Annotated in this window: 59 protein-coding genes and 1 pseudogene (2 of these 60 running past the window's edge); 31 read left to right on the top strand and 29 right to left on the bottom strand. The window is 44.4% G+C overall.

Annotated features, from left to right (window positions below; genetic code table 11):
* From DW114_RS05535 to DW114_RS05555, 5 genes are all read right to left on the bottom strand, one after another.
* Positions 1-679, bottom strand: partial view of a SpaA isopeptide-forming pilin-related protein gene (locus DW114_RS05535; RefSeq protein ID WP_117452868.1) — the beginning only. 872 nt of this gene lie to the left of the window's left edge; 679 of the gene's 1,551 nt are visible here — the first part of the coding sequence; its start codon is at positions 677-679; its stop codon lies beyond the left edge, outside the window.
* Positions 680-697: 18 nt separating this feature from the next.
* Positions 698-4,501, bottom strand: coding sequence for a collagen-binding domain-containing protein (locus DW114_RS05540; RefSeq protein ID WP_117452791.1), 3,804 nt, complete (start codon positions 4,499-4,501; stop codon positions 698-700).
* A gap of 379 nt (positions 4,502-4,880) precedes the next feature.
* Complete coding sequence (locus tag DW114_RS05545) at positions 4,881-7,316, bottom strand: AAA family ATPase (RefSeq protein WP_117452792.1); 2,436 nt, start codon at positions 7,314-7,316, stop codon at positions 4,881-4,883.
* 24 nt (positions 7,317-7,340) lie between these two features.
* Entirely contained in the window at positions 7,341-8,186 is an 846-nt protein-coding gene (locus DW114_RS05550) for a MurR/RpiR family transcriptional regulator (RefSeq protein ID WP_117452793.1), read from the bottom strand.
* A 5-nt stretch (positions 8,187-8,191) separates the two neighbouring features.
* Positions 8,192-8,830 carry a Crp/Fnr family transcriptional regulator gene (locus tag DW114_RS05555; RefSeq protein WP_117452794.1) on the bottom strand — a complete coding sequence of 213 codons (639 nt, stop codon included), beginning with the start codon at positions 8,828-8,830 and terminating at the stop codon, positions 8,192-8,194.
* Between the two features lie 129 nt (positions 8,831-8,959).
* On the opposite strand from DW114_RS05555, the gene DW114_RS05560 reads away from it, so the two are divergent.
* Positions 8,960-9,292 carry a rhodanese-like domain-containing protein gene (locus DW114_RS05560; protein WP_117452795.1) on the top strand — a complete coding sequence of 111 codons (333 nt, stop codon included), beginning with the start codon at positions 8,960-8,962 and terminating at the stop codon, positions 9,290-9,292.
* 11 nt (positions 9,293-9,303) lie between these two features.
* Here DW114_RS05560 and DW114_RS05565 read toward each other — a convergent pair whose 3' ends face one another.
* Genes DW114_RS05565 through DW114_RS05580 form a run of 4 tightly spaced genes read right to left on the bottom strand, consistent with a single transcriptional unit; the run spans position 9,304 to position 12,754 of the window.
* Positions 9,304-10,038, bottom strand: coding sequence for a nucleoside/nucleotide kinase family protein (locus DW114_RS05565; RefSeq protein WP_117452796.1), 735 nt, complete (start codon positions 10,036-10,038; stop codon positions 9,304-9,306).
* Complete coding sequence (gene yaaA / locus DW114_RS05570; protein ID WP_117452797.1) at positions 10,035-10,790, bottom strand: peroxide stress protein YaaA; 756 nt, start codon at positions 10,788-10,790, stop codon at positions 10,035-10,037. The genes DW114_RS05565 and yaaA overlap by 4 nt, the downstream gene beginning before the upstream one ends.
* Positions 10,791-10,793: 3 nt before the next feature.
* A complete protein-coding gene (locus tag DW114_RS05575) occupies positions 10,794-11,225 on the bottom strand; it encodes a GNAT family N-acetyltransferase (RefSeq protein ID WP_117452798.1) in 432 nt (143 codons plus the stop codon).
* Positions 11,222-12,754, bottom strand: a complete 1,533-nt coding sequence (locus tag DW114_RS05580) for an NAD(P)H-hydrate dehydratase (RefSeq protein ID WP_117452799.1) — start codon at positions 12,752-12,754, stop codon at positions 11,222-11,224. Before DW114_RS05580 ends, DW114_RS05575 begins: the two co-directional genes overlap by 4 nt.
* A gap of 196 nt (positions 12,755-12,950) precedes the next feature.
* Between DW114_RS05580 and coaBC the strand changes: the two genes are divergently transcribed.
* The 5 genes from coaBC (at position 12,951) to DW114_RS05605 (ending at position 17,188) form a co-directional block, all read left to right on the top strand.
* The gene (gene coaBC, locus DW114_RS05585) at positions 12,951-14,162 is read left to right on the top strand and encodes a bifunctional phosphopantothenoylcysteine decarboxylase/phosphopantothenate--cysteine ligase CoaBC (protein WP_117452800.1); all 1,212 of its coding nucleotides are present in this window, start codon (positions 12,951-12,953) and stop codon (positions 14,160-14,162) included.
* Positions 14,156-14,926, top strand: a complete 771-nt coding sequence (locus tag DW114_RS05590) for a type III pantothenate kinase (RefSeq protein ID WP_117452801.1) — start codon at positions 14,156-14,158, stop codon at positions 14,924-14,926. The genes coaBC and DW114_RS05590 overlap by 7 nt, the downstream gene beginning before the upstream one ends.
* A 347-nt stretch (positions 14,927-15,273) precedes the next feature.
* Positions 15,274-16,266, top strand: coding sequence for an aminopeptidase (locus DW114_RS05595; protein ID WP_117452802.1), 993 nt, complete (start codon positions 15,274-15,276; stop codon positions 16,264-16,266).
* Positions 16,266-16,634 carry a hypothetical protein gene (locus DW114_RS05600; protein ID WP_117452803.1) on the top strand — a complete coding sequence of 123 codons (369 nt, stop codon included), beginning with the start codon at positions 16,266-16,268 and terminating at the stop codon, positions 16,632-16,634. Before DW114_RS05595 ends, DW114_RS05600 begins: the two co-directional genes overlap by 1 nt.
* A complete protein-coding gene (locus DW114_RS05605; protein WP_117452804.1) occupies positions 16,631-17,188 on the top strand; it encodes a metalloregulator ArsR/SmtB family transcription factor in 558 nt (185 codons plus the stop codon). The genes DW114_RS05600 and DW114_RS05605 overlap by 4 nt, the downstream gene beginning before the upstream one ends.
* A gap of 211 nt (positions 17,189-17,399) precedes the next feature.
* On the opposite strand, the pseudogene DW114_RS05610 reads toward DW114_RS05605, so the two are convergent.
* The 12 genes and pseudogenes from DW114_RS05610 to DW114_RS05670 form a co-directional block, all read right to left on the bottom strand.
* Positions 17,400-17,630 (bottom strand): annotated as a pseudogene (locus tag DW114_RS05610) (DUF6061 family protein).
* A gap of 73 nt (positions 17,631-17,703) precedes the next feature.
* Positions 17,704-17,856: a helix-turn-helix domain-containing protein gene (locus DW114_RS05615; protein WP_233509532.1), complete on the bottom strand. Its 153-nt coding sequence runs from the start codon at positions 17,854-17,856 to the stop codon at positions 17,704-17,706.
* Positions 17,840-18,367, bottom strand: coding sequence for a hypothetical protein (locus DW114_RS05620; protein ID WP_147322610.1), 528 nt, complete (start codon positions 18,365-18,367; stop codon positions 17,840-17,842). Before DW114_RS05620 ends, DW114_RS05615 begins: the two co-directional genes overlap by 17 nt.
* 79 nt (positions 18,368-18,446) lie before the next feature.
* Positions 18,447-19,874, bottom strand: coding sequence for a DUF4368 domain-containing protein (locus DW114_RS05625; protein ID WP_233511337.1), 1,428 nt, complete (start codon positions 19,872-19,874; stop codon positions 18,447-18,449).
* 26 nt (positions 19,875-19,900) lie between these two features.
* On the bottom strand, positions 19,901-20,296 hold the full coding sequence (locus DW114_RS05630) for a recombinase family protein (protein ID WP_117452806.1): 396 nt from the start codon (positions 20,294-20,296) through the stop codon (positions 19,901-19,903).
* Complete coding sequence (locus DW114_RS05635) at positions 20,293-21,900, bottom strand: recombinase family protein (RefSeq protein ID WP_117452807.1); 1,608 nt, start codon at positions 21,898-21,900, stop codon at positions 20,293-20,295. The genes DW114_RS05630 and DW114_RS05635 overlap by 4 nt, the downstream gene beginning before the upstream one ends.
* Positions 21,901-23,607 (bottom strand): recombinase family protein, encoded by a 1,707-nt coding sequence (locus DW114_RS05640; protein WP_117452808.1) that lies wholly within the window; start codon positions 23,605-23,607, stop codon positions 21,901-21,903.
* A gap of 15 nt (positions 23,608-23,622) precedes the next feature.
* Complete coding sequence (locus tag DW114_RS05645; protein ID WP_117452809.1) at positions 23,623-25,257, bottom strand: recombinase family protein; 1,635 nt, start codon at positions 25,255-25,257, stop codon at positions 23,623-23,625.
* Positions 25,258-25,471: 214 nt separating this feature from the next.
* Positions 25,472-25,714 (bottom strand): DUF6870 family protein, encoded by a 243-nt coding sequence (locus DW114_RS05650; protein WP_117452810.1) that lies wholly within the window; start codon positions 25,712-25,714, stop codon positions 25,472-25,474.
* A gap of 511 nt (positions 25,715-26,225) precedes the next feature.
* Positions 26,226-26,708: a hypothetical protein gene (locus DW114_RS05655; RefSeq protein ID WP_117452811.1), complete on the bottom strand. Its 483-nt coding sequence runs from the start codon at positions 26,706-26,708 to the stop codon at positions 26,226-26,228.
* 450 nt (positions 26,709-27,158) lie between these two features.
* The gene (locus DW114_RS05665; RefSeq protein ID WP_117452812.1) at positions 27,159-27,887 is read right to left on the bottom strand and encodes an ImmA/IrrE family metallo-endopeptidase; all 729 of its coding nucleotides are present in this window, start codon (positions 27,885-27,887) and stop codon (positions 27,159-27,161) included.
* On the bottom strand, positions 27,884-28,210 hold the full coding sequence (locus tag DW114_RS05670) for a hypothetical protein (RefSeq protein ID WP_021748079.1): 327 nt from the start codon (positions 28,208-28,210) through the stop codon (positions 27,884-27,886). Before DW114_RS05670 ends, DW114_RS05665 begins: the two co-directional genes overlap by 4 nt.
* A gap of 203 nt (positions 28,211-28,413) precedes the next feature.
* On the opposite strand from DW114_RS05670, the gene DW114_RS05675 reads away from it, so the two are divergent.
* The 6 genes from DW114_RS05675 (at position 28,414) to DW114_RS05700 (ending at position 31,807) form a co-directional block, all read left to right on the top strand.
* On the top strand, positions 28,414-28,842 hold the full coding sequence (locus DW114_RS05675; RefSeq protein WP_005934745.1) for a helix-turn-helix domain-containing protein: 429 nt from the start codon (positions 28,414-28,416) through the stop codon (positions 28,840-28,842).
* 140 nt (positions 28,843-28,982) lie between these two features.
* Positions 28,983-29,447 (top strand): ImmA/IrrE family metallo-endopeptidase, encoded by a 465-nt coding sequence (locus DW114_RS05680; protein ID WP_233511336.1) that lies wholly within the window; start codon positions 28,983-28,985, stop codon positions 29,445-29,447.
* Between the two features lie 24 nt (positions 29,448-29,471).
* Positions 29,472-30,296 carry a hypothetical protein gene (locus tag DW114_RS05685; protein WP_117452814.1) on the top strand — a complete coding sequence of 275 codons (825 nt, stop codon included), beginning with the start codon at positions 29,472-29,474 and terminating at the stop codon, positions 30,294-30,296.
* Between the two features lie 33 nt (positions 30,297-30,329).
* Complete coding sequence (locus tag DW114_RS05690) at positions 30,330-30,635, top strand: carboxylate--amine ligase (RefSeq protein ID WP_117452815.1); 306 nt, start codon at positions 30,330-30,332, stop codon at positions 30,633-30,635.
* Entirely contained in the window at positions 30,635-31,321 is a 687-nt protein-coding gene (locus tag DW114_RS05695) for a hypothetical protein (RefSeq protein ID WP_117452816.1), read from the top strand. Before DW114_RS05690 ends, DW114_RS05695 begins: the two co-directional genes overlap by 1 nt.
* A gap of 6 nt (positions 31,322-31,327) precedes the next feature.
* Positions 31,328-31,807 (top strand): flavodoxin, encoded by a 480-nt coding sequence (locus DW114_RS05700; RefSeq protein ID WP_117452817.1) that lies wholly within the window; start codon positions 31,328-31,330, stop codon positions 31,805-31,807.
* Between the two features lie 83 nt (positions 31,808-31,890).
* On the opposite strand, the gene DW114_RS05705 is transcribed toward DW114_RS05700, so the two are convergent.
* On the bottom strand, positions 31,891-32,457 hold the full coding sequence (locus tag DW114_RS05705; RefSeq protein ID WP_117452818.1) for a flavin reductase family protein: 567 nt from the start codon (positions 32,455-32,457) through the stop codon (positions 31,891-31,893).
* A 120-nt stretch (positions 32,458-32,577) separates the two neighbouring features.
* Here DW114_RS05705 and DW114_RS05710 point away from each other — a divergent pair, with 120 nt between their 5' ends.
* From DW114_RS05710 to DW114_RS05790, 17 genes are all read left to right on the top strand, one after another.
* On the top strand, positions 32,578-32,916 hold the full coding sequence (locus DW114_RS05710; protein ID WP_117452819.1) for a winged helix-turn-helix transcriptional regulator: 339 nt from the start codon (positions 32,578-32,580) through the stop codon (positions 32,914-32,916).
* A gap of 36 nt (positions 32,917-32,952) precedes the next feature.
* Positions 32,953-33,162 carry a hypothetical protein gene (locus DW114_RS05715; RefSeq protein WP_117452820.1) on the top strand — a complete coding sequence of 70 codons (210 nt, stop codon included), beginning with the start codon at positions 32,953-32,955 and terminating at the stop codon, positions 33,160-33,162.
* Between the two features lie 20 nt (positions 33,163-33,182).
* Positions 33,183-33,704 carry an SRPBCC family protein gene (locus DW114_RS05720; protein ID WP_110441594.1) on the top strand — a complete coding sequence of 174 codons (522 nt, stop codon included), beginning with the start codon at positions 33,183-33,185 and terminating at the stop codon, positions 33,702-33,704.
* 20 nt (positions 33,705-33,724) lie between these two features.
* A complete protein-coding gene (locus DW114_RS05725) occupies positions 33,725-34,762 on the top strand; it encodes an O-acetyl-ADP-ribose deacetylase (protein WP_117452821.1) in 1,038 nt (345 codons plus the stop codon).
* 20 nt (positions 34,763-34,782) lie between these two features.
* The gene (gene catA, locus DW114_RS05730; RefSeq protein ID WP_117452871.1) at positions 34,783-35,406 is read left to right on the top strand and encodes a type A chloramphenicol O-acetyltransferase; all 624 of its coding nucleotides are present in this window, start codon (positions 34,783-34,785) and stop codon (positions 35,404-35,406) included.
* A gap of 29 nt (positions 35,407-35,435) precedes the next feature.
* Complete coding sequence (locus tag DW114_RS05735) at positions 35,436-36,944, top strand: DNA methylase (protein WP_117452822.1); 1,509 nt, start codon at positions 35,436-35,438, stop codon at positions 36,942-36,944.
* 18 nt (positions 36,945-36,962) lie between these two features.
* The gene (locus DW114_RS05740; RefSeq protein WP_117452823.1) at positions 36,963-37,679 is read left to right on the top strand and encodes an AAA family ATPase; all 717 of its coding nucleotides are present in this window, start codon (positions 36,963-36,965) and stop codon (positions 37,677-37,679) included.
* A 20-nt stretch (positions 37,680-37,699) separates the two neighbouring features.
* Positions 37,700-38,119, top strand: a complete 420-nt coding sequence (locus tag DW114_RS05745) for a YolD-like family protein (protein WP_117452824.1) — start codon at positions 37,700-37,702, stop codon at positions 38,117-38,119.
* Positions 38,119-38,877, top strand: coding sequence for a vWA domain-containing protein (locus DW114_RS05750; protein WP_199483500.1), 759 nt, complete (start codon positions 38,119-38,121; stop codon positions 38,875-38,877). Before DW114_RS05745 ends, DW114_RS05750 begins: the two co-directional genes overlap by 1 nt.
* Positions 38,877-39,536 carry an SIMPL domain-containing protein gene (locus DW114_RS05755; protein WP_117452826.1) on the top strand — a complete coding sequence of 220 codons (660 nt, stop codon included), beginning with the start codon at positions 38,877-38,879 and terminating at the stop codon, positions 39,534-39,536. Before DW114_RS05750 ends, DW114_RS05755 begins: the two co-directional genes overlap by 1 nt.
* Positions 39,537-39,771: 235 nt before the next feature.
* Positions 39,772-40,101 (top strand): plasmid mobilization protein, encoded by a 330-nt coding sequence (locus DW114_RS05760; RefSeq protein ID WP_071699565.1) that lies wholly within the window; start codon positions 39,772-39,774, stop codon positions 40,099-40,101.
* Positions 40,062-41,429, top strand: coding sequence for a relaxase/mobilization nuclease domain-containing protein (locus DW114_RS05765; RefSeq protein WP_199483498.1), 1,368 nt, complete (start codon positions 40,062-40,064; stop codon positions 41,427-41,429). Before DW114_RS05760 ends, DW114_RS05765 begins: the two co-directional genes overlap by 40 nt.
* Before the next feature lie 169 nt (positions 41,430-41,598).
* Positions 41,599-41,811, top strand: a complete 213-nt coding sequence (locus tag DW114_RS05770; RefSeq protein WP_071699564.1) for a helix-turn-helix domain-containing protein — start codon at positions 41,599-41,601, stop codon at positions 41,809-41,811.
* Between the two features lie 65 nt (positions 41,812-41,876).
* The gene (locus DW114_RS05775; protein WP_117452827.1) at positions 41,877-43,295 is read left to right on the top strand and encodes an NYN domain-containing protein; all 1,419 of its coding nucleotides are present in this window, start codon (positions 41,877-41,879) and stop codon (positions 43,293-43,295) included.
* 88 nt (positions 43,296-43,383) lie between these two features.
* Positions 43,384-46,149: a type I restriction endonuclease subunit R gene (locus tag DW114_RS05780; protein ID WP_117452828.1), complete on the top strand. Its 2,766-nt coding sequence runs from the start codon at positions 43,384-43,386 to the stop codon at positions 46,147-46,149.
* Positions 46,150-46,161: 12 nt separating this feature from the next.
* On the top strand, positions 46,162-47,730 hold the full coding sequence (locus tag DW114_RS05785; RefSeq protein WP_117452829.1) for a type I restriction-modification system subunit M: 1,569 nt from the start codon (positions 46,162-46,164) through the stop codon (positions 47,728-47,730).
* A 2-nt stretch (positions 47,731-47,732) separates the two neighbouring features.
* On the top strand, positions 47,733-48,953 hold the full coding sequence (locus DW114_RS05790) for a restriction endonuclease subunit S (protein WP_117452830.1): 1,221 nt from the start codon (positions 47,733-47,735) through the stop codon (positions 48,951-48,953).
* On the opposite strand, the gene DW114_RS05795 is transcribed toward DW114_RS05790, so the two are convergent.
* Positions 48,946-49,518 (bottom strand): restriction endonuclease subunit S, encoded by a 573-nt coding sequence (locus DW114_RS05795; RefSeq protein WP_147323133.1) that lies wholly within the window; start codon positions 49,516-49,518, stop codon positions 48,946-48,948. The genes DW114_RS05790 and DW114_RS05795 overlap by 8 nt on opposite strands.
* 266 nt (positions 49,519-49,784) lie before the next feature.
* Here DW114_RS05795 and DW114_RS05800 point away from each other — a divergent pair, with 266 nt between their 5' ends.
* A complete protein-coding gene (locus DW114_RS05800) occupies positions 49,785-50,843 on the top strand; it encodes a restriction endonuclease subunit S (protein WP_199483496.1) in 1,059 nt (352 codons plus the stop codon).
* Here DW114_RS05800 and DW114_RS05805 read toward each other — a convergent pair.
* Positions 50,836-51,873, bottom strand: a complete 1,038-nt coding sequence (locus tag DW114_RS05805; protein WP_199483494.1) for a restriction endonuclease subunit S — start codon at positions 51,871-51,873, stop codon at positions 50,836-50,838. The genes DW114_RS05800 and DW114_RS05805 overlap by 8 nt on opposite strands.
* A 215-nt stretch (positions 51,874-52,088) precedes the next feature.
* Between DW114_RS05805 and DW114_RS05810 the strand changes: the two genes are divergently transcribed.
* Positions 52,089-53,036 carry a site-specific integrase gene (locus DW114_RS05810; protein WP_117452833.1) on the top strand — a complete coding sequence of 316 codons (948 nt, stop codon included), beginning with the start codon at positions 52,089-52,091 and terminating at the stop codon, positions 53,034-53,036.
* 272 nt (positions 53,037-53,308) lie between these two features.
* On the opposite strand, the gene DW114_RS05815 is transcribed toward DW114_RS05810, so the two are convergent.
* The 5 genes from DW114_RS05815 to DW114_RS05835 form a co-directional block, all read right to left on the bottom strand.
* Positions 53,309-53,824 (bottom strand): SLOG family protein, encoded by a 516-nt coding sequence (locus tag DW114_RS05815; RefSeq protein ID WP_117452834.1) that lies wholly within the window; start codon positions 53,822-53,824, stop codon positions 53,309-53,311.
* 140 nt (positions 53,825-53,964) lie between these two features.
* Positions 53,965-54,300, bottom strand: coding sequence for a helix-turn-helix domain-containing protein (locus DW114_RS05820; protein ID WP_117452835.1), 336 nt, complete (start codon positions 54,298-54,300; stop codon positions 53,965-53,967).
* A 514-nt stretch (positions 54,301-54,814) separates the two neighbouring features.
* Positions 54,815-56,575, bottom strand: a complete 1,761-nt coding sequence (locus tag DW114_RS05825; RefSeq protein ID WP_199483493.1) for an antirestriction protein ArdA — start codon at positions 56,573-56,575, stop codon at positions 54,815-54,817.
* A 13-nt stretch (positions 56,576-56,588) separates the two neighbouring features.
* Positions 56,589-56,804, bottom strand: a complete 216-nt coding sequence (locus DW114_RS05830; RefSeq protein ID WP_117452837.1) for a transposon-transfer assisting family protein — start codon at positions 56,802-56,804, stop codon at positions 56,589-56,591.
* Between the two features lies 1 nt (position 56,805).
* A protein-coding gene (locus tag DW114_RS05835; RefSeq protein WP_117452838.1) for a DNA mismatch repair protein MutS crosses the window boundary here: on the bottom strand, positions 56,806-57,671 show its 3' portion. The gene runs 328 nt beyond the window's last position; the window shows 866 of its 1,194 coding nt (coding positions 329-1,194); its start codon lies beyond the right edge, outside the window; its stop codon occupies positions 56,806-56,808.

The following is a 57,671-nucleotide window of genomic DNA, read 5'->3' on the forward strand; positions in this document are numbered from 1 at the left end:
GAACTGTAGAATCTATTGTAAATTTATGAGGAATATTTAATTCACCAATATTATAATCAGCATTTTCAACTTTTTTTGTAATATTTAACTCTGAATCTTTTGGATAAATATTCACTTCTTTATTCTTTGTGACGTTGATAAGCATCGCAAGTGATGGAACTCGCCCACTATTAGAAGTGCTAGTAATAGTCTCGGTATTCTCTAGAACTAAATAATATCCTTGATCAATAGAAGATCCTTTTGCATCATCACTTACTCCAGCTAATGTAGAAGGAGTAATCTTCATCGTATAAATATAATCATAAAGTTTTTGTGTAAATAATTGCATTTTAGGATCTTGATTATAGTTTTTTACATCATTTTTTAACAATTGATCAGCTGATGCTAATACTTCTGTACCTAACATAATACCCTTATCTGCATCAAAAGTATATCCACCATGTGTTCCATCAAAGAAATTAGTAAAATCACTATTAATTGTATAAACAGCAATATCTTCACTACCTATTGTCTTTGTTTTTGCATCAAGAACTTTATAAACATCATATGATGCTCCTTCGCGATGAATCGCTATAGTTCCTTTTTCTGTTTTTGATTCAGCGGCAAACGCCGTTGAAACTGTTGTCATCATCATTGCTGCCGCAACGAATAACATACTTAATTTTTTAAATACTTTCATTTTGTTTTCCTCTCTTTCCTAATTTGTACTTTTTTCTTTATTCTTTTTACGCTTGACTTCATATATTGCATACATTGCAAGTCCAGTACAAGCGAGTAAGAATCCTAGTTTCTGATACCTATCATTAGGTGTTCCTCCTGTTTCTGGGACATCTATATTTGGTGTATTTTCTACAGCAAATTTCAATTGAATTTTACTGGTATCAGCTTCCGTTAAATCTAATTTTACTCTATTCATATTTTCATTAGGGACTTTACTATTTCCCATCAATTGATAATAACTATTACTTGGTTCATAATCTATATGAACATAAATATATTTATTGTCAACCACAAAGCCAGATGGAGCATTAGTTTCTTCAAATACATAATCTCCATACGGCATATCAACAATTTTTATCAATCCTTGTCTATCGCCTGTTGTTGGTGTAACTAAATCAACTTCACCTGAGTCGCTTAATTGATATCCACCATTTATTTCATTAAATTTAAGCGGTGCCCCATTCTGTATATCACTATATTTGTATACATTAAATGTTGCATTACCTAAATAATTACTATTTCCTGTTGAACTTTTCTTTTGAATTGTTAAATCTACAGGCTTTAATATATTCTTAACTGTAATAATACCAGACAATATTCCATCGTTATTATTATATTCAGTATTGAAATTATCTAATGAATTAATTTCCTCAATAGAATAAGTATAACTATAGTTTTTGCCATTTTCAAATTTACTCACAGGTAAATTTTCAAAAGTATGTGTCCAACTATTTTCGCTATTTAAGTCAATCAAATTACCATAATTGACTATTTCACCTTTAGTTTCTGTGGTAAAATCATTAGATTTACCATATTCTAATTTAATATTGTTTTTATCTAAATCTAAACCAGCAGGATTACTACATCCATAGTATATTTTAACCGTAGTATCTGATTGAATATTAATTAAATTAATATCAACCCCATTATATTTAGAAGTATTCTGCAAGCTTTTCTCATAATTGCTATGATCTAATGAGAAATCTGAATTACCAAGCACAACAATATCATCTAAATAATAATAATCACTACTATCCTTATCATGATTTGTAGAAGCCTTTAATTGACTTGCAGCTTTTATAGGAGGTGTTTCAGTATTCAATTCCTTAATCAATTGATTTTTGTAATAGACTTTGTATTTAATCTTATAACCTTCTCTAATTGACGAATGCTGTTTTAATTGCACTTGAATAGGTTTTTTATGGCTTTCATCTAACGCTGTATTACCATCTGTATCAAACCATTCTTTATTTACTTTAACACTTGTTTTTCTAGTATTCTTGAAAGTTAAAGCTTCTGAACCTTGTGATAAATCAATTTGATCAGTACATTCTACGTTTCTATAGTAGCCTGTTACTTCAGCTTTTAATTGTCCATAACCTACATCACTACTATTTTTTATTACATCCACTAAGATGTAAAAGCTTTGTGAATTTTCTTCATATTCATTTGTATTTTGATATACCTCGGATACCTTATATTTATATATACCTTCTTTGGTATATAAATTCATATCAAAATTTATATTACCTACTTCATCACTCTTTACTGTTTTGGAGGATACATTAGTTGAAGCTCCATCTGGGCTACATATAGTCTCTAATTTAAAATAAAATGTTTCATCATCATTTGGCATTCTACCATCTACTAATTTATTAAAGCCAAAACTTAAATCTGTTTTGAATGGCCACATATGACCTTCTGCAGTGGAGCTTACTTGTTTCGCTATAATGGAACCGTTGTAATCTCCACTTCTTATATCAACATTAGCCTTTGGTGCTACCAAATGACCAACAAGTTTATTTAATCCACTTGTCTCTCCAGCTTTATTAAACCCAATTTTAATTTGTTGAGCATTTGGCATAAAATATGCAATATTTATACCCTTTTCTACTTCTGAACTAGCAAATTGATATGCGCCAATATCTGTTACTGCTTCTGTACTCCCTAGTGCATCGCTTTTACTTTTGAAAATATAAGGCATATGCAGGCCACCATAAGCCGCCTCTGAAGTTGTATAATCATCAGGCACATTAATAAATGTGGTAGTTTGAGTGGCTTCATTTAAACTTTCATAATCATAGATGATAGCATCTATTTTTTCAAATGCCCCTTTATCAAAAACGTAATTATATCCTAATTTGATTTTAAGAACAGTCTTAAATTGTTCTTCATTACTTGAAACAACTTCATAACTATCGCTTTTTTTCCCAACTACTAAATCATCAGCATTAATGTTCACTTTTTCAACAAACTTGCCATTTGTATCATAACCTTCGAATTTAGCTAACTGACTTAATTGAGAATCAATTTCGGCTTCGGCTTTGTTAAAATCAACATAATTATCACTGTAATAATAATTGTAATAATTTTTGTCATCAATATCTTGTATAGTATATTTAGATGTGCTATTCGTCTTTCCTACAAAAAATGGAACATTTGAATCCGTCTGAATAGTATTTACAATATTCGCATTACCTTTTATATATGTTGGAGCATTGTGTGGACTATCAACTCTAGTAGTGGTCCCACCAATATTTAATTTTCCATCCCCAATAGCTGCCTCACCATTACCATTTGCCGATTGTTTAGCGGCCTCACCACCTACAATCATCGGCCCTACAACGTGTGTTCCATAGTAATAATTAAACGTAAATACGTTATAATTACCTAGAATGTAGAATAAATTGTACTGTTCACCAAAATCTCCAAATTTATATTCTTGGTTATGATTCCTATTTTCATCAGTTCTCCACACCTTGTAATTATTAGGATAATTACCTACAGATGTATCAGGATCATCTCCGCTCTCATCATAAGCGGTTGATCTAGCTGATCTATATTGTAGCTTAGATTTAACGCTTGGTTTCACACTAGATTCAAACTTGATCTTGCTTTGATCAATTGCTACAACTTCATCGTTTGATGTAAATGTTACTTGGTAGTAGTATTTTGTTCCAGATGCTTGATCTAAGATTTCTGTGATGATGTTGTTTTCTTTGTCAGCTGATTCCGTTACTCGTTCAGCTTTCATCACTGCATTATCTGGAATATCTCTTTGTGTAACGCTTGCTTTGATTTTTACTGTATCATCTTCCCAAGTGAATTCTCTTGGTGCGTAAATGGCATTTACGTTTTCTTGAGCGTTCATACTGTTTTCAACTGGTTTGAAATTTGGATTTGTATAAGTGTAAGTTGCGGTTTCTGTAATCCAGTAATCTGTTTTAATTTTGAATGTTGCTTCATTTAGAAATTTTCTTTCCTGTTCATTTTCTTTAACATCCGCAATCTTTGCATGTGTATTGTATTTAATCATCATGTTACTGAATGTTTTTGTTTTATCTGTGAACATGATTTTGAAGTGTGTAAACTGTGCTGCATCTTCTTTATTCATTGTGAACAATCCATCACTAGGATTTGTATAATACAATTCATAATCAGTACCTTCTACCAATTCAATCTGTTTCCCACCTGTGTGATCAACGATTTGAAGATTTAGTGTATCAGGTGTTGCATACAGGTTATCCTGCATCGTATTTTCATAATCGTTATACAGCAACATGTTTTCATCTGTTGTTTCAATGGTACTGCTCCATGGGATCAGTAATTCACCATCTTCTGTACTTTGAATGTTTTCTTCATCACATAACTGTATAACTTTTGCAGGCGCATTTGTTTCATCATTGGCAAATAAGCTTGTCAAATCAAACAATGAAACAACCATCAGTAAAGCCAGCATTAATTTCCCTAACCGTCTGCCAATGCGATAAACCTGATCCATAGCCTAACCACCTTTCTTGTAAATAAATCTGTGAGTAAATCCCTCTTTTTTGTTGTCTTTCTGAATACGATTACATTTTAATACATGGTATAGACCAAGTCAATGGTATAGACCAAAATTGCTCAATTTTCAGATTTTTGCGTTTTTAACCCCTGATTTTAAGCCATATTATCGAAATATTTCTGAATTTTAAAAAAAATTCATATTTTGGTATATACCATGACAAATTTGTGATATAATAATTGGCCATTTATGGAAAATACTGGAAAAACATAGAAAAATCGCCCCTTATAGCGTATAAAATACGTATTTCAAGGGACGATGAGTATGTAATATTTGAAATTTGTTTAAAAATTATGCTTGACATTGTTTTTTTATTTTATTTTACTTCAAGAAACTGCCCAGTAATAGACTGTTCACAGGCACAAACATCCTGTATCTGACCACATACAAGGACTTGTCCTCCTTCATTTCCACCTTGTGGGCCTAGATCTACGATCCAGTCAGCTTCCCTGATCACCTGCAGGTTGTGTTCTACCACAATGAGTGTATTGCCTGCTTCTTTCATTTTTGTCAACATGTCGAGGAAGCGGTTTACATCTTGTGGATGTAAACCAATGGTAGGTTCATCAAGTAAGTACAGACGTTTTTTACCACGGGTATCTAAGATTTCTTTGACGAACTGAAGGCGTTGTAATTCTCCGGATGATAAGGAAGTCATTGGCTGATGTAGCATAAGATAGCCAAGTCCTGCTTCTTTCATTAAGGAGAATATCTTATAGAGCTTGCGATTGTCTTTGAATAACAGGAAGGCTTCTTCCACGGATTGTTTCAACAGCTCGTGGATGGAATATCCTTTGTATTTGATCTGGAGGACTTCTTTTTCAAACTGGGCACCATGACACAGTGGACATACGATTTCAATATCTTCAAAAAACAAGAGATTGCTTTTGATGGTTCCCATACCTTCACAACGCTCACATCTTCCACCTTTTGAGTTAAAGGAGAAAGTGGAAGAAGTAAAGCCTTTGGCTTTGGCAAGGGGCTGTGAAGCGTATAGCTTGCGTATTTCATCATAAGCATGAATATACGTTGCCACATTGCTGCGTTTCATCGTGGTGATGGCCTGTTGTCTTACCTGTATGATCTGATCAAAGCCATATTCTTTTTGAAGGCGTTCTTTTTGTTTGGCTAATTCATCAAAGACCAGTGTGCTTTTTCCTGATCCACTGACACCTGTGACAACATTGAATGCCTGTAAAGCGAAACATGCGTCTACATGTTTTAAATTATGGGCACAGGCATCTTTGATCCACATAAATTTATCCGGGCGCTTTTTTTCTTTGATACTGATATCTTCTTGCATATATTGTTTGATGATACTGTCTGGATGCTGCATGATTTCTTCATAGGTACCTCTGGCAATGATGCTTCCCCCATAGTTTCCTGCCTGTGGACCTACTTCTATTATATAGTCACTTTCTTTTAATACATCAACATCATGTTCAATCACTAACATCGTATTGCCTTTATCACGCATGGCTTTTAAGATATCAATGACACCCTGGCTGTCTTGTGGATGAAGTCCACGTGTTGGCTCATCTAATACATACAGAATACCGGTTAGCTCACTGTCTAATGCGGCGGCTAGCTGCATGCGTTGTGCTTCTCCTCCGGATAAGGTAGATGTCTGTCTTTCCAGCTGAAGATATCCCAAACCGACTTTCTGTAGACGATTGATCTTGGTTTTTAAATCCAACAGATATACATCCACCTGTTGTTTCTCATCTGGTGATAAACTATCTTCTAACTCTATGACCCAGCTGGCTAATTCTTCCAGAGTTAAACGTGTCAATGAGGTAATTGTTGCATCATGTACGATTGCTTCTCTTGCGTATTTTTGTAGTTTATCCCCACCACAATCAGGGCAAGTTTTGGTATAGATATATGGTTCCAGCTGTTTTTTAATTCCTTTAGCTTCCGCTATTTTTTTGTGAATGGATGGAATTAGGCCTTCCATTCTGCCCTCCATGGTATTTTTAGGTGGCTTGATATCAGGAAATGCCTGTTTTACTTTTTCATCTTCTACTCCATAAAACAACATGCGTTTTTGTATATATGACCACATGTTTAAAGGAAGAGGTGTAACATCTTCGATATGATAATAAGCAAACATCTTTTGCAATGTTTCTATCATATAATCCAGATAACGATGCTCCCATATGGCGATAGCTCCTTGTTTCAGAGTTTTGGCTTCATTAATCAGTTTTGTTTCATCTATGGCATAAACATAGCCTAGTCCATGACATGTTTCACATGCGCCCTCTCTTGTATGGAAGGAAAAATGAGAACGTGTCAATTTATCAATTTTATGACCACATGCTTCACAATAGATAGATACATGAAATTCTTCACCATCTTTTTCACATTCTTCTCTGCATGCCATCTGTGCGATTCGCTGATGACATACCGGACATTCCCTGATGGATAATTTTTCATAGATCATACGCAAATCGGTATAGATATTGGTAATAGTCCCCAAAGAGGAACGTGGTTGATTGGCATAGGCCTTTGCTTTGATCAATAATGCTGGTGATACGTTACGGATTTCTTCTACATCTGGTTTTTGTATGCCCTGCATCCCCATTGCTTCCAGATATTGTCGCTGGCATTCCTGAAACAATACATCAATCGCCAAAGTGGATTTCCCAGATCCACTGACGCCGCATAATACACAAAGACTTTGCTTTGGAATACGAATATTGACATGTTTCAAGTTCCCCTGATTTGCATTTTTAATTAATATATCCAGCATATGCTTCTCCTTTTTCTTTTTTTATTATTTTAATTTCATATGTACGTAATAGTTTTTTAGGCGTTCTTTATTATCTTCAAAATGTCTGGAAAATAACATCATATAGATACAGTCTGATACATACAGCATACTGGTACGGGAACCAAAAGAACCCATCTTTAATATACTTTCATCATTATCAAATAAAATCAGTGCTTCACTCATTTTTGCCAGTACACTTTCTTTATTCGCAGTCACCACAATCATGGGAATCTCATGCAGGCGAAGCATCTGAAACAACTGTTTAAAATCAGGTGAATCGGCATAGCGGCTGAATATTAAAGCAACTTGCTTTTGATCTTTGCGATATAATGTAGGATTTTGAAAGCCGTGCATTGCTTCAAGTACACAAGGCATGCCGATCCGTTTGAATTTTAAATGTAGATCTTCTGCGATCAATAAGGATTCTTCCCTTCCATAAAGGGTGATGATATCAGCATTCTCCAATAAATCAACGGCTTTGTTCATGGCTTCGATATCCATGGAGTGAAAGGCATCCGTTAATGCCTGATAATGCAGGTTTACCATGATCTGCAGAATATCCTGTGGCGTTTCTTCTTTTCTGATTGGCATTTCCTGCATGATACGCTCTGTCTGTAAAACGAAGGTATTGATTTCCGTAGCCAGCTTGATTTTAAATTCACCATAGCCACTCATACCCAGTTTTTTACACAAGCGCACAATCGTTGCCGTTGAGGTATACGCTTTTTTCGCTAAATCCTCAATTGTTAGATTCAATGTTGCTTTGGGATCTTTTAATATTTCATCTGCGACACGTTGCTCCAGATCACTGAATTTTTCAATATCGCGTAATTGCTCCATGATTAGCATATGCTTCACCTCTTTACCTTTCTGTATTCTTTTTCTAATGCCAAAATGTCAATAATTTCTATTTTTCCTTTTCCAAGTACCACCCAGCCATATTGTTCATATTCTTTTAATTTACGGGATATCACTTCACGTGCACTGTGCAGTTCAAAAGCGATATCTTTATGTGTGACATAAATGCGTGAGGTTGTTTGTGAGATCAGATAGCCTAATAATCGTTCTTCTACTGATTCATTTTTCAACTGGTTATTTGCCATTAGCTTATGCATCTTTGTAATTGCATCACTATATACCGCTAACAGGAAGGCAGCATCTTTCATCAATACATTTTGAAAGAAGGCAGGAGAAACCAGATAAATCGTACTGTCTACCAAAGCCATTGATTTGATATTTCCACTGTTTTGTTTAATTAGACAGTTCATGACTTCATGACAATAATCCCCAGGCTTTAAATCATAAAGAAAGCTTTCTTCTCCATTTTCTAATATCTGTGTGATCCGTAATGCCCCTTTGGTAAGCAGCGGAAATCCTGCACACTGCATATATGGTTGTTTTAAGATTTCTTTTGCCTTAACTTGTATACAGGCAAGCTCCTGTATCTGGGTGTATTGATCAAGCACTGGATAATATAATTGTATATCTTTCATTCTGTTCCTCCTGTTTTTTCCTTATATATTATATCATACGTGTTCTTATAATATGGCATGGATTTGTGACTTTGTCACCTTTTTCCTTCTTATGGATATGATAGAGTATTTGAAAAGGACCGTGAACGAATGTTATTTTTCAAAAAAGAAACCTATGATAAACAATCAATAGAAGCAGGAATCGCCGAGTATCGTAAAAATACCTCCATTCATTTGATTGATGTAAGGACAAAAGAGGAATATGATGAGGGGCATATTTTAGGCAGCAGCAATCTTCCTTTACAAGAAATTGGAAGTATCACGCATCGTTATCCGGATAAGCATTCCCCTTTATATATTTACTGTCATAGCGGTGCCAGAAGTAAACGGGCATGTCAGTATCTTGTGAAAAACGGATATGATCATGTCGTGGATTTAGGTGGTATCATGCGTTATGATGGTCCACTAAAAAAGAGTAAATGAGCGCACATTCATCATTTACTCTTTTTATATGTTTTGCCATCATATATAAGCGTTGTATGGGCAGGCAGTTTATGTGCTAATACACGTTCTACATTTTTTCCATCGCTGTTTTCATAAAAGGCAACGGCCTCATGTGGCAGTGCCCCGCCCTTCATCTTACGATTGATTAAACGGGTTTTTACAGCATCACTGTTTGTGGTGATGAAAATAGAATCATCACACATGGTCTGTAATTCCTTCCATGGTGCTTCATCCAACAACAGATAATTTCCTTCTAGTACAATAATGGGTGCATGTACCGCAATCACATCATCCTCAACATCATGTTTTACACGATTATAATACGGCCAACGGATATCTTCTTCTTTAACCTTTTCCAGCAATGTTTTAAAACGCTTGTAGTCAAAGCTTTCTGGACATCCTTTTACTGATTTCATCGATACCATTTTACCATCAACTTCTACGCTGTGCGATAAGATGTAAGATTGATAGTGATGAAAACCATCCATACCCAATGCCTGTATCCGCTTACCGCCTTCTTGTATGGACAGATATTCAAACAAGGCCGCAAGAGTGGATTTTCCAGCAGCAGGAGGTGCTGCCAAAAATACGATAATGCGATGTTTTTTCTTTTCCACCATTTCTTCCCATTGTTTCATCAAAGGTTTTACGACTTCTTCTATAAACGTTTCTTCATATTCTGCTTCCACCTGATGTCCATTGATATCAAATGTGTATTGTTTCATGCTTTGTCCTTCTTTCTTGTAAATACGTAAGCATCTTTTTTTGATAGTTCTTCATGATAACTATAACCAAGCTCCTGAAAGTTTTTTGCGTCTTCTACATGTTGGGCCTGTATCTGTGCCAAATAGCGCACCATGGCACCTCTTGCCATCTTCACATAAACGCCTTTTTCCTTATATGTACCTTGTTCCTCTTCCATAAAGTAACAGCGTACATATCGATCATTTTTATTTAAATAACGCGTAATTACATGGGAATATTGCCGGCTTGCTAAATCTAATATTTCATGATCCTCTTTGGTTAATTGTTGATAGATTCGCTTCCCCCAAAACTGGTATAAATTCTCAAATCCATGTCTTGGTATACGATTATCTAATTCTAAACGATAAGGATATATTGCATCAAATGGCGATAAGATGCCATAAAAACCTGACAGGATACGTAAATGCTCTTCTACATAGGCAAAATATTCATCAGGAAATATACCAGGTGCCATATAGGTATACTGAATACCATCGTAGGCTAACAGCGCTGGTGTTCCTGCTTGTTTAAAATCCATCATGCGATACATAAGAAATGCTTCTTTGGCAATCGTATCACTGGTTTTTAATGTTCTTTTGATTTCTGATATGGAGCATGTTTTTAACTGCTTCAACAGTTTTTTCGCATCTTTCTCAAATACTGGCTGCTGTTTTGGCGATAAATAGTCCACATCATTTCGCATCTTTTTGGCTGGTGCTATAATAATTTTCATAAGTTAGCGATTGTAAAACATAGGAAGGAAACGAATACCGTTTTCTTCTTTCATATGCTCCGTTGCACAAAACCCCAGTTCACGATAAATTTCTGTTGCATATGGGGATGAATTTACACTGATCCTGTGATCGGGAATCTGCGTTAACATATACGTAAATAAAGCTTTGCCAATACCAAGATGTTGATGTGTATCCTTCACAAAAAACAACGCAATATGATTGTTTCGCATCGCTATCATTCCAATCATCTGATTTTTATCAAATGCGCCATAGTATACAAGTGGCTTCGTAAGTGATGGTGTATGAAGAAACTGATAAAATTCATCAATTCCTCTTTGTGTATAATCAATTCCTACATATTTTTCAAACACTTCCCATGCCAGATCCAATGCCTGGGGAATTTGTTGTTTCTCTAATTGTTGGATATGCTTCATTGTCGGTTCCTCAATTCTTTATATATATGAGATGATTCTTCAATAATATCCTTAGCTAATATAGCATTATAATCTTTGGCCTTGATTAATTCATCTGCACATCTTGCATGAACATATACTGCACAACAGGCACTTTTTAAAGCATCCTTGCTTTGGCCATATAATCCACAAAGCATGCCACATAATACATCCCCACTGCCACCTTTCGCAAGTGCATTATTACCAGCCAGATTCATATAGCTGAACGCTTTGTTGCAAACGATGGTATGTTCATTTTTATAAATCAAAGTGATATTGCCATAGCCTTTTAGAAATGTTTGTACGACCTCCATTGGATCATTTAAAACATCATCTAATTTGCGAGCGGATAAATAACTCATTTCTTTTGGATGTGGTGTTAAAATCGTTGGCGCTTTGCGTTTTAACCATTCCGGATGTTTGCCCACAAGATATAAGGCATCTCCATCCAGGATACATGGCAGATTGCTTTTTAATACCAGTTCCACTAGTGCATTCGCACCTTTTCCTCTACCCATGCCATTGCCAATGGTCACAAAATCAAACAGATCCAGCTGATCTTTTAACTCTTCAGCACTCTTTTCTGAAAAATAGCCATCTTCATCAGATAAAGGAAGCAGCATGCATTCTTCCATCTTTCCTGCCATAATCGCATGAATGCTGGAAGGAAGAGCAATCGTCAAGGTACCAATGCCACTGGAAAGTGCAGCTTTTGCGCACATGGCAAGTGCACCATGCATTCGCATACTACCTCCTATCATCAATGCTTTACCATAACTGCCTTTATTACTATGAGCTTGTCGTTTAGGCAAAAAAGACGCAATCAAATCATCATCCATAACTTCATTTCCATTACTTTTGGCAATAATCTCCTGTGGCATTGCGATATCCTCTACCACAACATCCCCACAATAAGCACTACCAGGATACATCACATTACCTGGCTTATAACATACCAAAGATACTGTTTTTGTGGCTTGTATGCCACATCCCATAATTGCCCCACTGTCCCCGTTGATTCCACTGGCGATATCAATACTGATTACATATTTATGCATGGTATTTAACGTTAAAATCAACTGATCATAAAAACCTTCAATATTTCTGGATAAGCCTGTGCCAAACAAGGCATCAATGACGATATCCGCTGAGGCAAACATTTTCTTTACTTCTTTTAAATCTTCACTTTGATAAATGGGAATATGGTAGCTGCCTGCGATAGCCGCATAGATTTTTTCATCATGGGACATCTTTTCAAATGGCACATTACAAAAGATCATCACTTGCTCATATCCATCCTGCTTTAACAGCCTTGCCAAAGCAAAACCATCTCCTCCATTATTGCCGGGACCACATAATATCACGATATGTTTATTTTTATCTGCGACAAGATCCACATGTTTTTTTACCGCCATGGCCGCATGTTCCATCAAAACCACACCCGGAATATGATATTCCTCCATTGCGATACGATCCATTTCTTTCATAGTTTTGGTTGTGACGATTTTCATAGGACACCATCCTCTCTCTTTCTTATATTATATACGCTGAACATAAAAATTCATAGTATCCTGTTTCAGCTCTTTTATGTAAAAATAGCTTGTGAAAATTTTCTCATTTTTAATTTTAAAACTATTGTGGTGAACCACTACTTGCGTTATAATAAAAGACGACTTTAACAGGAACAAAATCCTGGGAGGTAAACGTATGAAAAAAACAGTAGTATTGGGGGTTACTGGCGGTATTGCTGCTTTCAAAAGCGCACAGCTTTGCAGTAATCTGATAAAAAAAGGTTATGATGTAGAAGTCATCATGACAAAAAATGCCACCGAATTTATTTCCCCATTAACTTTTGAGTCACTAACAAAACACAACGTGATGGTTTCCACTTTTGAAAAAGTGGCTGATCGCAGTGTAAAACATATATCCATCGCAAAACGTGCAGACATCTTTGTGATCGTACCTGCCAGTGCCAATGTGATAGCGAAAGTTGTCCATGGCATCGCTGATGATATGTTAACAACGACCTTCCTTGCCGCAACATGTAAGAAATTAATTGCACCGGCAATGAATACCAATATGTATGAAAATCCCGTTACGAAGCGAAATATCAAAGAATGTATCGCATTGGGATATGAAATCGTCGCACCAGAAGTTGGTTATCTGGCATGCGGTGATAATGGAAAAGGCAAACTAGCAGACATTGATTTTATCGAAGAACGTATTGAATCCCTACTTCAGGAAGAAAATCTGCTGAAAGGCAAAAAAGTTCTGGTAACGGCAGGTCCTACTCAGGAAGCACTTGATCCTGTACGTTTCATCACCAACCATTCCTCAGGAAAGATGGGCTATGAAATTGCCAGAGCTGCCAGAAATATGGGCGCAGATGTTACATTGATCAGTGGACCGGTAGCATTGGATGCACCTGCAGATGTGCATATGATTCCTATCATTTCAGCCAATGACATGTTTACAGCTGTCAAAGAAAACTATAAAGACATGGATATCATCATCAAGGCTGCGGCTGTTGGTGATTATCGTCCTCAGATTATCGCAGAAAATAAAATCAAAAAACAAGGAGATACCTTAGAAATCAAATTTGTCAAAAATCCTGATATCCTGGCCTACCTTGGAGAACATAAAAAAGAACATCAGGTTATTTGTGGATTTGCAATGGAAACACAAAATCTGATAGAAAATGCAAAAGAAAAACTAATGAAGAAAAACTGCGATATGATTATCGCAAACAATCTGAAGGTGGAGGGGGCTGGTTTCCAAACAGATACCAATGTCGCAACCATCATCAAGAAAGATACCATCGAAACCCTCGATAAAATGAGCAAATATGATTTAGGGAAAACGATTTTGCATCATATTTGTGACATCATGGATGAAAAGAAAGGGGCTTCCAAATGCTAGTAGTGATTGATATCGGTAATACCAATATTACCATGGGAATTTATAAAGAGAACAAACTGTTAGGCAATTATCGTCTAACAACCAAAATGAAACGCACCAGTGATGAATATGGATTCATGTTAATGAATTTTCTTCAAGCAAGCAAAGTGGAAAGCGATGAAATCCAAGATGTCATCGTATCCAGCGTTGTGCCAAAGATTATGCATTCATTCTTAAACAGTATTCGTAAGTATATGCATAAAGAACCAATCGTTGTTGGTCCTGGCATTAAAACAGGTATCAGTGTAAAAGCTGAAAATCCAAAAGCTGTCGGAGCCGATCGTATCGTTGATGCGGCAGGTGCCTTCTATGAATATGGAGGACCTTGTCTGGTTGTAGATTTTGGTACTGCCACAACTTTTGATTATGTAGATGAACATGGAAACTTTGAATATGGTGCCATTACGTTTGGTATTGAAACGGGTGCTCAGGCAATGTGGACCCAAGCTGCGAAACTGCCTGAAATCGAAATCAAGAAACCTAAAACCATCCTTTGTAAGAATACCACCAGTAGTATGCAAGCAGGTGTTGTTTATGGATATATTGGACAAAGTGAATATATCATCAAGCAGTTCAAAAAAGAACTGGGTGTAAATATGAAGGTTATCGCTACTGGTGGCTTAGGCAAGATCATTTATAAAAATACGGATGAAATTGATATCTATGATCGTGACTTAACATTTAAAGGATTAAAATGTATTTACGAAAAATATAAAGGTAAGTAAAAGCTCGCAAATCGCGAGTTTTTTCTTATTAACTTCATAAAATACTCAGGCTTTTAGTAAAAGATGGATAGCTTTACGCTACCATAGATTTTAGTATCATGATTATTAGAGAACCTTTCTGTGATCATGCAATGACATAGACTAGATATGAAATTCATCATACAAGCTATTTTTAGAAATCTCATAGTGGCTCTTTGGGACAGCTTATAGTGTGATTTTTTTTAACTCTCTAAATTCCCATAGAAGGAAATCGGGTAATCTCTTAATTTGATTTTATGTTCATCTAATCAATATTGCTTTTTTACTGTGACTATGATATATTTAATTTTAGATTGGAGGTAATAACAATGAATACCGAAACTATTAGAAAAATTGTAAAAGCCAGTGGAGTATCAACAGGAGAAATGATACTCGTCCATTTTTGGGGTGAAGATGCCGACAAAGAAATTGCCAATAACTTTCTAACAGCTGTCGCATCTCTGGGGGCCACACCTGTTTTGCTTCAACAGTCCCGGACAATCAACCGTGCAATCTTTTCTTCTGCAAGAGAGTCTTGCTTTGATAAAAGATTCTTTGAACTGCTGTCTAATTTTGATGCTGTTCTTGATGTTTTTGCCTATCAGCCAGTTATTCTTGGTTACGAAATCCCGACAGAACAGTTTGAACTTTATCGTAAATATATGTCACAACTGTTTTATACGTTGATGAAATCTAAGCGATTTGTTCAAATCAGAATCCCCACGGAGGCCAATGCTGCTGAGTCTGGTCTTAAACCTCAAGACTATATTCTGCGGATGAATAGTGCCTATGATATAGACTATGAAGCCCTTGCAGATGCCTGTCGAAAAAAGGTAGCATCCTTTGCTGGTGCAGATAGGGTGTCTGTACATACTGGAATGAATTGCGTTCTTCATTTGGAACTTGCAGGGAGAGAATGGCACATTGATGCCGGAGATGGAGATTTGCCATGCGGAGAAATTTACATTGCTCCCATTGAGGACAAGACACAGGGCAGCATGTTTTTTGATACGCTGTACCTTGACGATACGAAATATAGTAATGTTATCTTGCAAATTAGCGATGGCAAAATTGTGAACAGCAATATCCCGGCAGTCATAAATTATTTTACTGGACAGCCAGAGGAGAGCCGTGTTGTTTGTGAGTTGGGAATCGGAATGAATCCCAATGTGACAGAGTTGAGTGGCTATACCGTACTGGATGAAAAAATGGTGGGAACCCTCCACATTGCGGTTGGTGCAAATACTATGTTCGGTGGTAGCAATCAAGCCAATAACCACGACGATTTTGTGGGATACGGCAGAATAGAGGTAGAGAAATAATGGAAAAGAAGCTGGAACAACTTGACGAATGGTTTGAAAAGCAAATTGCATTCTGCGCAGAGGAGCAGAGAAAACTTCTTGATGATGACCGAAACGATGAAGCTAATTTTGAAAAAATCCGGGCAAATGTATACGATATTTTTCGCACTATCCTTTCCGTTGCAGTCAAAATCGGGAAAGGGGATACCGATGCGATAAAGGAATTTTTTCATAAAAAGACGGAACAAATCCCTGCAAATTGGGTAAGTTCTTACGACAAGGCAAAGGCGCACGGTGATATAGAACAAATGCAGATTGAGAATATCAAACTTGAAACCATCCAGGAAATCAAGCTAAAATTCTCTGAGATTTGGGAGGAAAAACGATGAGAGAAACAGAGGCCATCCGCTTATTTAAGTGCCTTTCCGATAAATCACGATTGCAAATACTAAAGTCATTGGCTATTGAAGATATGTATGTGGAACGCTTGGCAGAACGGCTTGGAATTACTGCCGCAACGGTTTCTTTTCACTTAAAAAAACTAACGGATGCTGGTGCAGTCACTTCCTACAAGAGCCAATACTATATGATGTATTCGCTTAATAAACGTATATTTGAAACCAGTATTCTTGAAATTTTAGAGGAACAGTCTGACGAAGCCGGCTTACAGCAACAACGTGATGCTGAGTACAGACAACGAATAATTGACACTTTTTTTGAATATGGAAAGTTAAAATCCATCCCTGCCCAGCAGAAGAAAGAACGTATTGTCTTGGAGGTTATCGTACAAGCTTTTGAGTATGACAAGATATATTCAGAGCGGGAGGTTAACATAATTATCGCTGACTTTCACGATGATTTTTGCACGATACGCCGGGACATGATTGGAGAACGTCTTTTAGATCGTGATACCAAAGGATATTGGCGAGTGAAATCAGATTAAAATTTGCGAGATTGCATCTGGTGGAATGTACAGTTCAAAAATTAATTAGATAGGATAATGCTAATATTTGAGCCAATATATAGAATAATGAAGTCAGGTTCAGTACCTTAGATCATTAAGAGAAACTTAATAACAGAAAAAGCCGCCTTATGAGCATTGATATGTGCCCTCACAGGCGGCTTATTTTATTTATGGTAATTATTCCAAAGGTTTATATAATGTTACAGTTTTCAAGTATGCTTCGATTGCCGTTGAGAATTAAATCCACATAAGTTACCAAGTCATCGTAAATTAGCCAGTCCAGCTCTGACCGCTAATACATATTGTTTGCAACCTCGCTCTCAACAGCAGTGCAGTCTACAGAAATCATGTTGCCATCAGCAAAACGAAACTCCACACAGGCGGTGTAGATTTTAAATTCACAGGATAAGAATTTGCTCATGATGAACCTCCATAATTTTGTATTTGTTATTCAGCATAAGCATTGGTAAGTGTGAATTATGCGTGTAGTATCCTTAACTTTTGGAAATCCCTCTTTCCCCACGTGAAACAGACTTATTACTAACGCCGATTTTTTCTGCCAGCTGCGCCTGCGTATAACCCTTCTTCTTTCTTAACTGCGTCAAACGCATCGCAAACCCTTCCATATAATCATTCCCCATTTTCATCTTTGCTTTCTATATTGCTTTTCTTCGTATGCGTCATATATTTCAAAAAGATAAAAGCTGTTATAATTCCTGCAATAATCAGTGATAATAATATCGTCGTTCCCAAATCAAATCCTAAATCTGACATATTGTCGATATTCGTCGTTGTTCCTAATAATTGTATAGGTGAAACACCCATCATCTTGGCGATTTGAAAAATCAAAATCACTTGTACACAGCATCCTTCAATCACGAAGAAATTAAATAAAGCATTTACTTTTCCTAATAATTGTTCTCGTTTACAATCGGTATGTTGCCTCATCATATAATGGGATACATGCATCACTGCGAAATATCCAATCACTGCAGGTATCAAGGAAATGCCTAATTTTACCATGATATGATATCCGATAAAACCACAGACAGCAATGATAAATGGCAGATATTCCTCTAAATCTTTTTTCTTAATATCCCGATAACCTAAATCATCCCTTAACAATGCATCCACACTGACATCCAGTGCATCTGCCAAATCCACCAACACACTGATATCCGGATATCCTTCCCCCGTTTCCCTTAGTTAAAGATATTGTTGGGTATCTCAAGATGTGTCATTCGATTTTGCCGATAAAGCGGTAGAAGATTTCCACTTCCTGTTCCCGGCTTCCGTCCTCACTTTTGACCGCTTCATGGACAAGGATTTTTTCAATCAGCGTATTCAGAAGTTCAGCCGTCAATTCTGTGGGATTGACATACTGTTTCATCAGACCTATCCACTTTTCAGCGTCAACCGCTGTCTGGGCGGCGGTCTCCATCGCTTCGTGAAGCCGTTCAATTTTTACGTCCAATTCTCGCTGTTCGCCCTGATACTTTTCGGACAGCATATTGAAATTGTATTCTGTAATGCGTCCGGCAGACCAGTCCTCATACATTTTTGCAAACAGGGTGTCTACTTCTGCTTTGCGCTTTTCCGCCTTTTTCAGTTCGGCTGTCTGCCGCTTCCTTGCAGTATTGCGTTCCTTGTCGCTGGCGTTAAGTAGCCGTTTCAGAAGTTTGTCCCCATCCTGCTGTGCCAGCACAGACCAGTATTGCAGACGGGAAAGGACATAGGCGTAAAGCACATCATAGCGGATATAGTGCATGGAACACTGGTGCAATCCTTGCCCGTACTTGCTACAATGGTAGTGGGCATAGGGATTTTTGTTCTGGCTGTTCATACCATAGGCCAGCGACCAGCCGCAGTCCGCACATTTTACCAGCCCGGAAAATATCTGTGTTGTGCCGTTCTTCTGCCGTCTGCGCCTGTTGCAAATCTGCTCCTGTACTTGACGGAACACATCTTCGGAAATAATCGCTTCGTGGGTGTTCTCCACACGATACCATTCCTCTTTTGGCTTGCGTACTTTCTTCTTGTTTTTGAATGAAATGTTGGTCTGCTTATTGTGGACGCTGTGTCCGATATAGGTTTCCTCTTTCAGAATACTTTTCACCTGCGCTATCGTCCACGCATAGGCTTTTTCCTCCGGCGCTCCGGCATAGATATTTGCGAAAGTGCCGTATCTCTGGAAATTCAGCCAGCCGGGAGTAGGTACTTTTTCTTCGACCAAAATCCGTGTAATGCTGGCGGCTCCCCGGCCATGAACGGCAAGGTCAAAAATCTTTTCGATAATCCACCTTGTTTCCGGGTCAATCAGAAGATGGCCTTTCTTATCTGGGTCTTTGACATAGCCAAGCGGAGCATAGGCTCCATAGTGTGCGCCATTTGCGAACCGTGTCCGCATGGCCGCCTTTACCTTTTTGCTGGTCTGGCGGGCGTGCATTTCATTCAGAATGTTGAGGAATGGGGCAAGCTCATTCTCTCCGTTGATGGTGTCCACATTGTCATTGACAGCGATATAGCGGACGCCTTTGCTGGGAAAGTAGATTTCCGTGTACTGGCCGGTCAGAATGTAGTTTCTGCCTAAGCGGGATAAATCTTCTTGTGTCAAGTAGGGACTAAAAAAATTTTGAGAATTTACAAGCCGTTCATAGGTGGACAACCACCCGTGAACGGCTTGCGTTTTCTCTATGCTCTTTTGCCGTTCTTTGTGCGACGTTTCTTATACGCCGCCGCAAATGCCTCCATCATCGGAGTGACCGGAAGCTCGTTGTCAGGCTTGGACAGATACTCTAACCGGATGCCATTCTCCTTGAATTTTCGCTCAAACCTCATGAAAGAGGAAGCGTCCCGGCTGATCCGCGAAGCGTCACGGGTAAGGATTGCACCGATGCCCTGACGCTTGGCTTCGTTCATCAAGAAGTTCATGATGCCTTCCGTATGGACGCCGGAGATGCCGTCTGCGGCAACCGCAGCAGCTACCTCATAGCCCTTGTCCTTCGCATAGCGTTCCAGCTCTTCCCGCTGATTTGCCGCCGCAAGCTGATCCGCACAGGCAACACGGATATAAAGAAATACTTTCATTTGGCTTCTCCTTCTGATGTATTGAGGAAGTCCTTGAACTTCCAGACGATTTCTATGTTGTCAAGATCGTAAATGTAGACCGCAGAAATGAATGCGTGGGTCAGCTCATAGGTCAGAGCTTTGCAGTCGGCGTACTGTTCGCAGACCGCATCCAGCTTTTCATCTGAACAGGCGGTCTCGGAGTCAAGCTCCTTCATCCGCTCGTGACTGCGCTGGATTACTCCATCGTTTTCAGCAATCTTCACATCCGTTGCCGCCTTCTGCTGAATGTACGCCTCCTTCGTGATGCTTCCGGCTGCATACTTCTCGTAGAGCCTCAGCTTGGACGCCTTGTGCTGCTCGTTCTGCTTTTGCAGAGTGCGGATTTTATCAGCACATTCCTTGATGGCAGATTTCCGCAGATCACCGACTTCGCGGTTCTGCATTGCTTCCTTCTGTGCCAAAGCAAGAAACTGAGTAAGGGCATGGAAGACAACCTTCTCAATATCCATTTCCGGAAAGCTCCTGCCAACCGGACAGTCTGTGTTTCCGTTGTTGACCGAGTGAATGCACTGGAAGTATCGAATGCCAGCCTTGTTCTTTCGGCGTGTCATAGCACGTTTACAGTTACCGCAGCGGACGAGTCCCTTGAGCGGATAGTCATGCTGCTTGCGCGTGGGATTCCGTCCTCCGCCTCGAATGACCTTCTGAGCAAGCTCAAAGTCTTCCTTGCTGATAATCGCTTCATGCGTACCTTCTACGATAATCGGCTCATTGACAACACGCTTTTTTGAGCCGACACCGCAGGACTTCATTTTGCGGCTGACCAGTGTTCCGGTGTAAACAAGGTTTTTGAGGATGTTATAGACCATCACGGTTTCCCAACTGATTTTCTCGCTCATGTTACTGAACTTCTTCTTGTCGGGATGCTTGCTCTTGAAGTATTGCCCCGGTGTCGGGATGCCGTCATCATTCAGGCTGCGGGCGATTTGAGAGGTGTTGCTGCCTTCCAGCGCCTCACGGAAAATACGACGGATCACATCAGCTGCCTCCGGGTCTACGGCAAGTTTGTTCCGAATGGTTGGATGCAGGACGTAGCCGTATGGAGCGTAGCCACCGACATACTTGCCTTGCTTCATCATCTGGATTTTTGCCGATGTGGTCTTTACGGAGAGGTCTTTGCTGTATGCCGCATAGATGATGCTGCGCATAACCACTTCCAGACCGCCCGTTGTGCCTTTGTAATCGTCGCTGTCATAGCCGTCGTTGATGGAAATAAAGCGGACGCCCATGAACGGAAAGGTGCATTCCAGATAGTTTCCCGTTTCAATGTAGTCACGAGAAAAGCGGGATAAGTCTTTGACGCAGATCAGGTTAATCTCCCCGCGCTTGACCTTCTCCATCATCTGCGTGAACTGAGGACGGTGAAAGTTCGTGCCGGTATAACCGTCATCCGCAAACTCAGATCGCTGACAGTGAGACAACTCCGGATGATTGTCGAGAAAGCGATTGATGAGCATACGCTGGTTGCCGATGCTGTCACTTTCCGCCTTGCTGCCATAGCCGGTATCTTCATCAGCCATTGAGAGGCGGATGTAGATGCCGATGTTGTATTCCTTGCTCATTTACATCGCCTCCTGTACTTCCTTGATACTCTGAACGGTCAGAGCGTAAATATCGCCGTATTTCATGACCAGCTCGATTGAACCGCCCTCATGGACTTTCACAAGCTCTACGGACTCGTCAACTAACTCCTGAGAGAGCTTTTCTGCACCGCTGACGGATTTCATCAGTGTGAGCCACTTATTGTCCTCGGACATTGCTTCGGCAAACTTGACCTTCCGCTGAACTGCTTCATCCAGCCGCCGGGAAAGGTCGGCATACTGCTCATCGTAGGCTTTTTTGGCAAAGGCGTATTCCTCTTCATCGAGAATGCCTTCCGTGAAGTCCTCGTAGAGCCGGGTGCGTTTCTTGGAGACGCCGCTGAGTTTCAGATTCAGGCTCGTAATGAGCGCATTTTGTTGATCGCGGATGCTGCGTTCACCTTCGCTGTTTCTCAGCTTGGCAAGCAGCTTGTCGTAATTGAGAGCTGCCTTGACTTGAAGCTGGATCGCCGCAAGCACATCGGCTTCGAGTGTGTCCTGCCGCGTATAGTGTGGCGTACAGAGATTGCCTCGCTTGACGGATGAGCTGCACTCATAGAAGGCGTACCATGCGCCGTCCTTGCGCTTGTCTACGCGCTTGCGATGGAAATAGAGCTTCCTGCCACAGTCTGCGCAGACGATTCTGTCTTCAAAGAGATTGACCAGTGTAGCGCGAATTTCCTCCGTGCGCTCCATCTTCTCAACCCTTGTCCTTGCAGCAGCGTTCCGCATTTCTCGTACCTTCTGGAAGTCCTCACGGGAGATAATCGCCTCGTGAGTATTGGGAAAAACAATCCATTCCTCGCGGTCGATATGCTGATTCTTGACGCCCTTATAGATGGCGTTCAGCGTCCGTCCGAGAACGGTATCTCCGACGTAATGGGGATTATCCAGAATGGTAGTGAGTGAAGATTTGTTCCAAATCTTCTTTGCCGTAGCATTGCCTGTGCGGACGCCGACCTGATACTTCTGAAACTCCGGATTGGGCGCGTTCATGGCATCAAGCCGGTCTGCAATCGCCGGAAGGGACAGCCCTTCAATCTTCCATTGGAAAATCTTCCGGACAATCGGTGCGGTTTCCTCATCGAAAACCATATTGCAGTGTTCTTCATCCCAGCGGTAGCCATACGGGAGATTGCGCTTCTTGAACTCTCCGCTTTCCATCTGCGCCTTGAGCGCAGTAGAAACCTTGCGGGAGATGTCCTTCGAGTAGAGGGTGTTGATCATGTTTTGCAGAGGGATGATGAGGCTTTCGCCGGAGCCGTCCGTATCAAAGTTGTCGTAGTTTTCCTTGATGGCGATAAACCGAAGCCCGATCTGCGGAAAGACCCGTTCCAGATAGGTTCCTGCCTCGATGTAGTCTCGCCCGAACCGGCTGAGATCACGAACCACAAGGCACTTGATCCTGCCGGTGCGGATGTCGTTCATCAGACGGTTGAACTCCGGTCTATCAAAAACCGTACCCGTTCGTCCGTTATCCACATAGGTATCTATCAGATTCAGGTAGGGACGCTCTGCAATGTACGACTTGCAAATCTCAATCTGATTTGCGATGACATCCACCTTTTCAGACTTGCCGCTGTTTTCAACGGAAAGACGGGCATAGATGGCTGTTGAGAAGACCTCGGAAGAGACAGATTCGATAACCGGCTCTTCGACTGCAATTTGCTTTCTGCTTTTTCTTGCCATTTGCTCATCCCTCCTTTATACGGCAATATCCAGTTCATCGGCATAGCCGAGAACGTATTCAATCGTCTGCTGGTATTCATCCCTGTATTTGAAGACGATTTCGATTGCATGGTTTTCGTGAATCAGGATGCGGTCAACCAACGACATCAGCACACGGCGGTTCAGCTCTTCGACGTTTTCATACTGCTTGAAAAGCGTTACCCAGTTCCGTTCAGTCGTACCGGTTGTCACCGTTTGCTTCATTTCTTTTTTGACCCGCAGAAGTGCCTCCTGTTTGTCCTCAATGATTTTGGTGTAGCTGCTGCGGAACTCGAAGTATTCCGATTTATCAATGACGCCGCCGATGAAGTTCTCGTAAAGCCCCAGCTTGAGCTTTTGGTACCGTTCAATCTCTTCCTCGATTTTGGCGATCTGGGCTTCGTAATTGAAAGCCTTACGGCTCTGAGACGGAAGCCGCTCTATCATCGCAAGCGCGTGTTCCAGATTGATGACAAGCTCGATCTGGTCATGAATGGCACGGAAGACCTTCTCTTCAACCTCTTTTGCGGCGATGCTGTGCGGGCTGCACGTCCGGCTGTGCTTATTGGTGGAGCAGACGTAGTAGATATACTTTTTCGTCTTCGACGGGACGGTCTTGCGGATCATTGGCTGCTGACAGTCTCCGCAGAACAGAAAACCGGAAAACAGATGCGCTTCGTCCTGATCGGGCGAACAGCGCATATCCCGCTGCATCATGACCTTGACTGCCATGAAGTCCTCGTAGGACACAAGAGCTTCATGCGCATTTTCTACCTTGACCCACTCGGATTCATCCTTGCTTTTCACAACGCGGACTTTGTAGTTGGGAGTGCCGCGCTTGCCTTGCGCCAGAACGCCGATATAAACCTCGTTGGTGAGAATACGCTGGACAGCTTTGTATGTCCATTTTGCGGTATCGCCGGTCTTGAAGACGGTATCAAACTTCACACCGGCGGAATGCTTGTATTCCATTGGGGACAGGACGCCCATCTGGTTCAGACGCTTTGCAATACGTCCGATGGAGAAGCCGTCCTTGTACATGGAAAAGATCATCTGCACATATTCGCTGACCGCTTCATCCACGATGAGCTGGTTTTTGTTCTCCGGCGATTTCATGTAGCCGTAAGGCGCGAACGAGCCGACGAACTCACCGCTCTTCTGCTTGACTTCCAAACTGCTTCGGATTTTCATGGAGATGTCCTTGCAGTAAGAATCGTTAATCAGGTTTTTGAACGGGATAACAAAGGAGTCGGACTGCGGATCACCGGTCAGACTGTCATACGCATCATTGATTGCGATGAAGCGAATGCCGAGCTGCGGGAATATCTTCTCAATGTAACGTCCACCGTCGATGTAGTTTCTTGAGAAGCGGCTGAGATCCTTGACCACGATGCAGTCAAGCGCACCCTTGCGGATTGCCTCTTCCAGCTTTTTGAACTGAGGACGATTGAAGGAAACGCCGCTGTACCCGTCATCAACAAACGGCTCACAGACCAGCTCCAAATCGTCGTGCCTTGCGATATAGTCCTCGCAGATGGCTCTCTGGCTGGCGATGGAGTTGCTTTCTACTTTGTCTCCATCCTCACGGGACAGACGGCAGTAGATCGCCGTGCGGTAAACCTTATCTGGCATAAAAATAACCTCCGTTTTTCTGTTTGGTGTGGTACATCAAATCAGAAAGACGAAGGCTTGCTTCAACTCTTATGAAGAGAAACACGAAAGCGCCACATGACCATCAGGGCAAGCGGCTTAATCCGTATTCTTCTTTTTTTGACCGATTTCATTATACCACAGGCTCAATCGCTTGTCCATAGAACCGGGCGAAAAGATTCAGACTGTTCATAAATCAAAGACCTCTCAGATAGTGTTCCAGACAATCTTCCATTGTTGTGTCCGTCTCGGCGAAGCTGATCTTCACCACTGTCTTCCCGTCCAGATAACAATAGGGATTTCTGATCTGCTTGATGAACTCCCTCAGCCTGTCCTCTCGCGGTGCCGCAGGATCAAGCCGGACGCTGCTTCTCTGAACGAGTGTGCTTCGGTCAACCGTTTTCGGGCTGACGTTTTTCATTGTTTCAATGCCCATCATATTCTAAGCACCTCCTGTTTCGTAGAACTATTCAGGACAAAAGGATATGGCAGAGCATCTTGTGAAGACACTCTGCCACATAGTTTTCATCCTGAAACTATATTGTAAGTTTCTTTTGGGTTTGTTTCGTTGTCCGGCATATTTGCAGCTCGCGCCCCTGCCAGAAGAACTTTGCAGTTCCGGGAATGCTGCGGACTACCAACGGTTAATCGGTATCATGGGACTCTCACCCCTCCGAGGATCGCTCCGAGCCGCCCCTTCAAAGAAAAGACGGAAGTATCATTATACCCGGCATCTGCATCGTCGCAAGCAGCCGCACCACACGGCTGTTATAGCTCTCCGGAGGTCGCTCACTCCCTTTTGGGAGGTCTTGGCGTCGGAAGCTGTGTTGCTTCGCAGAAGCGGAAAGATCCGCAGCACTGAACTATTCAGTTTTCAAGGAACAGCGAAGTGGTCTGATTGACCCTTTCACTTTACAACGGACATCTTTTTGCCGTTTGTTGAGTACCGCTCAAAAAATTCTTTGAAATTTTTTCTGCACCGCTGCTTTGAGGTCAAATGCAGCTCTGATGCCGATGCCTTTCCTTCGGGCAAACTCTCGAAGAGTCAGTCCTTCACGGGTCATCGCAAGATACAATTCGCGCTGCTTCTCTGTCAGAATGGAAAGAAGCTCCTTCTCTTTGAGGGCGGTGATCAGTTCCTCCATGCAGTCGCGGGAGTCTGCCAGCCATGCAGCGGACTTCACATCGTCCTCCGGCATAGCGTCAAGGGACAGCACGGTATCAGAAATTTTCTCTGCGCCGTCCTCATCCTCAGAGCTGTTGTCAGAGCCATACGAGCGTCTGATCCGCTTTTCCTCTGCGCGAAGGATTCTCATAACCTTGCGGTCAACCTCGGAAACTTCGCCGGTTCGTTTCACGCGCACCATGCACTTGCCGTCCTCCGTAGTCCAGAGGTCGTAATCGAACGCGATAGGGGTTTTAGGGATTTTCATTGTTCATCCTTTCCGCTGCGCGGGAGCAGCGGGAAGGGTGAAGACAGAAAAAGAGCCGCATGACGGTGAGGTTTGAATCCCATGCCGATAAAACAGAGCAATTAAACTCTGTCTCATGCGGCATTAGGATGACTTCACCTATCAGGCGGCTCCACAGCTCAGCTATGACATATATTTTATTTTAGAACAGAGGCTTGTCCTCCGGTTCTTACTTGGTACGCGGTCGCAGTCTTCTCATATTCAGCACATCAAAGACTGTGATCCGCCCGCATTTCTTGCACTTGGATTCTACATGACCCCTCGTGTCCTCGTAGACAGCAATGGCATTATGCTGACAATAGGGACATTTCAGGTATCGGGGCTTCTGCTGGGAAATGGCAACTCTTGCCCTGCGGATTTTTTCGATCAGCTCCGGCGTCGGTTCCTGAACCCGAATGGATGCTCTCTTCATTACCACACCTCCAATGGGTCAACATACTCACTGAATGGACGATCTACCATGTAGCCGAGCTGACGAAGGCGGATAGACGCCGTTGTCTTGGAGACACCGAACAACCGGCAGAAAAGGCGCAGCGTTAAGTGATCACCATACGAATACCTCCCCTCGTAATTGATCAGCGGCGTTTCTGCAAACCGACGCATTGCCAGGTCAACCTCTTTTTGAGGAAGCAGGATCGCCGCGCCCAAGACATTTGCTTGCCACTCGTTCCAGTCCTCACGGGTTTTTAGCTCTCGCGGCGTATAAGCAGTCCGTGCGGAATATCTCATCTCGCAGGATGCCTTTACCTCTTCCGATTCCAGTTGGAAGAGAATCTGATGGGCGCACTCGTGGGCAAGGGTAAATCTGCGCTTGGCGCAGAGCCGCTGCACGTTGCCGGATCGAATGAAGCTCTCGTCCAAGATGACCTGATTACGCTTCAAAGCCAGTGTGCGCGTAATGCCAAGCTCCGTGATCTTGTACTCAGTGTCGGCATAGGCAGTGACACCGCAGATGCTTCCATCCGGCGAGAGACGGGCGAATGATACGCGAAGACCGAGATAATTCTTTGCAAACTGATCAATGGGTGTTGGCAAAGCTGATCGGTCGGGCTTGTCCGCCTCATCCCCGAAAAAGAACCGATTGAAGTCCTTTGTTGTTGAGGCTGCAATTTCTTCAAGTTGGCGCTGGGATAAAATCATGAGCAGTTGTCCTCCTTTGCTTCGACGAACCACTTGTCTCCTTCGTGAAAAAGAAATGACTCCTTTCCGCGAATCTGAACTGTGTAACGGATGCCTCCGCCCCCAACCTTCTTGGATGTGGCGCGGCATTTGTAAAGAATCTGGTCGATTTGAAAGATCACACCGTTGTCCCACCAGATAAGGCGAGGGAGGATTGCCCCCTCCTTGTCCACATCCAGCGTAACCGGGACGTATGCTTTTCTGTACTGTGTAGCCATTTGCGTTTTTCTCACTCCTGTTCCCTTATACCGGTGTATGCCAGTACGGATGATCTTCGGCAGCATAAATGCCTGTCCATTTGAACTGCTCAAAAGATGTAACTTTTTCGTGTACAACTACTCATGCCCCTTGACAGGATGAGCAATTCAGGATATACTATGAGTAGTTGGATTGCTCAGTCATTATTATACGCACTTCAAGTGCCTTTGTCAATAGACTTGCGCAATTTGATGTCGCAAACTTTTTGTGAACAGGAGTGATTACCAAAATGACGTTTGGAGAGAAATTCAAGGCTGAACGGGAGAAGCGGAAGCTGACCCAGCAGGAAGTAGCCGATGCACTGGGAATCAACAGACGTATGATTACCCGGTACGAGAACGGCATTTCCTTTCCCCGTACCAAGGACGCTTACAGAAAAATCGCGGAATACTTCAAGGTGGATGTGAACTATCTGCTGACCGAGGACGAAGAGTTTGTGGTTCAGGCATCCGAGCAGTACGGCTCCCGTGGCATGAAACAGGCAAAGGACCTGATTGAAGGGATGTCCGGCTTGTTTGCGGGCGGTACGCTGTCTGAGCAGGACAAGGATGCGGTGATGAAGGCGTTGCAGGATATATATTGGGAATCCAAAGCCCGGAATGTTGAGAAATACACGCCGAAGAAATACAAGAAGACCGGTACGGACGCAGAGGAATAACTGTCTGCGTCTCGGTTTCTTGACGGATTTACTTTGACTGTTTTCAACATGAAAGGGGTGAAGCTCCCGTGATAATTCGCTCCGAGGAAATATACAAAAAGGCGAACAGCATTGTCAAAAGCTGTGGAACAAGAGATACCTTGAAGATTGCCCGTGAGCTGGGCATTCATCTCCATTTTCTTGACAATCTGAACGATCTGCTCGGAATGTACACCTACCGCCATAAAGAGCGGCATATTCTTCTGAACTCCAGCATGGAGTATCTGATCATGCAAATGGTTTGCGGTCACGAGATCGGGCATGATACCTTTCACCGTGATCTTGCCAAAGGAAACGAACCGCTCCCGGAGTTCGTGCTGTTCGATATGCGCACAAAACACGAATATGAGGCGAATGCGTTTGCCTCACACCTGATCATTGACGATGATGAGCTGATTGACCTGATGAAGCAGGACTACGATGTGGTGCAGCTTTCTGCTGCAATGGGAACAAACATCAACCTGATGCTGATCAAGCTCAACGAGCTGAACCGCATGGGCTGGCAGCTCAACTTGCCGTATGTGCCGCACTCTGACTTCCTGAGAAATGTCAGACCGGAGGGGTGAATGAGGATGAAGGATAGTAATTAGATGAACAACAACGACTATAAAGAAGCCCTTTTCTATGCCGCTTCCATCTTTAACGAGCGCATGGGAACGGAGTTCAGCGAGGACAACCTTGTGCTGTGCTGCTTTCAGACGGAAAATCAGCAGGGAGTCTTTGAACAGTTCTGCAAGCAGTATTTCCCTGATCGGCTGGAAGACCGCTATACAGAGGACGGCTATTTTGACTTTCATGCCTCTGCCTTCGTCGGTAAAGGAGGCGGCGTTGATGGAATCCTTCTGCGGACAGACATTGCGCGTTATCCGGCAGAGTTGAAGCACATTCTTCTGCATGAGCTGGCGCATATCTTCTGCACCCGCAACGAGCTTGGCGGGGATAACTTCTATGAACGATACTGCATGGACGATACCATCAGCCGCGAAGAGGACGGAACCATTAACGCCGGATATGCGGTCTGGCGGGAACTCGCTGCGGAGCTGATTGCATTTGAGCTTGATGACAACTGCGATGTAGTTCCGCTTCGACGCAAGAAAGACCTACTCAGCTATTACGAAGGAGAACTCCTGACCGGCAACGGGAAAATGGGCGTCAGCATGATTCTCTGCGAGGTGATGACCAGTGCTGAGGGCGAAGCGTCTATGACATGGGACGCTGCCAAAAGCAAGTTTGCACGGTTCAAGCCCTTTGATGATCCACTGTACAGGGACTTGCTGGAACTGGTTTTCACACATATTAGAGAATACTTTATCGTGATCGACCGCGAATTTATCTATGAAATTGGAGTTTTGTATCTGAGCATCGCCGCACAAGCGATGATTGCGTCCCTAAAGAACAGATTTCAGGAAGAATAGACAGACCGATAGAGAGAAAGGACGGGCAATGATATGAAATACAAGCTGTTTCGCTCCCCCGGTAATCTGGACAAGGCAGTCCGGAAGCACGAACTGGTTGCCGTGGAAACCGGCAAGAACATTGATGATGTAGCAGACGCGCTTATCCGTGCCGTTCGGGATGATCTTGCGGAAATGCCGGAATATGCGCACTGTGAAACCGCTGCGTATGCACCGGAGCCGGTTCAGGAGCATCGCCGCGTGAGACGTTATCAGTATGAAATGATGGGTATTGTTTACCCGCAGTATGCGGAGAAAAATATCCTGATTGATTATGGCGTGATTGAAGAGGCAGAGTAATGTCAGAGCGAGATGTCGGACAACTGCATAGTGCCGATGACTTGATTGCCGCCGTCGAGCAATGCGGCTTTCTGCCCTTCTTTCGGAACGAGATTCCCGGCTTCTCCATCGAGGAACTTTGCCCACCTGAGTTATGGTTTGCGGATGATGTAGATGGTCCGTGGGAATGGAAAGGACCGGCTGCGCGGAGCGGCAAATGTCTCTATGGCAAGCTCTTCAACAAGAAGGCTGGCTTTGTGAGCCGAGAGTGGATACCGGACTTCGCAAACTTCCGGCGTGACGGCTATGACTTTGACGCCCGTTGGGATGACGGCTTGGCGTCCTACAAAGACAAGGAGCTTTATGAAGCCATAGCCGGTGAAGGCAGGATGCTTTCCAAACGGCTGAAAGAGGCTCTGAACTACCGCAAGGGCGGCAACACCGGCTTTGAGACGTGTATCACGAGACTGCAAATGCAGAGCTATGTCTGCATTGCGGATTTCGTCTATATGCAGGATAGGTACGGAAGACCTTATGGCTGGGGTGTCGCGGAATATGCGACGCCGGAAGAGCTTTTCGGGTACGACTTTATCACCTCCGCCTATCAGCGAGACCCGCAGGAATCCAAAGAGTGCATGATGCAGCATCTTTCCTCCATCCTGCCGGGTGCGTCCGCACAGCAGCTTACGAAGATATTGAAAGGATAAAACAAGATGAGCAAGAAACTTGTAGCATATTTTTCTGCGTCCGGCGTGACTGCAAAGGTAGCCGAGACGCTGGCAGAGGCAATCGGCGCGGACATCTTTGAGATTGAGCCGAAGGTGCCTTACACGGAAGTGGATTTGAACTGGATAGACAAGAAAGCCCGCAGTACGATTGAAATGAACAATCCCGCCTCACGACCGGAAATTGCCGTGAAACGGGACAACATGAAGAACTATGATATAATCTTTGTGGGCTTCCCGATCTGGTGGTACGTTGCGCCGACGATTATCAATACGTTCCTTGAGAGCTATGACCTGACTGGCAAGACGATCATCCCGTTTGCGACCTCCGGCGGAAGCGACATCGGCAAGACGAACGAGCGGCTTATGCCGAGCTGCAAAGGTGCAAAGCTGCTGGAAGGCAAGGTCTTCAAGAGCAGCGTCGGGCATCAGGAGCTTGCGGCATGGGTTGAAGGACTTGAACTTTGAAAAGAGTACAAATGAGAATTTGCGAAATCCTCATATTTTAAGAAGGAGCCTTCGCTTATGCGAAAGCTCCTTTTCTACACACCTTACTTTTTCAGCTTTAAGCCATCTCGGAATGCTTCGCCCACACGCTCGGTGACTTTATAATAGCCGTGGGTGTAGGGGTCAAATGCGATAGCGTTGACCTTAGACATATCAATTTTTCCATCCACTATAACGCTCTCATCGGCAGTGACATTGACCACCTTGCCGATGACGCCGCATCCGTATTCATTGTTCTGATACTCGATGAACCTGCACTCCAGGCAGATCGGGAACTCGTTGATGACAGGGGCATCTACGGTTTCTGCTTTGCTGGCGGTCAGACCGCTGCGGGCAAATTTATTGGCGACCTTATTGCCGGACTCTACGCCGAAATAGTCTGCTTCCACTATGTGGGCAGCATCGGCAATGCTGACGGTGAATGCTCCCCGTGCCTTGATGTTCTGTACGGTCTTGTGTGTCTCGGTGAGGTTCAGAACAACGGTGTCCCGCTCCTGCATGGTGCCCCATGCGGCGTTCATGACATTCACGCTGCCGTCCTCGTTATAAGTCGCAACCATCAGAACCGGCATGGGGAAAATGCCTTCGGTGATTTTCAGTTTTGTTCTCATGATAACTTCTCCTTGTGATCAGATTGACAGGACTGTTCATCCTGCTTATAATTATAACCGAGTAAAGCAGAAATTCAAGTACTGACTATTATGATAGGTACTATCTTAGGAAAAAGTGAAATGATAAAGAATTATATCGAGAACGCCAATTTTGAGGACACCGGCTTTGCCTACACGCTGTCGCTGATCTCCGGCAAGCACAAGATGGTCATTCTTTACTGCCTGATGGAGTTTGAGACGGTGCGATTCAATGAGCTGAAACGGTATCTGAAAACCATTTCCGACAAGACTCTCAGCACGAATCTCAAGGAGATGGAAGCAGACAAACTGATCGTCCGCACTGAGTATCCGCAGATCCCGCCGAAGGTGGAATATGCGCTTTCGGAGCGTGGGAAATCGCTGATGACTGTGCTGGATCAGCTCTGTATCTGGGGCGAAGAGAATCGACTGACAGAGTGACAACTTTTACTTTAACGAACAGGAGATGATGATCGCATGAAAATCCTATATGAACTGTCCTGGCTATGGGAAACGCTGGGCATTGCACTTGTGGCTGCGGCTGTCTGCATGGCTTGCGCTGCGCTGATCTGCAAGGCAACGAAGAAGAAACTCAGCAAAAAGCTGTTGGCTGCCATCGGAGCAGCGGCATTTGTGGGCGCGATTCTGGCGGTCATTCTGATCGCCCGGACACCGATGCCGCTTTGACAGAATAGGAGAAACTGACAATGATTGTTCTTACAGAGCAGATAGAGATTCCGGCTTCCTATGAAAAATTAAAGGCATGGACTGCTAACTTTGAGGAAGAGTTTGTGAAATGGAGTCCCTACCACATCGAATGCAATCTCTATAACGGAAACTATAACGCAGGAAGCAAGATCCGCTTCCGCGAGATCGTCATGGGGCTGGACTACGATGTGACCGGCACAATTACGGAATGCGAACAGGATGAGAACCACTTCCGCATTGTATTCCGGAGCGACAAGAAAACGGCGTTCATCACCTTTGAAGGGAAAAGAACCAAAACAGGATGCCATTTCTCTCACACCGAGGCTTTCGGCATGACCACGCCGGTAATTGGGGCGATCATGAACTTCCTGATCTTCAAGGTGTTTTTCAGGAAAAAGGCAAACTGGCAGCTTATCCGGGATGATATGATTCTGGATAACAGGTATTTATATGACATTCTGACCGAAGGAAAATACCCGGAAAGAATCCCGCTGGACAAACTGCTGACCGGCGCGAAGTAACCGAATGGGAGGGCTTGATCATGCCGCTTCAAATTGTCAGGAATGACATCACAAAAATGAAGGTGGACGCCATCGTCAACGCTGCCAACGAGTCACTGCTGGGTGGTGGCGGTGTGGACGGCTGCATCCATCGCGCTGCAGGACCGGAGCTGCTGGCAGAATGTGAAACGCTCCACGGCTGCGAAACCGGGAGCGCAAAAATCACGAAGGGCTACAAGCTGCCCTGCAAATATGTCATTCACGCTGTCGGTCCGCGCTGGTTGGGCGGTCAGCGTGGAGAGCGCGAGAGGCTGATTTCCTGTTACCGCACCGCCCTCTCTCTGGCGAAGGAATACGGATGCGAGTCGGTTGCGTTCCCGCTGATTTCCTCCGGCATTTTTGGCTATCCGAAGGATCAGGCTCTCAAGGTTGCGATTGACACCATCAGCAGCTTCCTTCTTGAAAACGATATGACGGTGTACATCGTCATTTTCGACCGCAAAGCCTACCAGATCAGCAGCAAGCTGTTTGCTGATATTGCAGCGTACATAGATGACCGCTATGTGGACGAGCATACCGATAGTCGTTCCGAGCGTCTGCGCAGAATGAGTGCCTTCCGAATGGAAGAGCCGATGCCTTGTGAGTCACCCGTTTACGATGAGGCTATTGAAAAGCTCACAGCTCCTATGGCAGTCAGCTCCGAGAAGGCGGCAACTCTTGACGATGCACTGGGACAGATCGATGAGAGCTTTTCGGAGATGTTGCTGCGGAAGATTGATGAACGCGGCATGACGGACGCACAGTGCTACAAGAAGGCGAATATTGACCGGAAGCTCTTCTCGAAGATCCGCTTGGACAAGTCCTACAAGCCTTCCAAACCCACCGTTATTGCCTTTGCCATCGCCCTTGAGCTGCCGCTTGCGGAAATGAAGGATATGCTCATGAAGGCGGGCTTTGCACTCTCCCACTCCAACAAGTTTGACATCATCGTGGAGTATTTTGTGGAGCATGGGAACTATAACGTCTTTGAGATCAACGAGGCTCTGTTTGCCTTTGACCAGAGTCTCATAGGTGCATAAGGAGAACAACGATGAAGAGGATGGTATTTGAAGTAATTGATATAAACGGATGGAAGCGACGCGAGTATTTTGAACACTACTTTACAAATATACCCTGCACATACAGTATGACTGTTAAATTGGATATTACGCAAATAAAGAAGAAGCGAATGAAGCTATACCCTGCGATGCTTTATTATCTTACAACGATCGTAAACCGTCATTCAGAGTTTAGAACGGCAATCAACCAAGCGGGTGAGCTGGGGATATATGACGAGATGATACCCAGCTATACCGTATTTCACGAGGACACAGAGACATTTTCTAACCTTTGGACTGAATATGTGCCGGAAATCGAAGCATTTTCAAGGGCTTATGAAAACGATATTCAGCTGTATGGAAGCAATCATGGCATGACAGGAAAACCGGATGTTCCGGAAAATGTTTTTACGGTATCTATGATACCATGGTCAACATTTGAGAGTTTTAATTTGAACTTGCAGAAAGGGTATAGTTATTTGATTCCCATTTTCACCTTGGGAAAATATTTTGAGGAAGATGGGAAAATTTTGCTTCCTTTAGCAGTTCAGGTTCATCATGCGGTATGTGACGGATTTCATGTCTGCCGGTTTGTCAATGAACTGCAAGAATTGATAAACAGTTAACTTCTGATCTGCGCAAGGAGGTATAGAAGATGAAACAACACACATACATCGCAATCGACCTGAAATCCTTCTACGCCTCCGTGGAGTGCAGGGAGCGCGGCTTAGATCCTCTGGACACAAACCTCGTCGTTGCGGATGAAAGCCGCACCGACAAGACTATCTGCCTTGCCGTTACGCCTTCCCTCAAGAGCTACGGTATCTCCGGGCGCGGACGGCTATTCGAGGTCAAGCAGCGCGTGAAGGAATCGAATGCCGGACGGCAGCACGACGCGCCGGGACACAGGCTGGACGGCACATCGCACTTCTTCTCGGAGCTTCAAGCAAACCCGTCTCTGGCGATTGACTTCATCATTGCACCACCTCGGATGGCGTACTACATGGAGTACAGCACTCGCATCTATCAGGTTTACCTCAAGTACATTGCGCCGGAGGACATCGTGGTCTACTCCATCGACGAGGTGTTCATGGACGTGACGGACTACCTGAACACCTACAAGCTCTCCGCCCATGACCTCGCCATGAAGATCATCCTCGACGTGCTTGAGACAACCGGCATCACGGCAACCGCTGGGATTGGGACGAATCTTTTCCTCTGCAAAGTGGCAATGGACATTGTGGCGAAGCACATCCCCGCCGACAAGAACGGCGTCCGCATTGCGGAGCTGGATGAGATGAAGTTCCGGCATGAGCTTTGGACACATCAGCCCCTCACGGACTTTTGGCGCGTGGGTCGAGGTATTGCCAAGAAGCTTGAGCAGAACGGGATGTTCACAATGGGCGATGTCGCCCTCTGTTCTGAGCGGAACGAGGACTTGCTCTATAAGCTCTTCGGCAAGAATGCGGAATTGCTCATCGACCATGCGTGGGGCTGGGAGCCGACTACCATTGAAGCAATTAAAGCGTATCGTCCCAGTTCCAATAGCCTCAGCTCCGGTCAGGTATTGCACTGTCCCTATGAGCCGCAGAAGGCGAAGCTGGTTGTCCGGGAAATGACGGACTTGCTTGTGCTGGACTTGGTGGACAAGGGACTTGTCACCGATCAAATGGTTCTCACCGTGGGCTATGATATTGAGAACCTGACCGACCCAGCACGACGGGCAAGGTATCACGGCGCAGTCGAGAAAGATCCCTATGGGCGGGAGATTCCCAAACAGGCACACGGCTCTATCAATCTCGACAGTCACACATCCTCTACCCGCAAAATAATGTGTGCTGTGTCAGAGCTATTTGACCGGATCGTGGACAAGAATCTGCTTGTCCGCCGTATGTATGTTGTGGCAAATCACGTCCTGCCGGAAGCGGACGCGCCGAAGAAAAACGACGGTGCTATCCAGCTTGACCTCTTCACGGACTATGCCGCCGAAGAGGAAAAGCAGAAAGCCGAGGACGCCGCTTTGGAGCGTGAGAGAAAAATTCAGAAGGCGGCTCTCGCCATCAAGAAGAAGTACGGGAAGAACGCCATCCTCAAGGCGATGAATCTTGAAGAAGGCGCAACTGCAAAAGACCGCAATGCGCAGATCGGCGGGCATAAGGCGTAACGCGAAAGGATTAGAGCAATGAATTACTTGACCGGAATAAGACTCAATGGGTTTCCAGAACAATCATCATATCTTGCTAACTTGCCAGTAGTCAAATACCTACAATCACTTGAAGAATTGGCTTTTGAAAAACCGGTAACTTTTTTCGTTGGTGAAAATGGGACGGGCAAATCGACATTACTTGAGGCGATTGCGGTTGCATTGGGCTTTAATCCAGAGGGAGGGTCCAGAGATTTCTCCTTCTCAACAAAATCATCACATTCTGTTCTCCATCAGTATCTAACCACCATCAAATCCGGTTATCCCAAAGACGGATTCTTTTTAAGAGCAGAAAGCTTTTATAACACGGCAACATATTTAGATGAGCATAGCACTCTCCTTCGTTACGGCGGAGTTTCTTTTCACGCTCAGTCCCACGGAGAGTCTTTTTTGTCCCTTGTAACAAACCGTTTTGAAGGAAACGGACTTTATATTTTGGACGAACCCGAAGCAGCTCTTTCTCCGCAAAGATTGATGTCGTTGATGGTTGCGATTGATGAGCTTGTCGAAGAAAACTCTCAGTTTGTCATTGCCACACATTCTCCTATACTCATGACATATCCCAAGGCTGAGATTCTCGAAATGACCGACACTGGTATACACAAAGTCAAATATTCAGAGACAGAACATTATAAAATCACAAAGCAGTTTTTAGATGACCCTGAACGAATGCTGAGATACTTGTTCCGCGATTAAGGGAAAGGTCAGGATGCGAAATGGAAAAATACAGAGAAATAATTGACCTCCCTCACCACGTCTCCAAGACGCGATCACAGATGCCCATGTCAGATCGAGCAGCGCAGTTCGCACCCTTCGCAGCACTTACCGGATATGACTCCGCCATCAAGGAAACCGGGCGTCTGACCGACGAAAGGATTGAGCTTGACGAGGAAGCGCTGACTGCATTGGACATAAGGTATCAGCTTCTCATGGATGCCTTTGATGACGCGCCGGAAGTCACCATTACCTACTTTCAGCCTGATGAGCGGAAGGCTGGCGGCAAATATGTATCCGCAACCGGCACGATTAAAAAAGTCGATGATTTTGAGCGGCGGATCACTATGCAGGACGGCTCGAAGATTCCGATGGATGACGTTCTAAGTATTGACGGAGAGCTGTTCTCGACCTTAGAATAATGTCGCTTGCCATGCGACCAAACGAAGTGAATACAAAAGTACAATATGACTGTAAGGTGAGACACCAAGCAGTCATATTTTTATATGCGGAGGTACTGAACATGAGAAAGAACTTAACGGAGATCGTATTCATCCTTGACCGCAGCGGCTCGATGAGCGGACTGGAAGCAGACACCATCGGAGGCTTCAACTCCATGATTGAAAGGCAGAAGAAAGAGAAGGGCGAGGCATTGATCTCTACCGTCCTCTTCGACAACGTGAGCGAGGTTATTCATGACCGCTTACCGGTTCAAAAGGTCGAGCCGATGACCGACAAGGACTATTCCGTTCGCGGCTGCACCGCCCTTCTGGATGCTATCGGCGGAGCAATTCATCACATTGGAAATGTCCATAAGTACGCAAGAATTGAGGATGTGCCTGAACACACGCTGTTCGTCATCACAACGGACGGCATGGAGAATGCAAGCCGCCGTTATGATAGCGAGAAGGTCAAGAAAATGATTGAGCGACAGAAGGAAAAGTACGGCTGGGAGTTTCTATTTCTCGGTGCAAACATCGACGCCGTTGAGACGGCAAAGCATTTTGGAATTGGTGCAGACCGAGCGGTCAACTACCACTCCGACCGCGAGGGAACACAACTCAACTATGAAGTGCTGAGCGAAGCGGTTTCCGCTGTCCGTTGCAGCGTACCGCTGGGTACGGATTGGAAAAAGCGTATTGATGAGGACTTCAATTCCAGAAAGGGCGGGAGAAAATAATGAGAACGATCACTGTAAAAGGGACAGGCAATGCCTCCGCCAGACCGGATTACATCATCCTCACCCTGAACATTGAAGTCTTATCCGAAACCTATGACCGCGCAATGTCGGAAGCTGCCGTGAGGATTGAAAAATTGCAGGGTGTCGCTGTCCGCGTTGGGTATCGCAAAGAAGACCTGAAAACCACGAGCTTTGATGTCCAGACAAGGTACGAGAACATTAAGGATCGGCAAGGCAATTACAGGCGAGAGTTCGCAGGATATGCTTGCAGCTATCGCTTGAAGCTTGCCTTTGACTTTGACAGCAAACAGCTTGCAAAGGTCATTTCTGCGATTACGGATTGTGGGGCGCAACCGGAACTCAGCATTGCGTTCACCGTGAAAAACCCGGCAAGAGTCAGCGAAGAGCTACTGACCAATGCGACGGAGAATGCCAGAGCGAAGGCGGAGATTCTTTGTAAAGCATCAGGCAGTACGCTTGGGCAGCTACTCAATATCGACTACAACTGGGGCGAACTCAATGTGTATTCCAGAACAAGCTATGAGCTCGAAGACTGCATTCAGCCTCTTATGGCGATGAGTAAATGCTCCGCGCCAGAGATCGAGCCGGACGATATTGACGTGTCGGACAACGTGGCTTTCACATGGGAAATCCAATGATTTTTTGGCTTTTTTGAAATCCGGTACTCAACAAACGCACTTATTGTGTCCGTTGTAAAGTGAAGGGACATTTCACGGAGGAATCTTCGGGAAATACGATTTTGGGAGATTAGCAAGCACAGCCGGTGTATATACACACGGCGATTTTGGATTAAGGAAACCCTCCCCTTAATCCCGAAAATGCTTGTTGGGATGTCTCCCAAACCCTCTATCTTTACGAAAGGACAAACCGCTTATGGCAAACAGAACACGACCAAATCAGATACTCTTCTTTGTTTCAGATGACGAGAAGCGGATTATCAAAGGAAAGATGAAACAGCTTGGTACAAAGAACATGGGAGCGTATCTTCGTAAGATGGCGATTGACGGTTACATCATCAAAGTGGACTACACGCAGCAGAAGAAACTTGCCGCCGCAGTATCTCGTGCAGCGGCAAATATCAATCACATTTGCCGCCGAATTAACTCCACAGGACACTTCTATGAGGACGATGTTGCAGAGCTGAAAGAAAGGCAGGCTGAGATATGGCGATTACTAAAATCAAGCCAATCCGAGGAACTGTGAACAAGGCTCTCGCATACATTCTTGATCCGCAGAAAACAGATGACCAGCTCTATGTCGCTTCCTATGGTTGCGCTGCCAGCGATGCCGCAGCGAAGGAATTTGAGTGGACAAGAAATCTTGCTGCTCAACAAGGAATGCAGATGCCGAAGGTGATCGCCCGACATCTAATCCAATCCTTTGCGATTGATGAAGTCACGCCGGAACAAGCGCATGAAATCGGTAAGCAGTTTGCCGACGAATGGCTCAAGGGAAAGTATGAGTACGTGATTGCAACGCACATCGACAAGGGGCATTGCCACAATCATATTATCTTCAACGCAGTCAACTATGTAGACTTTCATGCGTACCGAAGCAATAAGAAAACCTATCGTGAGATGCGGCATCTAAGTGATGAGATATGTGCTGAACACGGGCTGTCAGTTATTCCTCCCTCTCAGGGAAAAGGCATGGACTACAAGGAATACACCGAAGCCAAACGCGGTACAAGTTGGAAGCAAAAACTCAAGCAGACCATTGATCGCTGTGTAATCACAGCAAAGGACTACGATGAGTTTTTGAAGCTGATGCAGGACGCCGGATATGAAATCAAAACCGGCAAATACATCTCCTTCCGTGCCGAAGGGCAAGAGCGTTTCACCCGTGCAAAAACCATCGGAGATAACTACACCGAGGACCGGATCAAGGAACGCATTCAAGGACGCAATGCCCGCAGACGGCAGATGCAGAACGGTAGGAAGAACATCTCTCTCATCAGTGATATTCAAAACAGAATTAAGCAGATCGACAGCAAGGGCTTTGAGCATTCTATGAAGATTAAGATCCTCAAAGAAGCCGCCAGAACGCTCAATTACCTCACTGAGAACGAGCTACTTCAATATGCCGATCTTGAAAAGAAAGTCGAAGACATCCATAGTTCTTATGAGCGTACCGGCGCTGACTTGAAAGTCGTTGAAGCGCAGCTCCGAAAGGTGCAGCCGCTTATCAAGAATATCTCAACCTATCAAAAGCTCAAGCCGGTCTATGATGCCTACTCAAAGACGAAGAACAAGCAGAGTTTTCGAGCTGCGCACGAGGCAGAGCTTGTCGTTTTTGAAGCAGCAAAGAGTACATTGCTTGCTATGCAAGATGGTGAAAAACTTCCAAGTATGAAGTCTCTGCAAGCCGAGCAGCAACGCCTTTTGGAAGAGCAGCAGCGTCTCTACGACGAACGAGCAAGGCTCAAAAAAGAGGCTAAAGTGATTGATACCATGAAGGCAAATGTCGATGATTTCCTCAGTCCAACGCTTTCACAGGAGCATGAAAAAGCCAAAAGTAGCGAGTTGGAATAACCACCAAAGCCTGAGCCGTATGAATAAATCGGCTCAGGCTTTCTTCTTCGTAATGCGCTCCATGAACTTGAAATATATTTTGAATTTTTGGAGCATCATATTGAAAATTTGAAGCGTTTGGTGTATAATATAATGAGTCTCACTATAAGCGTTTGAGAGAGGTGCTTTTATGAAGATAAGCTATAAGAAATTATGGGTCATGCTCATCGAAAGAGAGATCCCAAAATCAACTTTACGCAAGGATATAGAGCTGTCTCCTGGCACGATGAGTAAGCTCAATAAGAACGAGGATGTAGCTCTCTCTGTTCTGCTGCGCATTTGCGACTATTTGAATTGTGACATTGGAGATATATGTGAAGCTGTGCGAACGGGCAAGAAGTAGGTCCGAGTTTTCGTGCGGCTATTTTGTTATAGGTAGAGAAAAATACCTCAGCGAAAGGAGCATATATGGATGTCCTTGAGAATGCTGTGACTGAGAAAAATGCCCTCGTTGAAGCGGAGGCGTTTCCCACAGATGATCGAGTCACCTACAAAGACAGCACCTATGAAATTGTTTCTAAGGTTGCATATTTGATTGGTGTTCCGAAACGAATTTTTGATAATGAGCATGAAGCACCCAAAATAGAGATATACGAAAAACTTGATGCAGACAAAACGGCACGGATAATCCGTCATTTGTGTATCATAAGGACAGCGATTGAAAGAAACTTCAAGCATATCAACGAGCGCATGAAGTTTAGTTATCTCACAATCAGCAGTATGCCGGAATACGTGCCGCAGGATAGCCTTCAACAACTAAATGCGGATGGCATTAGTTTTATAAAGAAGTCCAGCACGAAGCTAAGTCAGCATATCGTTGAGATAAACAAGCTGATTTCTGATCGGATCAATAATTGCAAGAAGCTATTTCCTCTTTGGCTGAATTGGCTGTATGTAAAAAACCTCTTTCTCATGCCAGATGGCTTGAAAGAGGAAGGGACAAAAGCAGCAGCAGATATTTATTACGCTCACTTGCTCTTTTATCCTTACCAGATGTATATAAACTGGGAACCGGAGGATGTCGGTAATCTGCTCTATAACGATAAAAAATTCGTGACGCTGCTTTATCAAATGAACGGTGACTACTTTACAGAGTACAGTAAAGTTTCTGATGCTGGAAGTTACATTAAAGGAAGCATCTACGAGTTTATTGGTAGCAGCGAAAAGGTTGTCGTAGTGGTCGATTGTGAAAATTCTGATCCGTACAAGCTCTGCGCTACGCTCAAGAATCTTGACTATCAGTACACACAGAAGATAGCATCCATCATCCTGTTTGATGATGTGCATAGTGCATCTGCTTGGCGTATTCTGGATAGTTTTACCCACATCCCGGTCGAACACATGATGACCGAACGGGTAAAGCAGAACAAGTCTCTGGTCGATGTGATGCTGATTGCCCGAACTTGTCAGGAGCATTACAAAAACAATGTGGATTCCTTTATTTTGGTGTCCAGCGACTCCGACTATTGGGGACTGATTTCTTCTTTACCGGAGGCTCGGTTCCTTGTCATGATAGAGCGCGAAAACTGCGGACCGGATTTGAAGAACGCACTTGTCAATGCCGGTATATTCTATTGCTACATTGATGACTTCTACTCCGGCAATGCAGAGGATATTAAGATCGGCGCACTGTTCAAAGAGATGTATCATTACATAGATCAGGCGGTGCGGCTGAATATCTACGAGATGTTCACAGAGGCGTTAAGAGCGACTCGAATTGAAATGAGTTCTTCGGAACAGAAACAGTTTGTGGACAAGTATTTGAAAACGATGCAAATGTCCATTGCGGATAATGGCGATGTGACATTGGAAATAAGACGAAAATGAGTCCGTTATATCGGACAGTAGCCGTGATAGAATAAAATGAGGATCAGTTGGCAACCAAAAATGATCCTCAAGTATTGGAGATGAAGATATGGCATACCAGAGCGAAGCGGCTCTTGAGCAACAATTCATAGAGCAGCTAAACAAGCAGGAATACAGCACAGTCGATATTCCTGATTATGACGCATTGGTGGAGAACTTCAAAGTTCAGTTTGAAGCCTTCAATGCGCCCAAACTTGATACGCCTATCACCGATAAAGAGTGGGAGCGTATCTTTAACCTTATGCTTGGAAAGTCCGTGTTCCAAAGCGCAAAAATTCTGAGAGACAAGTTTGTCCTTGAGCGTGAGGACGGGACGAAGGTTTACTTGTCTTTCTTCGATCAGGATCACACCAAGAATATCTTCCAAGTTACACATCAGACAACGGTTGTAGGAAAGTATGTCAACCGCTATGATGTAACGATTCTTGTGAATGGCTTGCCGTTGATTCAGGTCGAGTTAAAGCGCAGGGGGATTGACATTCGAGAAGCAGTCAATCAGGTCATGCGCTATAAGAAGCACTCCTATAACGGACTATATCACTTCATTCAGCTTTTCATTGTCTCCAACGGCGTTGATACCAAATACTTTGCCAACTCCGACAGGGACTTGATGTATAGCCTCGCCTTCTTCTGGACGGATTTCAACAACATCCGTATTACCAACCTGAAGGACTTCTCAATCTCTTTTCTGGCAAGGGATCACATCATCAAGATGCTGACACGCTATACCATCCTGAACGATACGGATAAGATTCTGATGGTTATGCGCCCCTATCAGGTGTATGCCGTAGAAGCCCTTATAAGGCAGGCTACGCTCACAAATCGCAACGCCTATATCTGGCATACCACCGGTGCAGGAAAGACGCTGACATCCTTTAAGACAGCTCAAATCCTCGCAGCCAATCCGAACATCAAGAAGGTTATCTTCCTTGTTGACCGTAAGGACTTGGACTCTCAGACCACCGAAGAGTTTAACAAGTTTGAGGCTGGCTCTGTTGATGTCACAGATCGCACAGACATTCTTGTGCGGCAAATGAAGGATAAGAACCGGCAGCTCATTGTCACGACGATGCAGAAGATGGCAAATGCCGTTAAGCGTCCTCAATACGAAAAGGTAATGGACGCATACCGTGACGAAAAGGTTGTCTTCATCATTGATGAATGCCACCGCAGCCAGTTCGGAGATATGCACAAGGATATTGTTCGGCATTTCAAGAAAGCGCAGTTCTTTGGCTTTACCGGTACGCCCCGTTTTGAAGTGAACGGAAAGACGGAGGGCAAGATCACACAGACCACCGAAATGCTGTTTGGGGAATGTTTGCATAACTATCTGATCAAGGATGCTATCTTCGATAACAATGTCCTCGGTTTCCATATTGAGTACATAAAGACGATGGAAGGCGATTTTGACTGGGACGATCCGACATTGGCTGACGCGATTGATGTTGGCGAACTCTATATGTCGGATGAGAGAATGTCCCTCATTGCAAACCACATCGTCCAGAACCACAAAGCCAAAACGAGAAATGGTCAGTACACGGCTATCTTTGCTGTTTCCTCCATTGAAGCTCTTGTCAAATATTACGACATCTTCAAGAAGATCAAACACGATCTGAACATCAGCGGTATCTTCTCCTATGGGCAGAACGAAGATGCCGAGGGCAAGGACGAGCATAGCCGAGATGCCTTGGAGCGTATCATCAAGGACTATAACGAGATGTACGGCACGAATTTCTCTACCGACACCTTCTCCGCGTATCACAAGGATATTTCAGATCGTGTCAAAGGCAAGAAAACGAAGTCTCTGGACATTCTCATTGTCGTAAATATGTTCCTGACCGGCTTTGACAGCAAGCAGCTCTCTGTGCTGTATGTGGACAAGGATTTGAAGTATCATGATCTGCTGCAAGCCTATTCGCGCACGAACCGTGTCGAGAAAGAAACAAAACCGTTTGGTATCATCATTTGCTACCGCAACCTCAAGAAACGGACAGATGATGCGCTGACGCTCTTCTCCAAGAGTCAGGACACCTCCGGCATTGTCGTTCCGGGCTATCAGTATTTTGTTGAGAAGTTCAATGAAATGGTTATGAAGCTCAAGGAAGTGGCACTCTACCCTGAGTCCGTCGATACCATGCAGAGCGAGGATGACCAGAAGAAGTTTGTCATCACTTTCCGTGAGCTGACAAAATACCTCCAATCTTTGCAGACATTCATTGAGTTCAGCTTTGATCAGGATGCGCTCATCATGTCCGAGCAGGAGTATCAGGACTACAAGAGCAAGTATCTGATGCTTTACTCCCGGCAAAAAACTGATCGAGAAGTCGTATCTGTCCTGAATGATGTGGACTTCTGCATTGAGATCATGGAGAGTGACCGCATCAATGTTGCCTATATCATGAACTTGATCCGCAACATCCACTTTGATGACAAGAAGCAGAAGGACTACGACATCAAGCACATCAAGGAAGAATTGAGCAGGACGGATAATCCGCAGTTGCTTCGCAAGGTTGAAATTCTTCAAGCGTTCTTGGATCGTGTCGTTGTTGGACTTGAAAGTGCGGATGAGATTGACGCTGCATACAACGACTTTGAAAATGAAGCAAAACGAGAAGAGATCGTTGCTTTCGCAAAGACTGAGGATATTGATTCCTCCATGCTGACGGACATCATTTCTGAGTATGAGTTCTCCGGCACAATGGATGCAGGAAACATCCGTGACCGTATTGAGAAGCCCATGCCGCTGCTCAAGAAGAGGTCTTTGGTCAACCGGATCGTCGAATTTATCCGGCAGCACACAGAGAAATACCAATAAGGAGAGAGAACAATGGATAATTCTATTCAGGCTCACCAGAAAGAGCTTTGCAACAAACTATGGGCGATGGCAAATGCCCTGAGAGGTAACATGGAGGCATACGAGTTCAAGAACTATATCTTGGGCATGATCTTCTATTACTACCTCTCCGACAAGACTGAGAAGTACATGGTTAATCTTCTCAAAGACGATAATATCAGCTACGAGGATGCTTGGAATGACGAAGAATACAAGGCTGCCATCGTAGAAGAAGCTCTGCGTGACCTCGGCTACATCATCGAACCGGAATATTTGTTCCGTAAGATGGTCAAGATGGTTGAGAACCGTTCCTTCGACATTGAGTTCTTACAGAAAGCAATCAACGCTCTGATGGAATCCACTATCGGCAACGATTCGCAGGAAGACTTTGACGGATTGTTCTCCGATATGCAGCTCGATTCTACGAAGCTGGGGCATACCGTTAAAGATAGAAGTGCTGTCATGGCAAAAATCATTGCTTCTCTGGACGAGATCAATTTCAGCGTGGATGACACAAAGATTGATGTGTTGGGCAATGCCTACGAGTACCTAATCGGTCAGTTCGCTGCCACAGCCGGTAAGAAAGCCGGTGAGTTCTATACGCCTTCGGGTCCTGCCGAGCTGCTGTGCCGCCTTGCTTGTCTTGGCTTGACCGATGTTAAGGACGCAGCCGATCCGACTTGCGGTTCCGGCTCTCTGCTGCTTCGCCTCAAGAACTATGCAAATGTGCGTAACTACTACGGTCAGGAATTGACCTCGACCACCTATAACCTTGCCCGAATGAACATGATCCTTCGTGGCATCCCGTATCGTAACTTCAATATCTACAATGGCGATACGCTTGAGCATGACTACTTCGGAGACATGAAGTTCCGTGTTCAGGTTGCAAATCCTCCGTATTCTGCAAATTGGTCTGCTGATATGCACTTTATGGAGGACGAGCGTTTCAATGAATACGGCAAACTTGCGCCTAAGAGCAAGGCTGACTTTGCTTTTGTGCAGCACATGGTTTACCACATGGACGAAGACGGACGAGCTGTTGTCCTGCTTCCTCACGGCGTTCTGTTCCGTGGCGCAGCGGAAGAAGTGATCCGTAAGCACCTGATTCAAAAGCTGAATGTGCTGGACGCGGTTATCGGTCTTCCTGCAAACCTCTTCTTTGGCACAGGCATTCCGGTATGTGTTCTTGTCCTCAAGAGGGAGCGCAACGGCAACTCTGATAACATCCTCTTCATTGATGCGTCCAACGACTTTGAAGCCGGAAAGAATCAGAATATCCTCCGTGAGTGCGACATTGATAAGATCGTCGAAACCTACGAGCATCGTGTGGATGTCGATAAATACGCCCATGTTGCTACAATGCAGGAGATTGAAGAGAACGGATTCAATCTGAACATTCCTCGCTATGTAGATACCTTTGAGCCGGAAGAGGAAATTGACCTCAATGCTGTTGCAGCAGAAATCCGCAATATTCAGGCTGAAATCAAAGGCATCGACGCACAACTGAAACCGTTTTTCGATGAGCTGGGACTTGATTTCCCCTTTGATGTGGAGGGCAAATAATTATGGCAAATGTATCCTCAAGTAACGGTCTTGAGAAGCGTCCGAGATTAGCATTTAGAAACACAGATGGATCGCATTTCCCTTGTTGGAGACAGACTTCTCTTAGCTGCATTATCGAGCCATACTCAGAAAAGGTGTACGGAGAACATGACTATGAAGTTTTAACATCCGCTCGCGAAGGTCTTCAAAGACAAGAAGATCATTTTGGTTCTAAACAGCGGCATGATACAGACGGGTATAACATTATACCTTTTGGTTACTGCACATATCGAAACAGAAGCGATGACGGGAAGTTTGCATTTAACATCAATACCATAAGTGAAAAGGCTATCGTAAGTAAGTTTTATCCAGTATTCAGATTTACTAATGCAAATAGCACCTTCATGGCAGAGTTTCTTAATTCATCACCGCGTGTAAAGAAAAAGCTGTCAGTACTTGCAGTTGGCACAAGTCAGGTAGTTCTCTCATTTGAGGCTTTGAAGGCTGCAAAATTCGATTTGCCGTGTAAAGATGAGCAGGACAAGATTGCCGCCTTTTTGGAGTGCTTGAACGCACGGATAGAAAATCAGCGCACATTAGTAGTCGCCCTCAAGAAGTATAAAAGAGGTGTCGTTCGTACACTCTTATCCCCAAAACGTTGCAGCATCAAGAATGTTAAGTGGACAACATCAAGAATCGGTGACATCGGTACATTCATAAAGGGCGCACCTTTATCTAAGGCAGATATTTCTTTAGAGGGTACTCCGTTCATCTTGTATGGAGAGCTTTATACAACATATAGTGAGGTCATATCGAATGTTGTTCGTAAAACACAGGCATCGGCGGATAAACAGTATTACAGTCAAATTGGTGATGTTATAATTCCCACCTCCGGCGAAACACCGGAGGAAATATCCACAGCCTCTTGTGTAATGCTCTCAGACATTATTCTTGCCGGTGATCTCAACATCTATCGTTGCACTCAAGTAGATGGACGAATTATGAGTTACATCTTAAATCATGTGGTAAATGATAGAATTGCTCGTATAGCTCAAGGAAAGTCCGTTGTTCATGTTCAAGCGGCTGAAATATCCAAGATTGAAATAACTTATCCAGATCCGTTCTCTCAAAAGACAATCATAGCAATTTTAGCTGCAATTTCAGACCGGATAGATCAGAGCAACGCAGAACTTAGGCTGCTGCACGAGCTGCGCAAAGCACTATTGCAGAAATTATTTATATAAATAAGCGTTGGAGCAATCCTTTTTTGTACTCAATAAGGCGATCATAAGACGCTACATGAGATACTATAATACGATCAGTAGTTTCAAGAATGTCAACTGTCGCTTGCTGGTCATCCTTTGACGGGATCAGATAGCCGCTTTTTGCGATTGTTGACCACTCAGCACGAGGCATTTTCGTTCCAGAACTTACATTAGCTACTTTCATGAACGCCTCTGATTGAATCAGATAGAAAAGATATTTCGGGATCACGATGTCGGTTGGAATCAACGACCACATTTCTGATGAACATACGCACTCCTTCTGGACGAATGCGTACTTTCTCAAATACGGGCGGAGTTTGCCAAACATTACATCTCCGGGCTTGCAAACTGTTTTTATGCTGTTTTGATAGTCGGCACAGGTTGATCCGATGATGCGTCCTGTTTCCTGCTCAATATGCTCAAGTTCGATGCAGACGGCATGAGCATTGCATTTTGGATCGTATTTCTCGCTTCTACGCACTGCCAATTCAGAAAAAGCATAAAAGTCAGCAGTTGAAAACATGGACACATTTTGCGAGAACACGGCAGAAAGCAGACCTCTTTTATACTTCTGATCAAGCAAGCAGAATAGAGCTATATGACCGAAAAAATCCCTTGCAGTAGCGGAATATCTCTGCTACTGCAAGGGATTTACCTTTGCTACAAGCCCCTATTTAATTGCTGAAATAGCCCTCAAGTAACGGTCTTGAGAAGCGTCCGAAACTTCGGTTTCCGGGCTTCGATGAGCCATACAAACAGTGCCGCATTGGTGACATCTATGCAGAGCGAAGTCAGCGCGGAGCATCCGACATGGAATTACTGTCTGTTACAATGAACGATGGTGTCAAGCCCCGTTCCGAGATAGAAGGAAAGGACAATTCCAGCGAGGACAAAAGCAATTATAAGATCGTCCGCAAGGGTGATATGGTCTACAATTCCATGCGAATGTGGCAAGGCGCAAACGGTATTTCTCCGTGCGACGGTATTGTAAGTCCTGCATATACCGTTCTTATGCCCAAGCAAGAGATTAACAATGGATATTTTGCGGCACTCTTCAAAAGCGCGAACCTGATCAATGAGTTCAGGAAGAACTCCCAAGGAATGACATCGGACACATGGAATTTGAAATACCCTCAGATAGAAACGATAAAGGTACAGATTCCCTCTGTTTCTGAGCAGGACAAAGTATCAGAAATGTTCAGTGTCCTTGATGAAAGAATAGCCGCTCAATCGCGGTTGGTTGAATCCCTCAAGAAGTATAAAAGAGGATTGCTTTCTCAACTGATTGCACAGAAGAAAGCGTTTGATACTTCCGGAGAGTGGAAAACGGTTAAGCTCGGTCACATATTCAAAGAAAGGACAGAACGAGCAAAAGGAAATGAGACTCTGTTGGCGGTAACAATCAGCAACGGTGTGCAACGGAGAGACGAAATTGATCTGAAAGATAACTCAAGCGATGACAAGAGCAATTACAAATGTGTTTATATAGGAGATATTGCATACAACACCATGCGAATGTGGCAAGGCGCGAGTGGAGTATCTCCATATAACGGAATTGTGAGTCCAGCCTATACAATAGTTACGCCAATCCGACCAGATCTGCATAACATGACATTCTGGGCATACTACTTCAAATATAGTCCACTGGTGCAGACATTCCAAAAGTATTCACAGGGACTTACATCTGACACATGGAATCTAAAGTTTCCTCAGTTTTCAGAGATCGCTGTTACTATGCCTCCTATATCTGAACAGGATAAAATTGCTGAGTGCTTGTCCGTTTTTGATGAACATTGCAAATGTGAGGATGAAAAGCTGCAAGCACTGTTACAGGTTCGGACATCGCTATTGCAACAACTTTTTATATAAAGAGTTGCTGCATCAAGCCAACGCGAATCTGCAACAATCGTTTATATTCAAACTCAGCAATCTTGATTCTATTGTCAATAGAAGAGATGAGTGCAGAAATATGGCGTTGTTCTTCAATAGACGGCACAGGGACTTTAATATGCCAAAATGTGTTCATATTTATTGATTTGCCATCGCGTATTCCTTCGACAGAAATGCGAAGTTTGCTGTTGATGAACCAGTAAGATCTAAAGAAAGTATAGAAGAACAACGGAATAATTTCATTCCTTGCTCTCAAAATCGTATATGCGGGACTTACAACGCCCTCTTCGTTCACAATTTCCAGCCCACCCTCAAACGAGCGTAAATGAAGTATAAAGTCATTTGGCAATACTCGCTTGTAAGACGAAATCGTTGATTTATCGTAAGCAATTCTTCTATCTACACTGTCACGGGGCATTGTACCTTCTCCCTGCACAATGGTTAAGACAATTTTGTCTGAATATCCCTTATCAGAGATTGGCATAAATAGCTCAGATATTTCCAACTCTGCCCATGTTTGCGGATATGAAAAATTTAGCTTTCTGCTGAATATCCCATCAACGACACCTCTTTTATACTTCTTGAGGTTGTCCACGAGGGACTGCTGTGCCTCTATTCGATGCTCTAACGCAATCATAAAATCTGCGATTTTTCGCTGTTCCGCTGAATCCTGCGGCATGTAATGTTTCGTGTCAAAGAACTCATCGGTTGGCACATTCAAAAGCCCATGATTTCTTGCTCCTTCGGCAGAGATCATGTAAATCTCACGATACCATTTGAGTGAATCAAAGTAGGCTTTTATAAAATCAGAATCGTGTTTCTTGAGTGCAAAGCAAATGTAGAGTGTAGAAAGCGCACCCATATCATAGCGGTCAAGACGCTTGACGGAGCCAAAATCGTACCCGACTGAATAACTCTTGTTGTAGGCATATTCACCATTCTTCAAGAGATAGTAGCCACTCATGTCTTTGCTGGCTACGGTCTTATTGAAGTAGCTGATCTGATCCACAAGCCCATCTTTGGACGAAATTGTGAGAGGCAGACTCGTTTCGTTATTGGTGTTCTTCCGTGTGACACGCTCTGCAAAATCTGAAAGATTCTCAGCTTTCCACGGCTCATCGAAGCCCGGGAACCGGAGTTTCGGACGCTTCTCAAGACCGTTACTTGAGGAATATACTGCCCTGATTATCCCTCCAACGGATAATGTTCGTGGAGGTGGTCAATATGACTAACAATACACAATTCAAGACGCTTGTGAACACTTGGCTAAATCAAAAGCAGCCAATGATCACGCCGTCAACCCATGCCAGCTTTACGCTGATTGCCGAAAATCATCTTATTCCATACTTCGGCAAGCGTAAGATCGGCAGCATCACCGAAACGGACATCCAGAGCTACATTTCGTATCTCCATGATGCCGGTAGGTTGGACAAGACCGGAGGGCTAACGGTAAAGACTATCCGGGATGTGATCCTTGTTCTCAGACTGTCAATGGAGTTTGCGTACAAAGAAAGGGCAATTCCACTGCTGAACTGGGATCTCATCGAGTACCCGAAGGAACTTGGCATTAAGAAGGTTGTTTCTCTCTCAAAAGATCAGGAGCAAGCGCTGATTCAGTGCATCTACATGAACTTGAACAGGAAGACCGCTGGCATTCTAATTGCACTTTTTACCGGAGTACGCATTGGAGAACTCTGCGGATTACAGATGAAGGACATCTCGTTGACGGATAAGACCATCAGCATCAATAAGACTGTTCAGCGCATCTATGACAAAAAGAAGGGCGAGTCCTATCTTCACATCGGACCGCCCAAAACGAAAACTTCTGCAAGGACGATCCCTGTTCCGTCTCTTCTGATGAACATTATCAAGAAGTTCTACACGGATAACCCTAACCACTACTTCTTGACCGGCAAAACAAAGCCGACAGAGCCTCGTACTTATCGGCAGTTCTTCACCCGTTTCCTGAAACGGAACGGATTGGAAAAGGTAAAATTCCATGAGATCCGACACACATTCGCAGTCAGGGCGATTGAGATACCGGAGTTTGATATAAAGTCGCTCTCTGAAATCCTCGGTCATAAGAATGTGTCCTTTACACTGAATGTCTACGGAAGTGCAAACCTCCAACAGAAGGTCAAGTGTATGAATTTACTGAATGATCTCCTGTAATCTTATCCAGTTCTGACTCGGCTTTTACAGTGCAGCAGAAACGAATAACCGTTTCCGGCGATTCAAATTCATTGACTCGATGCGCTGTTCATAGGAGGCACTATTCGACTTTCCGAAACAGAGTGACTTCTTCTTGAGCCGTGAAAGGCTGCACAAAAAAATGAACGCAGTACACGGATTCCACAATCGCGGAATCGTGTACTGCGTTTGTATTTTAGAAATAATTTTTGCGATTTAAGCAAGGATTGATTTGTGGAGGCGTTTTTGGGCATTTATAACCGTTCAACCGTGAGTGTTGCCGGATTGACTTTGATGATTACCTTCCCCTTGCTTTGGGCGTACATCACTGTCTTGCCTGTACCGCTGGGCTTGCCATCCCATACTGCAATGATGTAATCAGCGTGATCTACCATGTACCGATTGCGCTTGTCCATGCAGTCAGGAGTATAGTGCGTTTGAAGAAGCGTTTCTTTATCACATTGAGCAGCAATGCCATAGTACCTTTCGCGCATTGCTGCATTCCACTTGGCTGCCTGCGTTTCGCACGGTATAGCACTCTCAAGCGTAATGCCTGGATAAGTCTTCTTCAGTTCCAGAACGATCTCGGCGGCGTACATATCAACGCCGAGAGCCATGCCAGAGATAAAGTGGGTGACATTTTCATCTGTAATCAAAGAGATAATTTGTTTTTTTAGGGTTTCTTTGAGCGCAATGCAGCGTTCATCATCCTCACGAAAGCCAAAGGGCAAATTTTGAGGTCGGTGTCCGGTGAAGGCACAACTTTTCATATTCTTGATCTCCTTATATGTATTAGCGTGTGTTTCTAAAACGCTTATACATAGATTATAGCATAGAAAATCAAGAAATTTGTAGAAACAAGTCGGCAAAAGAAAAAACTGCGTGAAAAATCACGCAGCCTTCAATGAGCTTACTTCATGTTATCCGCCTCTTGCTGGATCATCAACTCAACCATTTGCAAAATGCGCTTTTGCGCTTCGGGAGGAAGATCAGCAATTTTCTTTGAGAGTTCTGAGGCTTTTGCCTCTCCGCTATGCTCTAAGACATCGCAGAAAATTGAATCAGCGGATGTCTCCAAGCCATTGAGCAAAATAATCAGCTTCTCGCAACGCGGAAATGACATCCCTCTCTCGACGGTGGAAATATAATTTGTGGTCAAACCGGTCTTTTCTGCAAGATCCTCTTGTGTAATACCAAGACGCTCACGGGCTTGCTTAACGCGCTTTCCTATTCGTTTATCAATCATGGGCGTTTACCTGTTCCTTTTCTAAATCGCTCATGAATATTATATGGATTAGAACCATAGTGATACAGAAACACTAATGGTGTCACTATGGATTAGCGAATGATTTTACGGTAAAATTCAAGGAAAAGACACAAAAAAAGAGCCTCTGCCGACACCCGACTGGGCATCGACAGAGGCTCTTTGTGCTACATTGTTGCCTTCAAAGGAAGGTAGAAAATCGACCTTTATTCCTACACTTTCGGTTGGGAACACTTAGATAGGAAAACATACAGGGTAACTTCTCTGTGCCGTTTATAGGACGAGAAATCCTTGATTTTCAACCCTTTTCACAACACAAAACGGGCTTATCTGTCTACTCTGCTGCGTTTGGAAATGTAGCATGGACATCTGACGATTTCAGCCCTGAAACTTTGCTTACAGGAATGGATGCAGCGGCGGCACAAATCATTGTATTTGCGCCGCCCGTCTGTATCGAGATAGAAGCTCCATTCTAACTTCCACTTCTGACTCTTGCTCACAGGTCTATCTCTCCTTTGTGCTTTTGCTTAGGAGGGCATTCCTTTGGAGGATGATCTGCTTTTGCGGACTTGAGCCGATCCATGATAGAGGACTTCTCGCTGCGCTCCGGGACTTTATCTTCCTTCGGACCGTTGTTGATGATCCCGTCAATCATGCCGTAATCATCCTCCATTGCCATCTCAGCCGACTTGAGATAGTTTTCCTTCTCAAGTGCCGCCATCCAGCTTTCCTTACTGATGCCGAGCATCCCGCCCTTTGCAGCATGGTCGGCAATTTCCTTGGCATCCACACATAAGCCTTCGGTGTTATCCGAATAGAGCCGGTAAACCTCACAGCCCTTTTCGAGTGCCTTTTCAGCCGCCTCCTGACCGGCAGGAAGAACGCCAGCCCATGCGTAGCCGTAGTCCTTCATATCCTGAACGGAGAGCGTGGGATCGGGCATTTCCGGCACTTCCTTGACCTCAAGGTCGAGAAGGCGGAGCGTGTCATCGTCAAAGCCGTTGTAGACATCATCAAGGACGAGCTTGCCGCGCTCATCGACAATGATGCAAGCAGCCTCATCGCCGTAGGTGTCATGCTCCATCAGGTAAAAACTGTGACCGCCGACTTCGTGCCGGTCAATGGTGTGCCACGTCCCGATGTGTCCGGCAACCGTCAGACCGGAGGTGTCGGCATTCATCTCAAAGTCCTTCTGCTCAACGCTCTCCTGCTTCTGCTGTTCCTTCGAGATTATGGGAATCGCTACAATCTTATCGCCCAGCTTGACAAACTGCTCCGGCACTTTGAAGTGGTCAGAGAACTTTTGCATCTGCTCTACGGTCAGAGAGCCGAAGCTGTCATCCGTCAAGCCGACTACCATGAATGTTCCGGCAACAACGTCGTAGATGTCACCGTCCTCATCACGCAGAGCGCGGTTCAGGGGCAGACCTTCCAGCTTGCCTTCCTCGTTGCAGACTAAGGCAACCGGGTCTTCGTAGGGATAAATTGCCTCGATGTAGCCGCCGACCTCATGCTGCAAGGACTCCAGCCCGGAGTCAATCTCCTTCACATAAGGCTCCTTTCCCGGCTCGACGATAAGAACCGCGATGGTGCTGTCATGCTCGGCGGCTTCACCTGAGCCGGTAATCCGGTATTCATCGGGAATGTCATCAAGCTCACCGTCAAACTGCCTGTCCCACCTCTCGCTTGCAACGCGGACATAGCCCTCATCGGTGAAACGTCCCTGCTCATCCATCGCAATGTCGCGCCCATAGCGTTCATAGTCGATGTAGTTTGCCAGAGGACCGAGATCCTTTTCAGAGTAAATACCGGCTTCGTGGGCGTAATAATAGCCGAGATCGGATTCGTCGTTGATGCCGGGCATGATGTCGTAGCAGTCCAGATTGAACGTCAGGTTGATGAGATCGTCGATGTCGCTAACCTCATCGCAGCCAGCCTCCATAATGGCAACGAGCTTTTCCTGATCGCTCAGGGAAAGCTCGTCAATCAAAGCGGCAAGGTAGTTGAGCTTATCAAGGCTCTCGTACTCGCCAAGCATCTTCTGGACGCCGTAGATCGGGCATTCGTAGTCGGTGATAAACCACTCTTCGTAGGGCTGACCGAACTCATCCTGCTTGCCGATCCCGATGCGCTCAAAGACTTTCTGCATCTCTTCCTCGGTGGTGGGCAACTTCACCCACTCACCGATCAGCATACCCTCGTTGTACTTGCCAAGGTTCGTGACGAAGGCTTCAAAATCACCGTCTAATACGGGCATAGGCATCCTCCTTTCAGTCATCCATCATGCCGTCCGGCATGATATACAGTTCCTCAAACTCAGCATCGGTCATGGCTTCGAGCTTCCGGACGGTCTTATACATCAGCTCTGCGATCTCGCCGTCCATGTCGTTCAGGGTGACGCTCTTCATATCGTCGATCAGCCGCTTCCGGCTGGACGTATTGAAGCAGCACATCAAGTTGATTTCTTCCACGGTAAAGTTTTTCATATCAGAGTTCCATATCCTTTCCTTTCAATTTCTGCGGTTTCGGCGTGTGGGTCGGCTGTGCCTTCTGTGCGGATTTCAGCTTGTCACGGATGGATTCACGGGCAGCGGGCTTCTTTGGGATGGTGTCGTAGATGGCAGTTCCGGCATCCTCCACATACGAGCGGACATACTGAATGCTTTCAGAAAAGCGGATCGGTCTGTTCTTGTCCTCAATATTGGTCAGTTGGACTTCATCGGCGGCAAAATCAACCGCTTCGATTCTGCACTTGATTCCGTCCACATTCAGCGTCGCGCCGACAGGAATGTAATCTGCGGCTTTGAGTTCCTTGAAGGTCTCGCCGTCCTTGCTGAGAAAGACATCCATGCCGGACTTCCAGAGCTTGTGAGAACCGGCTACCCATGCGCTTTCACGGAAGCCGGTCACTGGCATGGAGGGCTTGCCGCGTACCTTCTTCTCAAGGAGCTTTGTGCCGAGCAGGGGCGCGGCTTTTTCCGCGTCCTTGCCGTACAGCTCAAAATAGCCGTTCTGGGCAAAGCAGACCAGCGCGTCAGGGTGAGCCTTTTTGACCGCCTCGTACTTCCGAAGTTCTGCAACGGGCAGAGGCGAAAGCGTCTCTGTCCTTCCTGCATCCGGCAGTCTGTCACGGCGGGTTTTTTGCTTGGACAGCACTTCCGCCAGAGCCTCCGCGTCCTTCGGGAGCGTCTGGTGGGTCTTGACGCCGCCATGCTCACCGACCAGAGCCATTGCTGCATCGAAGCTGCTGCGGCATGGGGCGTCCAGCACATAGTCGTCTGCGAAGGTCAGCCGATCATGATCCGGCGCAATCGCGTTCTGCGCCACATTTGCCGCCTGTTCCCGGTAGTTGA

Origin of the sequence: Absiella sp. AM09-50 (assembly GCF_003433845.1) — a bacterium.
In the GTDB taxonomy this organism is placed as follows: Bacteria; Bacillota_I; Bacilli_A; order Erysipelotrichales; family Erysipelotrichaceae; genus Hoskinsella; species Hoskinsella hominis.

Excerpts from the sequence above, each read along its gene's own strand:
- DW114_RS05540 (WP_117452791.1), bottom strand. The coding sequence starts at position 4,501 with ATGGATCAGGTTTATCGCATTGGCAGACGGTTAGGGAAATTAATGCTG.
- DW114_RS05545 (WP_117452792.1), bottom strand. The coding sequence starts at position 7,316 with ATGCTGGATATATTAATTAAAAATGCAAATCAGGGGAACTTGAAACAT.
- DW114_RS05550 (WP_117452793.1), bottom strand. The coding sequence starts at position 8,186 with ATGCTAATCATGGAGCAATTACGCGATATTGAAAAATTCAGTGATCTG.
- DW114_RS05555 (WP_117452794.1), bottom strand. The coding sequence starts at position 8,830 with ATGAAAGATATACAATTATATTATCCAGTGCTTGATCAATACACCCAG.
- DW114_RS05560 (WP_117452795.1), top strand. The coding sequence starts at position 8,960 with ATGTTATTTTTCAAAAAAGAAACCTATGATAAACAATCAATAGAAGCA.
- DW114_RS05565 (WP_117452796.1), bottom strand. The coding sequence starts at position 10,038 with ATGAAACAATACACATTTGATATCAATGGACATCAGGTGGAAGCAGAA.
- yaaA (WP_117452797.1), bottom strand. The coding sequence starts at position 10,790 with ATGAAAATTATTATAGCACCAGCCAAAAAGATGCGAAATGATGTGGAC.
- DW114_RS05575 (WP_117452798.1), bottom strand. The coding sequence starts at position 11,225 with ATGAAGCATATCCAACAATTAGAGAAACAACAAATTCCCCAGGCATTG.
- DW114_RS05580 (WP_117452799.1), bottom strand. The coding sequence starts at position 12,754 with ATGAAAATCGTCACAACCAAAACTATGAAAGAAATGGATCGTATCGCA.
- coaBC (WP_117452800.1), top strand. The coding sequence starts at position 12,951 with ATGAAAAAAACAGTAGTATTGGGGGTTACTGGCGGTATTGCTGCTTTC.
- DW114_RS05590 (WP_117452801.1), top strand. The coding sequence starts at position 14,156 with ATGCTAGTAGTGATTGATATCGGTAATACCAATATTACCATGGGAATT.
- DW114_RS05595 (WP_117452802.1), top strand. The coding sequence starts at position 15,274 with ATGAATACCGAAACTATTAGAAAAATTGTAAAAGCCAGTGGAGTATCA.
- DW114_RS05600 (WP_117452803.1), top strand. The coding sequence starts at position 16,266 with ATGGAAAAGAAGCTGGAACAACTTGACGAATGGTTTGAAAAGCAAATT.
- DW114_RS05605 (WP_117452804.1), top strand. The coding sequence starts at position 16,631 with ATGAGAGAAACAGAGGCCATCCGCTTATTTAAGTGCCTTTCCGATAAA.
- DW114_RS05615 (WP_233509532.1), bottom strand. The coding sequence starts at position 17,856 with ATGAAAATGGGGAATGATTATATGGAAGGGTTTGCGATGCGTTTGACG.
- DW114_RS05630 (WP_117452806.1), bottom strand. The coding sequence starts at position 20,296 with ATGAAAGTATTTCTTTATATCCGTGTTGCCTGTGCGGATCAGCTTGCG.
- DW114_RS05635 (WP_117452807.1), bottom strand. The coding sequence starts at position 21,900 with ATGAGCAAGGAATACAACATCGGCATCTACATCCGCCTCTCAATGGCT.
- DW114_RS05640 (WP_117452808.1), bottom strand. The coding sequence starts at position 23,607 with ATGGCAAGAAAAAGCAGAAAGCAAATTGCAGTCGAAGAGCCGGTTATC.
- DW114_RS05645 (WP_117452809.1), bottom strand. The coding sequence starts at position 25,257 with ATGCCAGATAAGGTTTACCGCACGGCGATCTACTGCCGTCTGTCCCGT.
- DW114_RS05650 (WP_117452810.1), bottom strand. The coding sequence starts at position 25,714 with ATGATGGGCATTGAAACAATGAAAAACGTCAGCCCGAAAACGGTTGAC.
- DW114_RS05655 (WP_117452811.1), bottom strand. The coding sequence starts at position 26,708 with ATGAAAATCCCTAAAACCCCTATCGCGTTCGATTACGACCTCTGGACT.
- DW114_RS05665 (WP_117452812.1), bottom strand. The coding sequence starts at position 27,887 with ATGATTTTATCCCAGCGCCAACTTGAAGAAATTGCAGCCTCAACAACA.
- DW114_RS05670 (WP_021748079.1), bottom strand. The coding sequence starts at position 28,210 with ATGCTGCCGAAGATCATCCGTACTGGCATACACCGGTATAAGGGAACA.
- DW114_RS05675 (WP_005934745.1), top strand. The coding sequence starts at position 28,414 with ATGACGTTTGGAGAGAAATTCAAGGCTGAACGGGAGAAGCGGAAGCTG.
- DW114_RS05685 (WP_117452814.1), top strand. The coding sequence starts at position 29,472 with ATGAACAACAACGACTATAAAGAAGCCCTTTTCTATGCCGCTTCCATC.
- DW114_RS05690 (WP_117452815.1), top strand. The coding sequence starts at position 30,330 with ATGAAATACAAGCTGTTTCGCTCCCCCGGTAATCTGGACAAGGCAGTC.
- DW114_RS05695 (WP_117452816.1), top strand. The coding sequence starts at position 30,635 with ATGTCAGAGCGAGATGTCGGACAACTGCATAGTGCCGATGACTTGATT.
- DW114_RS05700 (WP_117452817.1), top strand. The coding sequence starts at position 31,328 with ATGAGCAAGAAACTTGTAGCATATTTTTCTGCGTCCGGCGTGACTGCA.
- DW114_RS05705 (WP_117452818.1), bottom strand. The coding sequence starts at position 32,457 with ATGAGAACAAAACTGAAAATCACCGAAGGCATTTTCCCCATGCCGGTT.
- DW114_RS05710 (WP_117452819.1), top strand. The coding sequence starts at position 32,578 with ATGATAAAGAATTATATCGAGAACGCCAATTTTGAGGACACCGGCTTT.
- DW114_RS05715 (WP_117452820.1), top strand. The coding sequence starts at position 32,953 with ATGAAAATCCTATATGAACTGTCCTGGCTATGGGAAACGCTGGGCATT.
- DW114_RS05720 (WP_110441594.1), top strand. The coding sequence starts at position 33,183 with ATGATTGTTCTTACAGAGCAGATAGAGATTCCGGCTTCCTATGAAAAA.
- DW114_RS05725 (WP_117452821.1), top strand. The coding sequence starts at position 33,725 with ATGCCGCTTCAAATTGTCAGGAATGACATCACAAAAATGAAGGTGGAC.
- catA (WP_117452871.1), top strand. The coding sequence starts at position 34,783 with ATGGTATTTGAAGTAATTGATATAAACGGATGGAAGCGACGCGAGTAT.
- DW114_RS05735 (WP_117452822.1), top strand. The coding sequence starts at position 35,436 with ATGAAACAACACACATACATCGCAATCGACCTGAAATCCTTCTACGCC.
- DW114_RS05740 (WP_117452823.1), top strand. The coding sequence starts at position 36,963 with ATGAATTACTTGACCGGAATAAGACTCAATGGGTTTCCAGAACAATCA.
- DW114_RS05745 (WP_117452824.1), top strand. The coding sequence starts at position 37,700 with ATGGAAAAATACAGAGAAATAATTGACCTCCCTCACCACGTCTCCAAG.
- DW114_RS05750 (WP_199483500.1), top strand. The coding sequence starts at position 38,119 with ATGTCGCTTGCCATGCGACCAAACGAAGTGAATACAAAAGTACAATAT.
- DW114_RS05755 (WP_117452826.1), top strand. The coding sequence starts at position 38,877 with ATGAGAACGATCACTGTAAAAGGGACAGGCAATGCCTCCGCCAGACCG.
- DW114_RS05760 (WP_071699565.1), top strand. The coding sequence starts at position 39,772 with ATGGCAAACAGAACACGACCAAATCAGATACTCTTCTTTGTTTCAGAT.
- DW114_RS05765 (WP_199483498.1), top strand. The coding sequence starts at position 40,062 with ATGGCGATTACTAAAATCAAGCCAATCCGAGGAACTGTGAACAAGGCT.
- DW114_RS05770 (WP_071699564.1), top strand. The coding sequence starts at position 41,599 with ATGAAGATAAGCTATAAGAAATTATGGGTCATGCTCATCGAAAGAGAG.
- DW114_RS05775 (WP_117452827.1), top strand. The coding sequence starts at position 41,877 with ATGGATGTCCTTGAGAATGCTGTGACTGAGAAAAATGCCCTCGTTGAA.
- DW114_RS05780 (WP_117452828.1), top strand. The coding sequence starts at position 43,384 with ATGGCATACCAGAGCGAAGCGGCTCTTGAGCAACAATTCATAGAGCAG.
- DW114_RS05785 (WP_117452829.1), top strand. The coding sequence starts at position 46,162 with ATGGATAATTCTATTCAGGCTCACCAGAAAGAGCTTTGCAACAAACTA.
- DW114_RS05790 (WP_117452830.1), top strand. The coding sequence starts at position 47,733 with ATGGCAAATGTATCCTCAAGTAACGGTCTTGAGAAGCGTCCGAGATTA.
- DW114_RS05800 (WP_199483496.1), top strand. The coding sequence starts at position 49,785 with ATGGAATTACTGTCTGTTACAATGAACGATGGTGTCAAGCCCCGTTCC.
- DW114_RS05810 (WP_117452833.1), top strand. The coding sequence starts at position 52,089 with ATGACTAACAATACACAATTCAAGACGCTTGTGAACACTTGGCTAAAT.
- DW114_RS05815 (WP_117452834.1), bottom strand. The coding sequence starts at position 53,824 with ATGAAAAGTTGTGCCTTCACCGGACACCGACCTCAAAATTTGCCCTTT.
- DW114_RS05820 (WP_117452835.1), bottom strand. The coding sequence starts at position 54,300 with ATGATTGATAAACGAATAGGAAAGCGCGTTAAGCAAGCCCGTGAGCGT.
- DW114_RS05825 (WP_199483493.1), bottom strand. The coding sequence starts at position 56,575 with ATGCCCGTATTAGACGGTGATTTTGAAGCCTTCGTCACGAACCTTGGC.
- DW114_RS05830 (WP_117452837.1), bottom strand. The coding sequence starts at position 56,804 with ATGAAAAACTTTACCGTGGAAGAAATCAACTTGATGTGCTGCTTCAAT.